This window comes from Desulfuromonas acetoxidans DSM 684 (assembly GCF_000167355.1).
Classification (GTDB): domain Bacteria; phylum Desulfobacterota; class Desulfuromonadia; order Desulfuromonadales; family Desulfuromonadaceae; genus Desulfuromonas; species Desulfuromonas acetoxidans.
Genome location: NZ_AAEW02000019.1, coordinates 1 through 57,671 on the forward strand (window position 1 = coordinate 1; position 57,671 = coordinate 57,671).

Here is a 57,671-nt window from a genome sequence, read left to right on the forward strand (position 1 = left end):
TCCCTTCCAGACCAGGTGAAGAGTTAACCTCCATCACCACCGGACCGTGGTTGGAACGCAGGATGTCGACACCGGCAACATTGAGGCCCATAATTTTGGCGGCGCGCACGGCGGTGGAGCGCTCTTCCGGGGTCAGCTTAACGGTCAGCACACTGCCACCACGGTGCAGGTTGGAGCGGAAGTCACCAGCCCGGCCTTTGCGCATCATGGCAGCAACCACTCTCTCGCCGACAACAAAGCAGCGGATGTCACAGGAGTTGGCTTCTTTGACGAATTCCTGCACCAGGATATTTTGCTTAAGGCCGCGGAACGCTTCGATAACGCTTTCCGCCGCGTTTTGGGTTTCAGCCAAAACCACACCGACGCCCTGAGTGCCTTCGAGTAGTTTAACCACCAGCGGAGCGCCGCCCACCTGGGAGATCAGGTCTCCGGTAAATTTGGTGGAGTGGGCAAATCCGGTGACGGGCAGGCCGATCCCTTTGCGGGCCAGCAACTGCAACGAGCGCAGTTTGTCTCGCGAGCGGCTGATGGCCACCGACTCGTTGATGCAGAACACGCCCATCATCTCAAATTGGCGGACAACCGCAGTACCGTAAAAGGTGATGGATGCGCCAATGCGCGGGATGACCGCGTCAAAATCGGTCAGCTCGCGGCCCTTGTAGTGGATGGTCGGGTGATGCGAAGCGATCACCATGTAGCACAGCAATGGATCAATCACTTCTACGTCATGGCCACGTTGTTTACAGGCTTCGACCAGTTTGCTGGTAGAGTAAAGGGCGGGGTTACGCGACAAAATACAAATTTTCATTTTACATCTCCCTGGGGATAGACAGAGTTCAGGGTCTCTTTATCGGGGCGGTCAAAACAATAGGATCGACTCGGATCGACCAGCAGCCGATCCATCGCGGTTCGGCCCAACAGCATACGGAACCGCATGGTTTCGCGATTGGTCAACGTCATTTCAATCGGCCATTCCTCGTCACCGAGGCGAGCCAGGGTTTCGATGACATAGCGTTGTTCACGATGGCCACCAGAGTCGGTCACGGTCCGACGGTCCTTGACTACGGCTTCACAGGTCAGCTCGGGTATGGTGGCACCTTGTAGGGGGTGAAGACGAAATCGAACCCAGTGCTGATTGTCGCGGGTAAACTCTTCAACAAAACAGGTATGCAATGCCGAGGTGCGGGCACCGGTGTCGATTTTGGCTTTGATCCACGGTATATTCAATTGAGGCAGGCACAGCCATTCGCGCCATCCAACGACCGATTGTGTTTCCATGGTCGCTCCTTCTTAAAACACGGGTTAATAAAAATCTTCCACCAGAGACTGGAATGCCTCTATGGAGTCAACAATCTGATCTTCGTCGCCATCGGGGGCGGCCAGATGAAACAGGGCATCACCCTGGTACACGAGGGGTAAGTTCTGTAACCCCATAACCACGCCCCGGTGCTGGGCAATCACCGGCGTGCGTTTATTGTTCAGTGGATTCTCAATATAGCCCAGTTTGTCGCCATCACTGACCAGATCGCCCAGTTCGCAGGTGCGGCGCAGTAAGCCACTGATCGGTGCCCGGACCCAGAATGTTCGCCGCGAGATCAGCGATTCCCCCTTTGGTGCTCTGGGTCGTGCCGGCAGCATGTGCAGATGGCGCATCACTGAAACAATCCCCCGTACCCCGAAACGGATCGAAGGTTCGTCAAAGCGCAATGCTTCGCCGGCTTCATAGACTAGGATCGGTACGCCCATCTCATGCACGGCCTGGCGCAGTGAATTATCACGCAATCGCGAGTGAACGATGAGCGGCGCTCCAAAGGCGCGGGCAAATGCCAGCTCGGCGTCATTTTCCCATTCGCAACGGATCTGCGGCAGGTTGTTGCGATGGTTGGAACCGCTGTGTAGATCGATGCCGTGCGTACACTGGCTGACGATCTGCTCAAGAAAGCGATGGGCCACCCGTGATGCCAGCGAACCCTCCTCGGAACCGGGAAACGAGCGATTGAGGTCGCGCCGATCCGGCAGATAACGGGACCGGTTGAGAAAGCCATACACGTTCACCAGTGGAATCGCAATCAGGGTGCCGCGCAGCGATTTGAGCAACTTGAGGTTGATCAGTCGGCGGACAATCTCCACCCCGTTGATCTCGTCACCGTGAATGGCCGCGCTGACAAATAGTACCGGGCCGGGACGGCGGCCGCGAAACACATGAACAGGCATGGCCAGTTCGGTGCGATCATACAGGCGTGGCAACGGCAGGGAGATCAGGCGGATTTCTCCGGGCTTGATCATTTCACCGGCAATTTCAATTGTTGAGGATGTTGTCTCAGTCATCATGTTTCCCCCCATGAGGGCACACCATTACGTTGTGCACAAGCGGCAGGGGAGAATACACCCATAATGCGAAAATGCAAGCGTATTTTCTCCTGTAATAACAGAGAGCTTCACTTTTTATCGTTCATATTGACAGGACTGGAAATCTGACGGAATCCAATGGGTCGGTAAACACATACTAACAGTGTAACCGAAACTGGACAGATCGCCATTCCAACGGCTCATTCAGCGCCACTTTACAGGATTAGTCATCAGGGTGTAGAACTGTCACATGGAATTTTTTGTCTGTCAGGGTGGTGAAAACAGACTGTTGAGCCCATGGATGCGCGCGCAATTAAATCCCTGATTTTGTGCGCAAGGCATCGTCTTGTCGACGTGTTTCGTTAAAGTGCTTCGGATGGGACGTTTTCTATTTCCTGGCGGGAGGGGATTTTTGTGATGACGCATGCACAGGTATGGCAACAATTTATTGAAACCGGAAAACTCGACAGTGCCGTCGATAAAGCCGAAATCCGACATTCCTGGCAACGTTGTCGTGAGATGGATGTTGATCCCTACGATGGTGTCAGTCATCAATTGCTGACACCCGGACAGATCAGCGCATTGCTCGGCAGCCAGAAGCTCTACATCTCATTGGTGCGCCATTTTATGAAGCAGCTTTATGAGTTTGTCAAAGGGTCCGGGTTTATCGTGTTTCTGGCCAATCGGGAAGGGTATATTCTCGAAGCCTTGGGCGATCCGGAGACCTTCAAGGCCGCCGCTCAGGTCAACTTGATTCAGGGTGCCTGCTGGGTCGAATTTGCCGGAGGCACCAACGGCATCGGGACCGCGTTGGCCATCGGGCGACCGGTTCAGGTCTCAGGTTGTGAGCACTATTGTCAGAAACTGCATAGCTGGACCTGTTCAGCAGCCCCGCTTTATGACGAGTGTGGTGATATCAGTGGTGTTTTGCAGATGTCCGGCCCCTGTGAAAAAACCCATCCGCATACGCTGGGCATGGTTGTCGCTTCAGCGGAAGCAATCCGCAAGCAGTTGAGTGTCTGGCAACGCAACAATGAGCTTGTTCTGGCCAATGCGCAGCTCAGCCATCTGTTTCAGACCATGTCCGACGGAGCTCTGGTCATCGATGCTGATGGCCGGGTGATCCAGGTGAACCCTGTCGCACGTAAGGTGTTTGGCAAAGAGCTGAGCGGTGAAAAACTCAACCGCATTATCACAGCAGCCGATAGTCCTGATCTCATCAGTTCAACCCACTCCTGTAAAGACCTCGATGTGGTTCTGCATACTGAAACCGAGCCGGTTGAAGCATTATTGACGGTGAAACCGCTTAAAGATGACAATAGCGATCAATCCGGGGCGGTGGTGTTTTTCAACCCGATCCGCAAAATGAAAAAGCTGGTGAATCGTTTTGGTGGTGCTCAGGCGACGTTCCATTTCTCAGACATCATCGGGGAACACGACAGCGTTAAGGCTGCTATTAACATGGCACGCAAGGCCGCTGATAATCTAAGCCACGTGCTGATCCTCGGTGAAAGTGGAACCGGCAAGGAGCTCTTGGCTCAGGCCATTCACAATCACAGCATGCGCCGCAACGGACCCTTTCTGGCGGTGAACTGCGCTGCGCTGCCGCGCGACCTGATCGCCAGTGAACTGTTCGGCTATACCTCCGGGGCGTTTACCGGCGCCAGCCCCAAGGGACGTCCGGGAAAATTCGAGATGGCTTCGGGTGGAACGCTGCTGTTGGACGAGATTGGTGACATGCCGCTGGATCAACAGGCCACATTGCTACGCGTACTTCAGGATAAACACGTGACCCGGCTCGGCAGCGAACGGGCCATTCCAGTGGATGTGCGGGTCATCTGCGCGACCAACAAGAACTTGCTCGATGCCGTGAGCAAAGGGCATTTCCGCCAGGATCTTTACTATCGGCTCAATGTCACGCGCATTGATGTCCCACCATTGCGCGAGCGGGGGCGTGATGTTGAGCTGCTGTTTAGGTTTCTGCTCAAAAAAATCAGCCTGCGTCTTCATCAGGCCCGTCCCCATGTTGATGAGGCGGTGGTTACGGCCTTGCTGCATTACGGTTGGCCGGGGAACGTCCGCGAGCTGGAAAACGTTGTCGAGCGGATGATCCATACCGTTGAAGAGGAAACGTTGCACTGCGCCCATCTCCCGCGTGAGATCTGTTGCGAAACGCCCGTTGGCCGTGCCCTGCCCGACAGTGTTGTCACAACGCAGGATGCCGCCACACTGAAACAGGTGGTTGGCGAGCAGGAGCGGCGCCTGCTGGTTGATCTGCTCCAGCGCTATCAAGGGAATATCAGTCTGATTGCCCGGGAGATGGCCGTATCGCGCAACACCATCTACCGCAAAATGCATCACTACAACATCTCCAGAGACTATCGCTTCGATTAATATCTCTGATGAGTGGTGCGATTTCCAGCAGTGTCCTATTTGTGTGACATGTGTTTCAAACGGGGGGCGTTTGTCCTTTTGACGGAACAGTTGCCGTAGCCCGTAGCCCATCCCTCAAATCATCTCTTGTTGATTTTTCCGTATACACTTTTCCTCCTGAAAACAAACTTTTAGACAAATAGTCACACGACTGTGTGGCGTTAACAGCAGTGGCTGGCATATCGGTTGCTATAAGGCTTCTCATGCCCGCGTGTTAGGCGACTGTTTTCAGTTTGTGGTTCTGGTCCGGTTTTGGTGCTTTTTCGTCTTTGTCGCATTATCCGTCGTTGTTATAGACGCCTATGATGTTTTCCTGTGCTGCTACGAAAAGCCCTCAAAGGTGCCGTCCTCATCTGATTGACAACGCCTCTCACGCACTCATTTTTTATCAAAGGAGAGAGTGTATGAAAACCCAACTTGATTCCCAGTACAAATTGTACATCAACGGCCAATGGGTGGATGCCAGTGACGGCCAAACCTTTGAAGCGCACTGCCCGGCGGATGGTTCGCTGCTGTCGACCTGTGCCAATGCCACCAAAGAGGATGTCGATGCTGCCGTGGATGCTGCCTGGGGCGCTTATGATGCGTGGAAAGATGTCAGTGCTCAGGAGCGTGCTGGTTATCTGCTGAAAATCGCCGATCTGATTGATGCCAATGCCGAAAAACTGGCTATGGTGGAAACCCTTGATAACGGCAAACCGATTCGCGAAACACGCAATGTTGATGTACCGTTGGCCAGCGACCACTTCCGCTACTTTGCCTCGGCCATCCGCACCCAGGAAGGTCAGGCGACCATGATCGACAAGGACACCATGAGCCTGATTCTGCGCGAACCGATCGGCGTGGTGGCCCAGATCATCCCTTGGAACTTTCCGTTTCTTATGGCGGCATGGAAAATTGCCCCGGCGCTGGCAGCCGGCAACTGCGTGGTGATTAAACCGTCGTCCACCACCTCACTGAGCCTGTTGGAACTGGCCAAACTGCTTGATCAGGTGCTGCCCCCCGGCGTGGTCAATGTGATCACCGGCAAAGGCTCCACCACCGGCAACTTTGTCCTCGAACACCCCGGATTCACCAAACTGGCGTTCACCGGCTCAACGGATATCGGCTACAACATTGCCGATGCTGCCGCTAAAAAATTGATTCCGGCCACGTTGGAACTCGGTGGCAAGTCGGCCAATATCTATTTTGACGACTGCCAGTGGGACAAAGCGATTGAAGGGACCCAAATCGGTATTCTGTTCAATCAGGGCCAGGTGTGCTGCGCCGGCTCACGGATTTTTGTTCACGAAGCGATCTACGACAAATTTGTTGCCGACATGGCCACCGCATTTGAAAAAGTCAAAGTTGGTCTGCCTTGGAACGACGACACCATGATGGGTTGCCAGATTGATGAAGGGCAACTCAACCAGATTCTCTCCTATGTCGATGTTGGTAAACAGGAGGGAGCGCGACTGGTCACCGGCGGCGTCAGACTGACCGATGGTGAGTTGGGTAACGGTTCCTTTATGGCGCCGACCCTGTTTGCTGATGTCGATAACTCCATGCGCATTGCTCAGGAGGAGATCTTCGGTCCAGTGGTGTGTGTCATCAAGTTCAAAGATGAACAGGAAGTGATCGATATGGCTAACGACAGCGAGTTCGGTCTCGGTGGTGCCGTGTGGACGCGTGACATCAACCGCGCCATGCGTGTCGCTCGCGGTGTTGAGACCGGTCGTATGTGGGTCAACACCTACAACCAGTTGCCCGCCCATGCCCCGTTTGGCGGATACAAAAAATCCGGTATCGGTCGTGAAACTCACAAAATGATGCTTGAGCACTACAGCCAGGCGAAAAACATCTTTATCAGCATGAGCGAAGAGAAAATGGGCTTGTATTGATCATGTTTCACCGGTCTCTGCGCGACCTTTGGCGCAGAGACCGGTAAGCCCCTGTACCCCGTCGGTTGATTCGTGACCAATTCGGCAAGGAGAGAGCATGACGATTACCTCAGAGACTCTGGTTGAAGAGATTCTAGATCTTGATTCGCGTGTCGTGCGTTATTTCATCCTCAACAAAGTCAAACCATTTACCTGTGGCGGTGCCTATCCTCAGACGTTGAGTGAGTTGCTGGCACGGTACGGCGTAGAGGATGTCGAAGCCTTTATTGCCGGACTGAATACATTCATCGCTGACGAAATAGAATCTTCATAAACATTGACGGCCCGTTGCCTGAGTGACGAGCCATGGAGAAATGATATGGCATTCGCAGATCAAACGTACGGTTTCTTTATTCCGACTGTTTCCCTGATGGGGGTCGGTTGTGCCAAGGAAACCGGCGACCAGGCCAAAGCGCTTGGTGCATCGAAACTTCTTATTGTCACTGACGCCGGTATGAAAGCGTTAGGTGTCGCTGATACCATCAAAGGCTATGTCGAAGAGGCAGGGCTTCAGGCGGTCATTTTTGCCGGAGCGGAACCCAACCCGACCGACACCAATGTTGCTGACGGCATTGCTGCCTATAATGAAAACAACTGTGACGGCATCATCACCCTGGGCGGTGGCAGCGCCCACGACTGCGGTAAAGGAGTTGGCCTGGTGATCGGCAGTGGCGGTAACATTCGCGATTTTGAAGGACTCAACAAATCGACCAAACCGATGCCACCGTTTCTGGCCATCAACACCACAGCCGGAACCGCCTCAGAAATGACCCGCTTTTGCATCATCACCAATACCGACACCCATGTAAAAATGGCCATTGTCGATTGGCGCTGCACGCCGAATATCGCCATCAATGATCCAGTGCTGATGGTCGGGATGCCGCCGTCACTCACCGCCGCCACCGGCATGGATGCTCTGACCCATGCGGTTGAGGCCTATGTGTCGACCATTGCCACGCCGATCACCGATGCCTGTGCCATCAAAGCCATTGAGATTATCGCCGAATCACTGCGTCCGGCCGTTGCCAATGGTGAGAACATGCAGGCGCGCGACCAGATGGCCTATGCCGAATACCTGGCCGGTATGGCGTTTAACAATGCCAGCCTCGGCTATGTCCATGCCATGGCGCATCAGTTGGGCGGTTTTTTACAACCTGCCGCACGGGGTGTGCAATGCTGTGCTGCTGCCGGTGGTGTGCGAGTTCAACGCCATTTCCAACGTGAAGCGGTTTGCCGATATTGCCGTGGCTCTGGGTGAAAACATCGAAGGTCTGTCCGATGTCGAAGCCGCCGAGGTCGCCATTGGCGCGATCCGTCGTTTGTCTGCCGATGTTGGAATTCCGGCCGGATTAACCGAACTGGGTGTTGAGGAAAAAGATCTCGCAACCATGGCCGATAATGCTCAGAAAGATGCCTGCATGTTGACCAACCCCCGTAAGGCAACGTTGCAGCAAGTGGTCGATATTTATAAAGCGGCCATGTAACCTTTTGTCACGTGAGTCTCTCCGACGCTCTACCCCCGTGACTTTAGCGCCACAGGAGCTGTTCTCCTCCTGTGGCGTTTTTTTGTGCGATAGCAACATTGTCGAGGAAGGTCAGGATGATGGTTCTGGCTACCTTGCAGTCGTCTGTTTCGTATAAGCGAACCACTAAAGATCAAGATCAAAGTCAAGGTCGCCGGGTTTCGTCCCGGCAGCCGACATACTTTTGACTGGCCGCTCAAAAGTGTGCAAAAGCTAGCTTGAACACCTCCTGAACCTGGATGAACCGACAATGGGTCTGTTTCCGTGATACGTCAGAGATTCGGTTTGCCTCCCTTTAGCTCGGCAAATTCTGCAACTCATCACCTTTGACGTAAAACGTTGATAACAATATGATGTCTCGCTCTATTTCTTTCGTGGCACCAGTTAAACGGGTGGGCAGTGCCCACCCTGCTTCAGTGTGTTATTTAGCAGCCAAGCCCTCCCGTTCAGCAGCACCGAACGCAATGAACGTCAGCGCGATGGTCGTCGGCAACCTGTTTGAGCGATAGCGAGTTTTGCCGACATCGCGATGTAAGAGAATGGAGAGAGGGAACCCGAAGGGTGCAATGACGGGAGTCGATTTTGCCTCCCTTTTGTCGACGCAAAAGGGAGCCGACGGGCGGGCGCGGAAGCCCGCGTCACGTGGGTACCACCATTGCGAGCGGAAGATGTTTGCCAGAGCAATTCGTTCCGAATGACGAACCACTGAAGATCAAGGTCAAAGTCAAGGTCGCCGGGTTTCGTCCCGGCAGCCGACATACTTTTGGCTGGCCGCCCAAAAGTATGCAAAAGCCAGCTTGAACACCTCCTGAACCTGGACTCACCGACAATGAATCTGTTTGCGTTATGCGTTACAGGTTCGGCTCGTCACCCTTTAGGTCGACGAATCGAGCAATTCATCAGCACTGGCGTAAAACGTTGATAACGATCCTGTGTCTTTCTTTATCTCTGGTGTGGCACCGATCAAACGGGTGGGACGGAGCCCACCCTGCCAAGGTTTGTTATTTAGCAGCCAGCTCTCCCGTTCAGCAGCGCCGAACGCAAAGGAGTGTCGTCGGCAACCTGTTTGAGCGGTAGCGAGTTTTGCCCACGTTACATGCGTACCAGAATTGCGAACGGATGATGTTCGCCAGATTAGCTATTGTGCGAACAGAAACAGTTCCTTTTCTCAATTCCAATCAACACCCGAATCGTCACCACTGCAACGATCAGCAGAATTGCCACTAACCCGACAATCCCCGGCCATCCCCAGGCACTCCACACATAACCGCCACCGGTTCCGGAAATACTCGATCCAAGGTAGTACGCGAGCAGATATAGTGACGATGCCTGAGCGCGTGCCACAGGGACTCGGCTGCCGACCCACGCTGAGGCCAGAGCATGGGCGGCGAAAAAGCCGATGGTCAGGACCACAATACCGACGACAATAGCGGCCAGCGGTGTCAGCAGAGTGAGCAGAATGCCGATGATCATGATAAGAACGGACAACGTCATCAGCCGATTGCGACCATAGCGATCAGTAAGTCCGCCGATGATACTGGAGCCGCCGGCGCCGAAAGCATAGGCAAAAAAGATCAGTGCCACCTGGGACTGGCTCAGATCATAAGGGGGCGCCAGCAGGTAAAAGGTGACATAGTTGTACACGGTTACAAAGCTGCCCATAAACAGAAACGCCAACAGAAACAGGCAGATCAGACCTGGATCACGCAAGTGGTGAATCAGTGACAGAGAGATTTTTTTCAGATGAAACGGTTGGCGCTCAAAGTGGCGTGATGGCGGTAGCAACACCCAGAACAGCACGCTCATCACCACCGCGGAAAAACCGATCAAAGCAATGGTTGCCTGCCAGGCAAACAGATCGACCAGCCATGAGGTGAGGATGCGTCCGGTCATGCCGCCGCAGGCGTTGCCGGCAATATACAATCCCATGGCCGCGCCGATGGCGCGTGGTGACATCTCGTCATTGAGGTAGGCCATGGCCACCGCCGGGACACCGGCAACCACAATCCCCTGGAGCAATCGCAGCGCCAGCAGACTGGGCAGGGTGGTACTGGTCGCACACAGCACCGAAATCAAGGAAGTGAGGATCAATGCCCAGCCCATCAGCTTCTTGCGGCCGAAACTATCGGAGATCGAGCCGGAAATGGGCAGCATCCACGCCAGGGCAAAGGTGGCCACAGACAGGGTCAGACTGGCCGTGGCCGGAGAGATGGCAAACTCACGCACTAGCAAAGGAAACAGCGGCTGAAAGGTGTACAGGGTGGAAAAAGTGACAAACCCGGCGATGAACAACGCCAGATTGGCGCGATGGTAGTCGCTGGTGCCGCGTTCAATACAGGGTGGTGTCATGGAAAACCTCAGTGAAGAGTAGCGCAGAGAGTCAACATGTCTCTCTTGACAGCAGACTAACCAGTGGCCGAATATATGTAAAATATATTGAGTTAATAGAAACGATAAATTGAATTTATGGACCTACGTCAGATCAAAACCTTTCTCGCAGTGGCCGAGCATCTTAACTTTACCCGAGCCGCCGAATCGCTGCGTCTGGCCCAGCCGGCAGTGAGCATCTCCATTGCCAAACTGGAAGAGGCGTTGGAGCTGACTCTATTTAACCGTCAGGGCCGTCATATCACCCTCACGGCTGAGGGCGAGGTGTTTCTGCGTCATGCCCGGCGCATTATCGATGATCTGTCTGATGCCGAACGGGAGATGACCGAACTCAAGGGGCTGGTGCGCGGCGAGGTGCGTATCGGTATCCCGCCGATGCTCAGTTCCTACTATTTCCCACGGGTGATCAGTGATTTTCGTGCCGCTTATCCCAACCTGAATTTGTCGGTAATGGGCCAGGGCGCCGGAGAGATTCAGCAACTGATCCGGTCCGGTGATGTCGACCTTGGCGTGATTGCCGGCAGCAACATTCCCGATGGTTTGGAAGCGCGCTGTTTCCTGCGCGAGGAGATTGTCGCCTGTGTGCCGGTGGAGCATCCGTTTGCCTGCCGCGACAGCATCACTTTGGACGAGTTGTGGCGCGAACCGCTGATCCTGTTCAAGCAGGGTTTTTACCTGCGTGAATGGATCGATTCGCTGCATCGTGACCTGCCGCAAATCCCCAATGTGGTGTTTGAAACCAACCTGTTTTCTCTGGTGCGGTCATTGATCCGCGAAGGGGTTGGTGTTTCGACCCTGCTGCGCATGGTGGTGGCGGATGAGCCGCAGGTTGCGGCGGTTCCGTTTGCGCCGCCGTTGTCGCTGGATCTGCATATTGCCTGGAAGTCGGATGGGTATCTGTCGCAGGCGAATCAGGCGTTTCGGGATTTTCTTCTTGAGCGGATTGAGTCGTATCGTTAGGTTTTTCGATTGAGGTTTAAGGTCAAAGTCAAGGTCGCCGGGTCTCGTCCCGGCAGCCGACATACTTTTGGCTTGCCGCCCAAAAGTATGCAAAAGCCAGCTTGAACACCTCCTGAACCTGGATCAACCGACAATGCGTCTGTTTCCGGTGTGCTTCACAGATTCGGCTTGCCTCCCTTTAGGTCGACGAATCGTGCAACCATCATCTTTGGCGTAAAACGTTGATAACTATTCTGTCTCTTTCTTTATCTCTGGTGTGGCACTGATCTAACGGGTGGGACGGTGCCCACCCTTCGGTTGTCTGTTATTCAGCACCCAAGCCCTCCCGTACTGCAGCGCCGAACGCAAGGAGCGTCGTCGTGATGGTTTTCGGCAAACTGTTTGAGCGATAGCGAGTTTTTGCCGATATCACGGCGTAAGCGGATGGAGGGAGGGAACTCGAAGGGGGCATTGGGGTTGTTATTAATCAGATGAACGAGAGATGTTGCGTGAGATTTTTTGCGTCAGCAAGGCAGAGGGAGGAGCTATAGTCGTTCTATGGCGACGACCGATAACGCTGCTGACGTGAAAAAGATCCGCAACAACACCGTGAAGGCTGATTGATGACAACCCCTTGGGAGTCGATTTTGCGCCACTTTTGTCGACGCAAAATGTGGCCCGAGGTGTGGGCGCGGAAGCCCACGTCACGTGCGTGCCAGGATCGCGAATGGATGAAGTTTGCTGGAGCGATTAGCTCCGAATGTCGGACCACTGAAGATCAAAGTCAAAGTCGCCGGGTCTCGTCCCGGCAGCCGACATACTTTTGGTTGGCCGCCCAAAAGTATGCAAAAGCCAGCTTGAACACCTCCTGGACCTGGATCAACCGACAATGCGTCTGTTTCCGGTGTGCTTCACAGATTCGGCTTGCCTCCCTTTAGGTCGACGAATCGTGCAACTCATCAAGTTTGGCGTAAAACGTTGATAACAGGCTTACGTCTATCTTTATTCCTTCCGTGGCACTGATCAAACGGGTGGGACGGTGCCCACCCTCGCGGCAGAGTGTCATTTAGCAGCCAAGCCCTCCCGTTCAGCAGCACCGAACGCAATGAACGTCAGCGCGATGGTTGTCGGCAACCTGTTTGAGCGTTAGCGAGTTTTGCCGACATCGCGGTGTAAGAGAATGAAGTGAGGGAACCCGATAGGGTGCAATGACGGGAGTCGATTTTGCCTCCCTTTTGTCGACGCAAAAGGGAGCCGACGTGCGGGCGCGGAAGCCCGCGTCACGTGGGTACCACCATTGAGAACGGATGAAGTTTGCCAGAGCGGTCAGTTTCGAGTGACGACCACTGAAGGTCAAGATCAAAGACAAAACCGCCGGGTTTCGTCCCGGCAGCCGACATCCTTTAGCTCGGCAAATCCTGCCACTGACCATTTTTGCGTAAAACGTTGATAACAAGATGATGTCGTGCTCACTTTCTTCTGTGGCCCCGATGTAACGGGTGGGGCGGTGCCCACCCTGCACTCGTATGTTGTTTAGCACCTCAGCCCTTCCGTTCAGCAGCACCGAACGGTGCGTACCAACTCGCATGAACGGATGCCACTTCGCCGAAGCGGCAAATTTATTGGCACACTCTCACATCAAACCATAACAGACATCTCACGTCTCCTTTATCCTCCACAGGTTTAATCAGCACCATTTCAGCGCCAGAATGTTGTCTCAACCACGATATGAGGAGAATTTCTGATGAAGCGTGTTGTCGGTTCCTACCACCCCCATGAAGAAGAACCTTATATGAACCAGCGTCAGCTGGACTATTTTGAATCTCAGCTCAAACAGTGGCGAACCCAGCTGCAGCAGGAAGCCCATGACGCCACCCGCGAAATGCGTGAGGAAAACGTCCGCGCTGCCGAGTTGGTCGAACAGAGTCTCAGTGAATATCAACGTCGCATGACCCTGATCAGCCATGACCGAAAAAGCCGCCTATTGGCGCAGATTAATGCGGCCCTGTTACGGATCAAAGAGGGTAGCTACGGTTACTGTGTCGAAACCGGTGAAGAGATCGGCCTGCGCCGGTTGCTCGCTTACCCGGCGGCCTTTCTGCTCGTTGAAGTGCAGGAAGCTCGCGAACATCGCAGTCGCTCATTTGCTAACGGCGTCGGATAAATCCGACGCCGTTTCAGTTTGATGACAAAGTCCATTCAGGGACTTTGTCATGGCCGTTTCGCAAAAACGCGGTTTTGCTTCACTTACAAAAACAAGGAGTTAAGCCTCTCCTTGTTTTTGGCTCGCCCGTCCTTGGGCTCGGGGAGCCTATTTGTCAACAGCCTGCAACGGCGTCGGTTAATACCGACGCCGTTTTTTTGACTGGCACGTTCAGCCGGTTTGTTTTTTTTGTGTGATGCTTTTCTTTGGCGTCTGAATCTCTATACTTGGAACAACACACCAAGAGGAGATTCCGCCATGTCCCGTCATTTTCGTCCTACATCGCGAAAAAAAACGCCGCTTAAATCGGCTGAGGAGCGCGAGGCTTTTGTGCGTCAGGCCAAAGCGCAACAGCAGGACAATCGCAATTACCGTGAGCGCTCTTTAGCGTTGCATGGCTGGATTTGTGCCAAATGCGGACGCGAATTCACCCTCGACACCTTGCATCTTCTGACGGTGCACCACATCGACGGCAACCATCACAACAACCCTGCGGACGGCAGTAACTGGGAAAACCTGTGCGTCTACTGTCATGACGATGAACACAGCCGTGGTTTGCTGGCTGATGCTTTGAAGCATTATGACTAGGAGGTGCCATGGAGATCACCCGCGCCTTCCTTAGTTCGATTATTAACTCCTCCGATGATGCCATTCTCGGCATGCGCCTGGATGGACGGATCATCAGTTGGAATGAAGCGGCGGAAAAAATTTATGGTTATCGTCGCGAACAGATCCTCCACAAACACCTGTGGCAACTGTGTCTTCCCGAGCGGCACGATGAGATTCGTCAACTGCTTAACAGCGTCATCAAGGGACAGCGGGTCAGCCATTTTCACACCATGCATCTGCGCCGTGACGGCCAGTCGATTTTTGTCTCCTTGTCGATCTCTCCACTGGTGGACGATGTTGGCCAGTGTGTCGGTGCCGCTCTGATCTCCCGTGATATCACTCGCCAATGGCATGAACAGCAAGCGCTGGAAGAGGCCCGCGAAAAATATCAGCAGATTTTCCACCGCGAATCTGATGCGATCATTTTGCTTGACGCCAAGCGACGCACCGTCAGTGAGGTGAATGATGCTGCCTGTCGTCTGTATGGTTATTCCCAGGAAGACTTTCTCAATCAGACTTTCAACGATCTGCTGGTGGACAGTGAGCAGGGCAAGATTGATCTGGCCCGCTGTCTGTGTGGTGAGGGCGACGTGATTCCGGCCAGTCGTCATCGCCGCCGAGATGGCAGTACCTTTACCGCCGAGGTGTCGATCAGTTCGATCCTGTGTGGCGGACATCGCACTCTGGTCGCCATCATTCGCGACATCAGTGAACGCCAAAAAACACAGGCGCTGCGTCACTCCCTGGCCATGGCTCGCGAGATCCAACGTAAACTGTTGCCACGGGTCGAAGCCTGTCAGGCTCCGGTTGATCTCTATGTGTCGTCACGTTATTGCGATGAGATTGGCGGTGACTTTTACGATTTCTTCTTACCGGATGAACAGCACCCGTTGCTGAGCTTTGCCGTGGGAGATGTGTCGGGTCACGGTGCCGGTGCCGCTCTGCTCATGGCCATGGTCAAAGGGGTGTTCCGTCTGTCCATTGAGCAGCTCAGTTGCGATCTGCAACGGCTGTTTTCGGTGATCAATCGCCATCTGGTTGAACACAGTCAGGATGACAGTTTCATGACCTTGTTTTGCGGCCAGTACCATCCGCAAACGTCACGGTTGGTGTGGAACTCGGCCGGTCACGGACCAGTGTTCTGGTACCGGAGCCGCAGTGAAACCATTGAAGAATTAGCTACAACCGGGTATCCTCTGGGGATTAATGCCGAAGCACGCTATGTGCCTGCAGAGGAGATCATCCTGGCGTCCGGAGATATTCTGCTGATTGGTACCGATGGCATTTGGGAAGCCCGCAATAGCGACGGGGAGATGTTTGGCACCGAACGGTTGCGCCAGGTGCTCGCCAGTCATGTCGAAAAATCGGCACGCAGCATTCATCAAAAAATCATGGCCCATCTTGACCAGTTTATGGGAACCGCTCGACAGGAAGATGATATCAGCCTGATGGTTGTTAAATTCCTGCCGGAACATCCTCTGGTGCGTCAGCGCGAGGGATAGATATCGCCTCCTTACAAAGGAAAAGCAGCACGATGACATTGAGCTTTTCGCATCGCCGACTTAAGTATCCGGTGGCCATACTCGCTTTTATCGTGACATTGTCGGTGATGGAATTTTTTTCTTATCAGTACCGGCAATTGCACCTGACGCAACAGCGCAATCAGGTGATGGCCAAGGCCAGCCTGTTGCGTGCTCAGATCGAATATGAGATCCATACCACACTCAACCTGACCATGGGCTTGGTGGTGTTTGTGTCCAGTACGCCGGATTTTTCACCAGAGGATTTCAATCGGGTTGCGGGCATCTTGCATCAGCAGGCGCCCAATATCCGTAACATTGCTCTGGTCAAAGACTTAGAGGTTTGTCAGATCTATCCGACACAGGGCAATGAAGCCGCGCTGGGACTCGATTACCGCAATTATCCAAAACAGTTGAGTGCGATTCAGCGTGCATTTGATGCTGGTAAAACGGTGATTTCCGGACCGATTGATCTTGTACAGGGCGGCCGGGGGTTTATCAGCCGGGTGCCGATTTATACCACTCCCGATAACGCGCTATGGGGGTTGGCCAGCATTGTCATTGACGCGGATATCTTCTATCAACGATGCGGTTTGAACAACGTCGATTCAACCCTGACCGTTGCCTTGCGCGGACGAGATAGTCTGGGGGCCACGGGCGATTTCTTTTACGGTGATCCCGGCGTTTTTGACAAAGATGCCGTGTTTCAGGATATTGCTCTGCCGGTCGGCTCCTGGCAGATGGCGATGATGCCGGTTGAAGGATGGGGGCAATCCGCCGGGGTGCTGTTGGCCTTCCGTTTAAGCGGTCTTGTTCTGGCGGCGGTGGTGGCCATCTTGTCGTTTGCCTTGATCAAATCCTATCAGCGTAATCGTAAACTGGCGCTTCATGACCCATTGACCCATCTGGCCAACCGACGCTTTTTTAATCGCTACCTGGAGCAGAGTCTCGCCGTGGCTCGCCGCAATAAACACCACCTGTGCCTGCTTTATCTCGATCTGAACAACTTCAAACCGGTCAATGACACCTATGGCCACAAAAATGGCGATCAGGTGCTCGTCACCATTGCCCAACGGCTGGGTGAAACGTTGCGGCAATCCGATCTGATCTCACGCATTGGCGGCGATGAATTTGTCGTGATTTTGTCAAATTTTACCGAGGGTAACGGGATTGACACGGTGGTGGAAAAATTACGCGAAGCGCTGGCCACACCAATCGATCTCGGCAGTGCCGGATCAATTACCCTCGACACCAGCATCGGCATCAGTCGTTTCCCGGACGACGGCCTGACCGCTGATCAGTTGCTCAAGCATGCGGATATCGCCATGTATGACGACAAAAAACGGCTCAAGGCACGAGTGCTCTGACAACACTTGAATTTTCAGCATTGACAGAGTACTGGATCAGGACAGCTGATCGCGCGCATCCCGCACCGCATCGCGAATCAACTCCGGCAGTGCCGGGTGGATGTAGATCATCTGCAGGAGATCCTCGACAGTGACCTGTTGCTGCAAGCCAAGAATCAGCATGTGGATCAGATCCGATGCTTCCTCGCCGATAATGTGCGCGCCGAGTAACCGACGGCTGTTGCGGTCAAACAGCAGCTTGGCAAAGCCGTTCTCCAGCATGCGCGCCATCCCCATATTGCTGTCCGCATAGTCGGCGCGGCCGACCACGTAATCAACGCCTTGTTGTTGAAGCTGTTTTTCTCCAGCGCCCACGGCAGCCATTTCCGGAACGGTAAACACCGCGCGCGGCACCGCGCCATACACAATCGGCTCGTCACTCGGCGCTTCAAACAGCGTGCGCATCAGGTATTCCCCTTCAAAATTGACGCTGTGACGGAACAGGTAGTTGCCGACACAGTCGCCCAGGGCATAGACGCCGGGAACCGCCGTCTGCAAATGGTCGTCAACCTCAATGAACCCTTTGTCATTACAGGTGATTGCCGTGTGTTCCAGGCCAAGGTCATCGGTGACCGGATCAACGCCGGTGCTGACGAGCAGGGCTTCGGCGTACAGTTCTTTTTCCGTCCCTTTTTCGTTATGACGTAGCCGGATACAGAACAGCTCATCTTCCCAGCGCACCTCCACCGGCTCAAAGCCCATATGCAGGGTGTGGCGCTGGCGGAAATCGTCGGCAAAGGCTGTGCGGATATCGTCATCCTCCTGTCGCAAAAGCGCACTTCGCACCAGAAAGTGGGTTTCGGTGCCGAAGGCTTCGTAGACATGACCAAGCTCGCAGGCGATATAGCTTGCGCCAATAATGACCATTCTTTTCGGTAATGATTCGCATCGCAGTGCTTCGGTGCTGGTCATGTAAGGTGTGTCGGCAAGGCCGGGTATCTCTGGGATGGATGGGCGCGCACCCGTGGCGATAAAGATAGTGGGGGCGGTCAGTTGGCGGCCATTGACCTCAACCACCTTGTCAGCGACAAAATGGCCACTGCCGTTGATATAATCAAGATGATCGAGCTGGCGGACCTTGTCGGCAAAGTGCTCGGACATTTGCGATACGGTTTTAGTGACGCGTTGCACCAGGGCAGAAAAGTCACCATCAATCTGCTGGTCAGCATAAACATTAACCCGCCGGGCGTTGCGAATGGCGTAGATCATGTCTGCAGGGTAGATCAACATTTTTGAAGGGATGCAGCCGCGATTCAGACAGGTGCCGCCAAACGCATCGCGCTCAATCAGAGCTGTTTTTAAGCCCCGCTGTGCTGCGGGAAGTGCGATCTTGGTGCCACCACCGGAACCGATTACAATAACATCGAACTGTTCCATGGGTTCCTCCACCGGGAAAGTGCCAAAAAAATCATTCAATTTTTTCACCCTAATACACTCGCCGAGGAATGTCCATGGCAAAAGATAACCTGTGGGGTCATGTTTACTGTTTACACATCGGCAAGATGAAATTTTCCTGTTAAACTATGAAGAAAATCAGGCAGATGACATTGGAACTGCTTTTTTTGTCCGTAGCTCTGCGGGCCTTTATAAAGGGGAATCTATGGACGTGAACCGTCTGTTGCGTGGCTTGCGCCGTTTTGAACCGCGCACTTTGTATGGCCAGATGCTGGTGCTGGTGCTGGTGGTAGCGCTGATTGAAGTGTTTATCAGCGGTGCCATTTTTGCCGGGTTGATCGGCAGTATCTCCGAAAAGCAAATTGGCCGACGGGCGCTGGATATTGCCCATTCCGTGGCGGTGATGCCGGTGGTGGTCGAGGCGCTGCAGCATCCCAAAGGGGAGCATCCGCAAATCCAACAGCTGGCAGAAGCGATACGTGCACAAACCGTGGCGGAATATGTCATGGTTGCTGATCGCAACGGCAGGCGTCTCTCCCACCCCGAGCAGGAACGTATCGGCAAAAAATTTGTCGGCGGTGATGAAGTCGCTGCGTTGGAGGAGGGACGTTCCTACACATCAAAAGCCAAAGGAACCTTAGGCTATTCATTGCGCGGCATTGTGCCGGTTTTTGATGCGGAGCACGCGATTATCGGGTTTGTCGCAGTGGGGTATTTGAGTCAGGATATTGCCGAGATCGTCTATGGTTATCAGCGCGAACCGCGCACCTATATTTTGATGATGATTGTCATCGCCCTGCTCAGCGCGTCGTTTATTGCCCGCTTTGTCAAAAAGCAGACCCTGGGTTTGGAACCGCAGGAGATTGCCGCTCTCTACCAGGAACGCGATGCCATTCTCCAGTCGATCCGTGCCGGTATTATTGCCGTTGATGCGGCGTCACGCATCCGCCTGATCAATCAGGCGGCCCTTGTGCACACCGGTCTGGACGGTTCCAACTCACTGGTAGGGCGCACCGTTGCCGACGTGTTTGCCAACAGTGATTTCAAACCGTTACTGCAGGCCGGTGAGGAGATCCATTTTAAAGAGCTGGTCATTGACGGCCAGCCGATGTTTTTTACCAGCGTGCCGATCATTTATCAGGGCGAGGTCAGTGGTTCGGTCGCCAGTTTTCGCCGCAAGGAGGAATTGGATCGCCTCGAAGAGGAGTTGCGCCAGACCCGCGAATTCACAGAGATGCTGCGGGTACAGGCCCACGAATATTCCAACAAGCTCCATACCTTGTCCGGGCTGTTACAAATTCAGGCCTACGATGAGGCCCTTGATCTGATTGTGCGCGAGGCCGAAGATTATCAGAGCCTGATTCAGTTTTTGACCCGTGCTGTGCCGCACCCGATGATTTCGGCGATCATTCTTGGCAAGTATAATCGTGCTCAGGAGCTTAAAGTGGCCTTTGCCATTGACCCTGACAGCAGCATGGCGGACATTCCCGACAGTCTCAATCAACAGAATCTGGTCACTATCCTTGGCAATTTGCTCGATAATGCTTTGGAGGCGGCGCAGCGCTATGGACAGCGTCCGGCCAAGATTCAATTGTTTATGACCGATATCGGCCATGATCTGATTTTTGAGATTGAAGATTCAGGTCGTGGGATTGAGCCCGAAGAGCAGGAGCATGTGTTTATCAAGGGTTATTCGTCCAAAGTGGATACGGGTGCGTCACCGAGTGCGCATGGCGTCGGGTTGTATCTGGTTCAGGAAAAGGTCAAAGAGCTGGCCGGTCAGGTGACTATCTCCACCGGAGAGTTGGGGGGGGCGTTGTTCACCGTGATGATTCCCAAGCAGTCACACCGGGAGGAGGGTTGATGACACCGTTACGTGTATTGATTGTTGAGGATGATCCGCGCATTGCCCAGCTTCATCAACGGTTTTGCGAAAAAGTTGCAGGATTTGAAGTCAGTGGACTGGCGGCCACCTATGAAGAGGCCGATGAGCTGGCTACGATCCTCGAACCCGATCTACTGCTGCTTGATCTCTACTTGCCCGATGGCAACGGTATGGACCTGCTACGCCAGTTGCGTTCGCGGGGCCAAGAGGTGGATGTGGTCCTGATTACAGCGGCCAAAGATGTCGCCGCCGTGCAACAGGCTCTACGTGCCGGAGCATTTGATTATATTGTAAAACCGGCGGTGTTTGCCCGTTTTGAAGAAGCCCTGACCAAGTTTGCCGCTTATCGACAACAACTCGAACAAGGGGATGTCCTGAATCAGAACGATATCGACCAGCTGCTGCACAGTCACCATCAGCCCAAGGTGATGGATCGCGGAGCCGTGCCGAAAGGGATTGATCCTCTGACTCTGACCAAAATCCGTCAGGTGTTTGCCGACCAGGAGCAACAGGGGCTGAGTGCTGAAGAGGTTGGGGCGCAGATCGGCGCCAGTCGCTCGACTGCGCGGCGCTATCTCGAATACATGGTGTCGATCAGTGAGCTGACGGCGGATGTGGTGTACGGGACGGTGGGGCGGCCGGAGCGGCGTTATTTTAGTTTTGAAAATTAGCAAAGTGGTTATCTGGTAGCCGAGCTCACCCGTTCAGCAGCACCGAACGTGATGAACGTCAGTGCGGTCTGTTCCGAATTGCGAACCACTGAGGACCAAGATCAAAGACAAGGTCGCCGGATTTCGTCCCGGCAGCCGACATACTTTTGACTGGCCGCTCAAAAGTATGCAAAAGCCAGCTTGAACACCTCCTGAACCTGGATGAACCGACAATGGGTCTGTTTCCGTGATACGTTAGAGATTCGGCTTGCCTCCCTTTAGCTCGGCAAATCATGCGTCTCAACAATGCTGGCGTAAAACGTTGATAACTATTCTGTATCTTTCTTTTTCTCTGGTGTGGCACTGATTTAACGGGTGGGACGGTGCCCACCCTTCGGGAGAGTGTGTTTTGAACATCGATTTCTCGTTCAGCGCATCGCTTCTAAAACAGCAGCGCCCCGATCAATCACTGATCGGGGCGCTGTCTTTTAACCTGTTGCGTCGTGGAGTTTAGATAAACATCGAAGCCAGGACATAGCCGACACAACAGGCCGTAATTACAGCGATCAAACCGGGAACCATGAAGCTGTGGTTGAAGTAGTACTTACCGATCTTCGTGGTACCGGTGATATCGAACGCCACCGTTGCAATATCCGAAGGATAGTTGGGGATGAAGAAGTACCCGTAGCAGGACGGCATAATCCCGATAACCAGCGCTGGAGACAGGCCCATACCGAGCGCGACCGGCAGCATCATGCGGCAGGTGGCAGCCTGACTGTTAACGACCACGGAGACGATGAACATGGCCAGGGCAAACGACCACGGATAGGCTTGAACCATATCCAGGATCCCGGCTTTGAAACTCGGCATGGCAAACTGAAAGTAGGTGTCACTCATCCAGGCGATGCCGAAGATGGCAATGGCGGCGACCATACCGGATTTAAAGACCACGCCTTCAGGCACTTTGGAGGTTTTGGTTTTTGTCACCAGCAGAATGATGCCACCAAAGGCCAGCATCATCATCTGAATAACCACCGACATCTTGATCGGTTTAGCGGCGTCAGCGATCGTGCGAATGCTCGGGAACATGGCGATAATAACAATGGTCACCAGGGCGAGGACAAACAGGATCACTGCTTGCTTGGCAGACGCCGGCAGTTCTTCATCAAGTGTGGTTGCTGTGGTTTCTTCAATGCGCTTACGCATATCGGGATCTTGCATGCGGCGTTGATATTCCGGATCATCTTCCAGCTCAACACCACGACGCATGCTGTACAGAGACATGGCGATCAGGCCGATAAACGTGGCCGGGATTGTTACACTCAGGATCGACAGCAGGGTGATCGTGACATCGATGTTGGTCAGTTGTGCCAGATAGTAGACGACAGCGGCAGAGATCGGGCTGGCGGTAATGCCCAGTTGGGCGGCCACCGAAGAGGCAGCCATCGGGCGCTCAGGACGGATGCCGTTTTTCAACGCAACATCACCGATGATCGGCATCACCGAATACACCGCATGGCCGGTACCGAGCATGAAGGTCATGGTGTAGGTGACCAGAGGACCGAGGAAGGTGACCCGGCGCGGATTGGAACGCAGGATACGTTCAGCAACCTGCAACATGTATTTAAGCCCGCCAGCAGCTTCAAGCACCGAGGCGCAGGTGACAACGGCCATGATGATCAACATTACGGTGATGGGCGGTGACGTTGGTGGCATTTGGAAGATAAACACTTCGGCAACCAGACCGATACCGGAAACAACGCCCAGTCCGATCCCTCCGTAACGACTTCCCAGATACAACATCAAAAGCAGGAACATGAACTGGATGTACAACATGGCGGTTCTCCTTTTCAGCTGAGGGGTCTTGGCAACGCGGTTGGTGAAGAGCGTGTCGCAACCGTGTCTGATCTTTATTGTTATACACAGCATAGAACCACTTTTATGGAATTGTAAGTTTCTGGAATTAATCTGTTTTTAGTCCTTTAAGGTCATTTTGTTCATAGTGTTCACGGTGGTTTTTTACGGTGAGAATAAAGCGTGACGGAATACGTGGTAAACATGAAAGTGTGCCACATGTGGCTCATGTTTCACCGTATACTGTCTCACTCCGTTTCGACCTGCACCACATTGTTACGCGCGCAAAACGGTAGAAAAATGTGCTGTAGAATGGGTGTTCGGTAACTAACTGAAAATACAGGGTTAAAAATTTTTCCAGCAAGATTGGAGAATTTGGCAATCTCTTTGCAAAATAGATAAACAAGTTTGATGAGCTAATTTAACTCGTTGTTTTAACATACAAAATTTCACAGGAGTAAAGACTATGGGACGCAAAAAAGAACATCCGAAGAAGCACATCGTATCCTGCCGTATCAACACTGAGGAAATGGAAATTCTGCGTGAGATCTCCGAAGATTCCGGTATGAGTATCACCATGCTGTTGCGTAAGAGTCTCGACGCTCTGACCAACAACAATCCTCTCAGCGCGTAACGACGTTTTCCAATGAAGCTGGTGGCCGATTCATTAGCATTGGCTGTTGTTTTTGGCCTCTAGACTGTAACATTTTGGAACACCGAGCTTTTTTTAAAGGCTCCCATCATGGGAGCCTTTATTTTTTTGCCAAAAAACACCCGCCAAGTTCGACAAATCACATTTTTTATTGTATACAGTATAAGTATCGTTTGCATCGCATCTTACTCTCTTGAATTGTTTTATACGGAGGAGGATCAACGACTCGCGTTGATTCTGGCATCCAGTGGGGGCTGCCCCTGCTGGAGTTTATTACTCACTGTATGGGAGGAAACAATGAAAAGTGAGCTAAGGGCGTATATTGCCTACGTTGCGGCGAAGTTGGCGAAGCAGGAGAATCTGCAGATGAGCGTTCTGGATCTGGATGGAAATGTTCAGCGTGATCTGACGGAGATGTGCCAATTGCGTCCGGTTAAATCCACGGCACAACAGCGGGAGTGCGGCATGGTGCGTAGTGCCGATGGTGAGAATTTCTGCATGGTCTTGCCTCAGGAAGAGCAGCACACCTGTCTATCGGTTTATGGGCAGTTGTTCGATGGCTACGATCATGATAGCGATTCGCACTTCAGTGGATTTATCAACGACGACCTGGTAGAGCTGTACGATTACAAATGTTCAGATCATTTTTCGTATCAACTCTAAAGGTGCAGACAATCAATCGCCCAAACAGAAAAAGGGTCGCTTCGGCGGCCCTTTTCTGGTTTAGCGGGTGGTTGCATTCCGGGTTTGGATGTCATCGCAGTTTCATCGGTTAAAACGAAATTTCTGACAATTCCATGTCAAGCAGGTCAACCATCAGCAGGCGATTGTCAAGCAGATCGCCGCGATCCAGAAGCAATTTACTTACTTCCGCCACCTGAAGAGAGGCGATCACGGCCGGGGTAAAGGAAGGATTGCCGAGTTTTTTTTCAATCCCTCTGGAGTCAGGCTGTTGATAAATCTGTTCCAGGTGGTGATGTTCCGGCATCAGTGTGGTGACATGGCCGTACCAGCCGCCAATGGCACCGTGTACCAGTGGCACTTCCAGCTCGCGGCACACTTCAGCCAGTTCCAGACGGGTGGCAATAGAGTCGAGTGCATCTACGACCACCTGGGCACCGGCAAGCAGGCCAATGCCGTTATCACGTCGAAATTCCTTCACTTTTGGCGTGATTACAGTGGCGGGATTGACCTGAGCAATGCGCTGCGCCGCAATTGTTACTTTGTCACAACCGAGCACATCGGTGGAGGAGAACAGTTGGCGGTTGAGGTTATGTTCTTCAAACACGTCGGGGTCAATAATCGTGATGTGGCCAACACCGAGGCGGGCCAGTTCTTCGACTACGAAACCGCCTAAACCTCCACAGCCGACCACGGCAACGTGACTGCTGAACAGGCACAATTGGTCGTGACAACTGAGCATGGCGCCATTGCGCTGGTAGCGAGTCGGCAGAATGCCACGTTTCAGGCTGATCGCCTCAATGCAGGCAACGCTGACATTAAAGCGTTTGGCCGCCGCCTGCTGGTCGGCCCAACTCAGTAAGCCTGAAGAGGCGTGGTTTTCAATCCATAGTTGTACATCACACATACTAGCCTCCCCCTACCAAAGGGAAAATCCCGACGGAGTCACCGTCGTTAAGAAGCGTATCGACATCGCCATGGCGACCGTTGATCATCAAGACGCCCAGTTCCTCAACGGCAATACCCAATTCACCAAGAAGTTGACGAGAGGTCAGTGGCGCGGAAAAGCTGCGTTGTTCTTCCTTGAAACGATCAATGCGAAACTGGGCAAACAGCTTGATGGTTATCGTCATCATGTCGGTCTCCAAAACGAAAAAATCCGGATGTGCCCAAGGAGGGGAGGGCACATCCGGCAAAGAGAGAACAGCAGCTCTCGTATGGGGTCGATCACTTACGCGGGTAAGTGATCAGGTTAAAAGTTCCAAAATTCGTCGATCTCTTCGTCGCTGAAATCCCAGATCGCGTTGTGCGGCGGAACCGGATCGGTCTTGAAAAACTCAGGCAGCCGATCGTCCTTGTTGGTCATGCCGGCATCAAGATTGAACTGATGCTCCAGCTTGAGGACTTTCTTACCCAGCTCGGTGACATCATCACCGGTCAACGCACAACCGAAGCGGGCGTTGATCATGTCGATCAATGCCGGCAGACACTCGGGAATATCCAGTGCCGGGAAGGCAATGAAGATACACATGCCGGTGGAGTCGATGGCGGCGGAGGCGATCTGCAGATTGCGCGACAGCTCAACCTGACCGTCTTTTTTCAGCGGATCAACAAAACCGCCAACATTAAGGATGTTGGTCGCAATGGTATAGCCGGAGGTGTGGTCGGCACCCATGGTGCTGGTGGCATAGGTGATGCCGATCCCCTTAACACTGCGTGGGTCATAGGCGGGAATGGCTTGATTCTTAACCACAGGAACACGGGTGACACCATAAGTGCGGCCAACACAACCGGCACCACCACCGAGGATACGGCCCAGAGGAGTGCCCTTGCCGATCTCTTCGCGCAGCATGCGCAAAATCCCTTCGCCGTCGCCGAACGGCAGGATGCCCGCTTCCATGGCCACACCAAACATGACCACACCTTCGATGGAGTCGATGCCGATGTCGTCCATAATGTTGTCAGCTTCAGCGATCTGATCCAGATTGTCGACGCAGCAGTTGGCACCCATGCCCCAGATGGTCTCGTACTCGAAACCGGAGGTCAGGTAGTTGCCGTCTTTATCATTGTACACCTGGGAGCACTGGATGATGCAGCCTTTATGGCAACCGTGCTTAGGGCTACCACCACGCTCAACAATGGTGTCGTGCATGGTCTCACCGCTGATCTTGTCGTGCGGCTCGAACTGACCATAACGAAAGTTTTTCGTCGGCAGACCACCGGCTTCGTTCAAAATGTTCACCAGGATGTTGGTGCCGTACGTGGGCAGACCTTCGCCACTGACCGGGTGATCCAGCATCGCCTTAGCAAACACGCGGGCGGCTTTTTTGAAGGTGTCGGGGTCCGCGATGGGCACCGCACCGGCACCTTCGGAATCCACGGTCATGAACTTGATTTTTTTCGAACCCATAACCGCACCCATGCCGCCACGACCGTGGCTGCGGATTTTACCGTCAGGGTCTTTCACCGAGATATTAGCGGACGCCATCTTCAGTTCACCGGCAATACCAATGGTGATAACACCGATTTTCTTATCGAATTTTTCCACCATGGCATCAATCACGGCAAAGTTGCCGCTGCCGAGCAGCTCGGACTCTTCAGCGATAGACACGCCGTCTTTGGTGATGTGCAGGCTGTAGAACTTGTCCTCTTTGGGCATGCCCTCGATGATCATCGCCTTGATGCCCATGCGGGCAAATTGCTGAGCGGTAGTGCCACCGGCATTACTCTCTTTGATGCCGCCGGTCAGCGGACTTTTAGCGCCGCAGGACATCCGGCCGGATTGGGCCGCAGCGGTGCCGCTGAGCAGGCCGGGGGCAAAAACCAACTTATTGAACTGGCCAAGGGGATGGCATTCAGGATCAACCTCGGTAGCAACGATGGTTGAAGTCAGAGCACGACCACCGAGGCCGAGCCATGCTTCAGGGACATCTTCAACAGTGGTGGTCAGGTCGGTCATGTTAACGCGAAAAATTTTATCCATGGGTTCTCTCCGTTGTTGCAGGTGAACAATCATCGCTCATGGCGGAAATCTCCTTTCCAAACATGGGGGGCGATACCGTTTCCGGGACCACCTGGCGGCCGGACCACCATGATCACGCTCGTAGGTGGTAGCGGCTCGGAGATTTAAGGGCTGGTCTCAATCGGCGGCCCCTGATCTGGAGTGCGATTGAGAACACCCCCTAAGACCACGAGGTGTCAATAACTCAGCACAGGGCCGTCAAATGAACCAATGCTGGACGAGGTAAAAACGCAAAGACTGTACCAACCACTTTATCAGGGATGTTCGAAGAGGCAATAGTATGGCTAAACTATCGAAATAAGGTATTTTATTCGCAGTAAGGGTGGTTGCGGTGTCGAGTGGGAGAATAGGGAAACTGTGCCGTTCTGAAACAGGTGTTCAGCATGTGAACAGAGGCCGAATGGTATACAAAAAGAGCGTCAAATCCGTTAAAAGAGTCTGTTGAAAACAACCTGAGGTGAGGTAACTCGGTGGTCGTGACAGTCGATCAAAAATAGACGTATTTTTTACGGTCGCGAATAATCAGAAACAGGAAAAACGGACCGCCAAGCAGGGCGGTAAGCACGCCGATGCGCAAGCCGCCACTGCCGACCAGTCGCACCAGACAGTCGGCATAAACCACCAGCGCGCCACCGAGTAGACCGGAGGCCGGTAGCAACAGGCGATTGTCGGAACCCACCAGACTGCGCATCATGTGCGGTGCAATCAGGCCGACAAAACCGATGCCGCCGGCGACAGCCACAGCGCCACCGGTGAGTAAAGCGGAAAACACCAGCAGGATATTGCGCGACCAGTTGACGCGCACGCCGAAATTGCGTGCCTGCTCTTCGCTGATCATCAAAATGTTGAGATCGCGGGCAAAAAGCAGAGAGCCGATAAAGCCGACCACGGCAATGGCCGCAATGATGAGGACATGTTCCCATGAACGGTTGGTCAGATCGCCCATCAACCAACTTACAATCTTGCGGGCCATGTCGTACTGTTCCGTCGACAACACAATCACCACTGAGGTGATGGCAGTAAAAATGGCGTTAAAGGCGATGCCGCCGAGCAGCAACGTGTAGCGTGAGGTTAAACCGCCACTGGTGGCAACAGCCAGTACCACCATCAACGAAAAGAAAGCCATGGTCACCGCCAGCAACGGCACTAGATAAAGGCTGGTGGCCGCCAGACCGAAGTACAGGGCTGTCACTGCACCGAGCGCCGCGCCGGAACTGGTGCCGATAATGCCTGGGCTGGCCATGGGGTTTTTAAACACCCCCTGCATCACCACACCGGCACAGCCGAGTGAAAAGCCAACCAGAACACCACACAGCGTGCGAGGAATGCGACCATACCAGACAATGGTGCCGATGGGGTCAGCCGGGTCAATAGCGCCGCCACCCAGCACATGGCCGATAATGTCACCGATCTGCGACAACGTGATCGACCACGAGCCGATAGACACCGATAGCATCATGCCGAGTAACAGACATACCAGGGTGGCCAACAGGGCCAGAAACGGTTTGCCAAAGGCAGTGCGGTGGGCCTCACTCGTCATTGAGAATCCCCCCGAGGTAATTGAGGCTGGCAATAACAAATTGAGATGATGCGGTCAGGTAATATTCAGGAATCGCATAAATGCGGTGTTGCTGGACAGCGTTCGACATGGCCAGAATCGGTTGGCCGGTGAGGCGCTGTTTCAGGCCGCTGTCAGCCGGAACCACAATGATATCCGGGTTCCACTTCAGCACCGTTTCATAGCCGACCTGTTTAAAAAAGCCGATGCCGTGCTCGCTGGCCGCATTTTTTACGCCGAGGCGTTGGCACAACGCATCAAACAACGTGTGCTTGCCTGCAACAAAGCCCATGCGGTCATAGTAAAGCAGGGTCGGCACCTGGCCGTCGAGTCGTTGCGTGACCACGTTGCAGATCGCTTCACTGTTGTGCGACATGGTTTGTAACAGTTGACGGGCGCTGGCTTCAACGCCGAGCATGTCGCCAAACAGGCGAATCTGGTCACGAATATCCTCAATGCCGCCAAAAAAACCGGTTTCAACGTGAGGAATCTCCGCCAGATTAAGCTGGTGCTTGAACGCCGCCGACGAATAAAAACTGGTGATCACCAGATCCGGTTGCAGGCCGATCACCATCTCGGCATCTTCCGTGAGAAAGGTTGGAATTTCTGCGGGGAATTGATCCGCCAGAAACGAATACGCCGCAACCCGGCTGCTCTCATGCAGACCGACAATGCGCTCATGAGGCACAATCGCCCACAGTTCCTCGGTCAAACCGACCGTGTGGGGAATCACCCGTTGCGGTTGCTGCTCCAGCAGTAAGCTGGCTGAGCGGTTGTTCAGGGCATCAGTGATTTTATTCCAGGTGCGGATCTGATAATCGACGCGCCGTGGATAACGGTTATTGCGACTTTCCGGGCGGTGGGCATCACTCAGCTCGGCACGCAGGTCGGCCATGTTCAGGGGAAAGTCGAGTGTATTACCGTCTTTGGCTTCGGCCAAAGCAATAGAGCTGAGGCACAGCAGGATTGTTAAAACGATCAACAGTTTATGCATAGAACAACAGAGACACGCCGTGCGGTGTCTCGCTCTCCTCAATATCAACATGAAAGACCTGGCGAATGTGTGCAGTTTGAAACGCTTCTTCCGTCGGTGCCTGGCAATACAAGCGACCGCTCTCCAACAACATCAGGGTGTCGCAGTAGCGCCGCGCCAGATCCAGATCATGAATACTCATCAAAATGGTTTTGCCCTGTGCCTTGAGTCGGGTCAGCAGCTCCATAATCTGCAACTTGTGTTGGATGTCCAGCGAACTGGTCGGTTCATCCAGCAGGATGATCGGAGCTTCCGTTACCAGAGCGCGGGCAATGCTCACCAGTTGGCTTTCGCCGCCGGACAGTTGATTAATCACCCGATCTTTGAACGGCAGCGTGCCTGTCACGTCCATGGCCTGCTCAATGATGTCGAGATCGTGATAGCCCAGCCACGAAAAACGCCCTAAATGGGAGTGGCGACCCATGGCAATAAAATCAAACACGCGAATGGAAAAATCGACCCGCGACTCCTGCGGCACCAGGGTGATCATCTGACTCAGTTCGCGGCGGCGGATGTGGCGCAGGTCGCGACCATTCAGTGTTACCGTGCCGCCAGCAGGCTCCCAGATACGGCACAAGTTGCGCAGCAACGTCGACTTGCCTGCCCCGTTCGGGCCGATAATGCCGTGAATCAGACCCGGTTCAAACGCCGCGCTGATGTCATGCAGAATCGGCTGGCCGCCAATGGCATAGCTGAGGTTGTCGATGTCGATCAAGGGTTCCATGGCTGTGTTTTGACTCCAATTTGTAGCGTAATTGCACAACATAACATAGAGCGGTAAAAAGTTCTTCTGGCGTTTGCGGGCGGGCAGTATAAATTTATTTCGGGTCAAAAGGAAACAGCGTAATCAACGATGTCAGGCGGCACCAGCCAGAAACAACGAGAGGCACGCCCAAACAATAAACCGTATGCCAAAAACGAGAATAGTTGAATTAAGGATCTCTATTGACACCGGTGCAGGCAGGGTGGATAGTAATCGATGCATTATGGATAAATCAGCCTGTTTCTGATGGCTTAGCATCCGGTTTATACATGATTTACGCTGTTGAAATGCGGTGGGCTACAACACAGAACAGAAAACAACTGCAGGGAGTTTCGTATGAGAATCATTATATCAATTGCCATTGCCTGTCTTTATCTTGTTCTCCACAGCGTGTCTGCCCAGGCCTTTGACTATAAGAAAGTCGATGCGTTCCCTGCGTTGCGCGACTTCGCAACGGTCAGTGATTTTGAAAAATTCTATGGCGAATATACCCAAACCTGTCTGGATAACTCCTACGGAGGGACCCGTGGTATTCCCTGCTTTATCGGTTCTGAACTCTGGGATCGGGAGCTGAACGATTACTATCATGCGCTTTACAACACACTGGATAAACAAGGCCAGGAGGCGTTGAAACAATCGCAGCGAGCCTGGCTCAAAGAGCGGGACCTGAGCATTGATTTCAACACCCTGCTGCTCAATCAGAAATATTCCACACGTTCTGGGACAATGTTTTTATTGATGAGAGCTGGTGATGCTGAAGAACTGACCCAGGACATTGTGAAACAACGTGCGTTGCAGCTTAAAAAATGGCTGGAGTTCTGTTCAAACGATTAGACAACAGCAGGAGAGCCAATGGACTTTACAATTGAAAACAATTCCGGCCAGGGGAAAAACAGCACACTTCCACCTGAAATCAAAGGGTGGAACTGGGGGGCTTTTTTTCTCAACTGGATCTGGGGCATCGGCAACAGCACCTTTATTGCCTTGCTGATGTTTGTGCCCATTGTCAATTTTGCCATGCCGTTTGTTCTGGGCGCCAAAGGCAATAAATGGGCGTGGCAAAACCGGACGTGGCGCAGCGTCGAGCATTTCAAAAAAAGCCAGAAGCGTTGGGGGCTTGCCGGACTCCTCCTCGTGTGCGTGGGCTTGCCGGCGTTGATTCTTTCCATCTCCATGGGCATGAAAAGCAGCGATGCCTACACGATGTCGCTGGCACAGCTTCAGCACAATCAACGCGTGATCAAACTGTTGGGTGAGCCTGTTGAGGCGGGCTTTTTTGTTTCCGGAAATATTTCCGTCAGCACCGCTGGTGGGCAGGCTTCACTTGGCTACTCGGTCAGTGGTCCCAAAGGTGAAGCAACGGCCTATGTCTATGCCGTCAAGGAGTTGGGCGTGTGGAAGCTGATAGAGCTTGGGGTGTACTCTGAAGCCTTGCAGCGGCGGATAATCCTGATTGTCGATGGCGAGAACGTTGACATTCCGCAGGAAGAATCCCTTATTCAGCACAACAAGGTGGGGGGATGATGGAACGGGAATATGCCGGTTTTTGGGTGCGCAGTGTTGCAACCCTGATTGATATGCTGATCCTGTCCATTGTGACGGGGATTCCATTGACCATCATCTATGGCCAGGACTACTGGCGTGACCAACAGATGATTCACGGCTTTTGGCAAGTGATGATCAGTTATGTGTTTCCTTTGCTGGCGACAATCTGGTTCTGGCGTCGCTATCGCGGTACGCCGGGCAAGATGGCCTTTCGGCTCAATGTCGTTGATGCCCAAACGGGTGGAGCGCTGACTGTGGGGCAGTCTGTTTTGCGTAACATTGGCTATGTTGTGTCTGCTCTGCCGATGATGCTGGGTTATATCTGGGTTGGTGTTGACCGGCGCAAGCAAGGGTTTCACGATAAAATGGCGGGTTCAGTGGTTGTTCGCGAATTGGGTAAAGAGCCGGTGAGATTTGAAGAATGAAAATCCAATGATCGTTTACTTTTTAGCCTTGGGATGGTGAATCTGGTGAAAAAATAAACGTACGTTGAAGTTTTGTGCTCCAATTGTTCGTATTATGCGTACTACTGCAAGAGCAAGAGCAAGAGCAAGAGCAAGAGCAAGAGCAAGAGCAAGAGCAAGAGCAAGAGCAAAGTCAAGGTCAAGGTCAAGGTCAAGGTCGCCGGGTTTCGTTCCGGCAGCCGACATCCTTTTGACTGGCCGCTCAAAAGTATGCAAAAACCAGCCTGAATACCTCCTGGCCCTCAGATCAACCGACAATGAGTCTGTTTCCGTTATGCTTTGCAGATCCGGCTCGCCGCCCTTTAGGTCGACGAATCGTGCAACTCATCAGCTTTGGCGTAAAACGTTGATAACAATCTTGTGTCTTTCTCTATTTCTTTCGTGGCACCGATCAAACGGACGGGACGGTGCCCGCCCTTCAGTGGTGTGTTATTGAGCAGCCCAGCTCTCCCGTTCAGCAGCACCGAACGTGATAAACGTCAGCGCGATCAGCTTCGAATTACGAACCACTGAAGATCAAGATCAAAGTCAAGACCGCCGGGTCTCGTCCCGGCAGCCGACATACTTTTGACTGGCCGCTCAAAAGTATGCAAAAGCCAGCTTGAACACCTCCTGAACCTGGACTCACCGACAATGAATCTGTTTCCGTTTTACTTTACAGGTTCGGCTTGCCTCCCTTTAGCTCGGCAAATCATGCGACTCATCAATGCTGGGGTAAAACCTTGATAACGATCTTGTGTCTTTCTCTATTTCTTTCGTGGCACCGATCAAACGGGTGGGACGGTGCCCACCCTTGCGGCAGAGTGTAATTTAGCAGCCCAGCCCTCCCGTTCAGCAGCGCGAAAGCCCACGTCATGTGCGTAGCAGGGAACGTGAACCGACAAGGTTGTCCAAGATGAATAGTGTTAACAGATTAATACTTTTTCTTGACAAAATTAGACCGGGAGCCGATAGTGAGCGTCATATTATGAATGAATTGTCATGCAATGTTCCTGGGAGTCACTATCATGCGCTTGATCTTTGTTCATGGTTGGAGTGTCACTAATACTGACACCTACGGCCAACTGCCTGAGGCGCTGCAAGCCGCCTCAGCCGATTACGACCTGTCACTTGATCTGCACCACATCTATCTCGGTAAATACGTCAGCTTTCACGACGAAGTCACCCTCGACGATATTGCCCGTGGCCTGCACCAAGCCCTGCACGACCTGCCCGACAATGCCGATCAGATTCAACCCTTCTCGTGTATTACCCATTCCACCGGCGGCCCGGTGGTGCGTTACTGGCTCAATCGCTTTTATGGCCCGGAAAAGCTCAGTGCCACACCACTGTGCCATCTGGTGATGCTGGCACCGGCCAATCATGGCTCCTCGCTGGCGATCCTCGGCAAGCAACGTGTCGGCCGCATTGATGCCTGGTTTAAAGGTGTTGAACCGGGGCAGCGCGTGCTTGACTGGTTGTGCCTTGGCAGTGAACGACAACGCCGCCTCAACGAAAGCGGCCTGCACTACGACTATGCCGCGCACAATATTTATCCCTTCGTTCTTACCGGGCAGGGCATTGACCGCAAGTTTTACGACTTTATCAATAACTACCTGACCGAGCCCGGCAGCGATGGCGTCGTCCGTGTCGCCGGGGCCAATATGAATTACCGCTTCTTCTCAGTGTGCCAGAGCGACGAGGTGTTGAGAAAAAGCCCATACACCACCCGGTTGGCCTATGACAAAAAGCATCCGGTCCGCACATCGCCCGCCGTGCCGCTGGGAGTCTACAATCAATACAGCCATTCCGGTAAAGATATGGGCATCATGCGCAGCATCAAACAAGATAAAGGCGCAGCGCAGCCCGTTGTCGCCGATATCCTCAAATGCCTGCAAATCGAGTCAGCCGATGGCTATCAACAGCGTGCGGAAGAGCTGAACGCCCTGACTGAAACGATGCAAACCGAAGCCTGTCAGCAAAGAGACTGTGACCGCTACGCCATGCTGGTATTCCGCATTAAAGACGATCAGGGCAACACCTTCAGCAAAGACGATTACGACATCCTGCTGCTCGGCGGCAAAAGCTATCAGCCTAACATCATGCCGAAAAGCTTTCTGCGTGATCGCCAGATGAACGGCAAAACCAGCAACCTGGTGTTTTACATCGATGTCGATCAATTTCACCAAATCAAAGATAGTCAGTTTGGTATCCGCGTCATCGCCCGTCCGCAAAAGGGCTTTTCCTATTACCAGTGGGCCGAGTTCCGCTCTGATGGCGTGTCACTGACCGATATTGTCGCACCCAATCAGACGACCTATGTGGATATCACCCTCAAGCGTTGTGTGGATAAGAATGTGTTCCGTTTTGCGCGTGGGGATGAGAAACGGGGGAGTTTTAAAGGTGTGAAGGCTGATGGTGGGGAGATAAAGGACTTATGAGTTTAAATATTAAGAGAAAATGCCGCTTCCGTACTATTCTCCTAATACATTGAAGAAGACTTCTAGCTTGGTCTATTATAGGGAGGATGATTCATTGAAAAATTGCTCGTAAGCTCTATCGCTTCACTTATTTTTACACGGGCTGAATTTATGGGCACAGAAGGCTTCGAAAAAGTAAATTTCCCCTTAAGCGGAATCGGTTGGTTCTATCGGGAAAAAAATAATTTAGCGAGGATATTAATATGGCCAGCGGGAAAATGCTTAGACAGTTGATCAAGTCGGGAGTAAAGGGTGACTCAGATGCTTTCCGCGCAGCATCTGAAGCTGTTATTAAGGAAGAGCGCCACAAAAATCACCATTTACTTGCTAATGATCTTGAACGGCTACTTTATGGTGACCAATCAAAACTTGTCAATAAGGGGAAAAACCTGAGTTCAATCTCTTCATCTCCCCTTAATAAGGACAATGGACTGCCTCTGCTTGAAGAGCGAGCTGTAGTTCGAGAAGATAAAGATTTGATTTTGTCGGATACTGCTCAATCAGCCCTTGATGAAATTCTAATTGAGCATACCCGGGGGGATGTATTGCGATCCTATGGTCTGCAACCTGCTCAAAAACTTTTATTTTGTGGCCCTCCCGGTTGTGGAAAGACTTTGGCGGCTGAAGTAATTGCTCATAGTCTCTCTATGCCTCTTGTTTTAGTCCGGCTTGATTCCGTTATATCCTCATTTCTAGGTGAAACAGCTTCAAATTTGCGTAAAGTTTTTGATTATATTTCTGCACAACCAGTAGTAGTTCTTTTCGATGAGTTTGATGCTTTGACTAAAGATCGTGGAGACAGTGCCGACCATGGTGAGTTGAAACGTTCTGTCAATGCAGTATTGCAAATGATGGATAGTTACCGTGGTGAAAGTATTTTGATAGCAACAACTAACTACGAATCATTGCTCGATAAAGCTGTTTGGCGGCGTTTTGATGAAGTTGTTAACTTTGAAATGCCTAACCTTGAGCAAATCAAGCGCTTACTAACACTGAAACTTTCTGGGGTGAGGCGCAACTTTGAAGCTGACGATAATAAAATTAGCTCTTTATTTAAGGGAATGTCACACGCTGACATTGAACGAGTACTTCGGAGATCTATTAAAGAAATGATTCTAGCCAATCGAGAGTTTCTTGAAAAAAAGCATCTTGATATGGCTTTGGCTCGTGAATATCATCGTAATAGTTGAAATGTAATGGAGGGGGGGAATGGACTATGAACACTTGCGGTTTGATCGAGAAAATCCGTTAACTGAAAGACATCCTCGACAATATAGGGGTGGTTATCGCCCCGATGATCCAAAAGCGTATGGTACTACACTTGGAAGGCGGTTTAGTCAGGTCCGACAGCGGGAATTAACGACTGATTTGGATGGCTTCGACAACCGGAAGTTGCTCAAGCTACGGCTTCATTCGGGAGATAAAAGTGTTCCTAACTTTGAAGCTATTCCTGGAGTTGAAATAGTTAGTCAAGAGGATGAGGCTGTTGTCCTCGTTTTTACAACCGAAGAAGGACTTAACCAGTTCGAAAGCCGTCTCTCTACCTTAGCGCGAGATGGTGTCGTTACACGTAAGGAGTTGTTGTATGCTATTGAAGATTTCGACAACTGGACTGCTGAAGATCGCAGAGGGGTAGCTCTTCGTAACGAGGGTCTACCGAATAATGATCTCTTCATGCTCGATGTTGAGCTGTGGCCTCAAGAGCGTCAAGATAAACGTGAAGAGCTGATTGCAGCATTTTCTAGATGGCTGCGGGATTTGGGGGCTGAGCAGCTTGATATAATTATTCAGCCGTCACTTTTAATGGTCCGAATACGCTGCAACCATGAGCAGGTTAATCAGCTATTACGCTACAGGGATGTACGCACTGTTGACCTGCCTCCACGACTCGGGGTTTCTATTGGCTTGATTTCTACTGATGTTAACCAGTTTCCTCCAATTAATCCTCCTCCTGATGGTGTTCCTTCAATCGCTGTACTTGATTCAGGACTAACGCCTGGGCATACGTTGCTAGGGGAGGCTGTGGGTGATGTGCAGGGTTATCTTGAGCCTCAGCGTAGTCCTGATGACACGGCTCCAGACTGGCATGGAACTTTTGTTGGTGGTTTGGCCTTGTATGGCGATATCCACACACGTATTCAACAAGGCGAATTTGTTCCACAGCTACGTTTATTCTCTGGCAAGGTGTTTGAAGACGATGGTCACGATCAAACCGAGTTTGTCGAGAAAGCTGTTGAGACTGCTGTTCTGGACATTTATGAGCAGTATGGCTGCCGAGTTTTTAACCTAAGCTATGGAGACCTCAACAAAGTATATGATGGTCGACATGTTCGTGGATTAGCTTATACTCTAGATCGGCTAACGCGTGAACTTGGTGTTTTATTTGTTGTTCCGACTGGAAACTTGTCATTGCAAGACCTTCCGGAGAATCCCATTGACACTTATCCAGACTATCTCTTTAGTGATGAGGTACGGTTGTTGGATCCTGCTACAGCGCTCAATGCATTAACTGTTGGCGGATTAAGTACATTCGAAGCTACTCGTGAGACCCAAAGGTATCCTAATACTATTGAAGATTATGTATTTGCTAGAAGTGGGCAGCCTTTTCCATTGACGCGTTGTGGCCCTTCTGTGAATAACGCAATTAAGCCTGATGTAATCGAACATGCTGGTAATCTTGCCTTAATGCGTGATGGAGGCCGTGTACGATATTCTGGGTTGGGAATTGTTTCTCTTAATGGTGGTTTCGCAACTGGTGTACCTTTTGCCGAAGATATTGGTACTAGCTATGCTGCACCCCAAGTTGCTCATAAAGCGGCAAAGTTGCTAGCCGAGGTGCCGAATGCTAATCCTAATTTATTACGTGCTCTTCTTGGGGCACACGCGCGTTGGCCTCAGCCCTGTGTGGATTTGATCAATCCAAGAGATAATTCTGTAGGGAGAGATAAGTTGTTACGTTTGATTGGTTATGGCCAAGTTGATGAGACAGCGCTATACCGCTCACTGAACGACACAGTCACTCTTCTGGCTGAAGAACATATTGATAATGATCGGCATCATTTCTTTGAATTGCCGATGCCAGAAAGTTTTTGGAGCCGGGGACGGCGTGAGAGAGAAATTACTGTGGCATTGGCATATAGCCCTGTAGTACGAACAACTCGTCTTGATTATCGCAGTTCAAAATTGTGGTTCACGTTAGTTGCAGCTTCTAGCCTTGAAGAAGTTACTCGGGCTTTTAGACGTAACCGTGAAGAAGGGATGGGGGAACGTAGTAATAATCGCTGGTTGCCAAACGATACGCGCAAGACAGGCACATTACAAGTCTCTCGCTGGAAATTTATACAGCCTTTATCCAACGGTAATAAAATATTTGTAGTCGTTACGCGTCAGGACAGTCCTTGGTCCCTTGAACGAGACGCACAAGAGCCATATTCCTTAGCGATTACCTTGGCAGATAGAGAGAATGCTGAGGCTGAGCTTTATGTTCAGGCTCGTGATGCATTGCAATCTCGTGTTCAAACTCGTGCTCGGGCCATAGTGTAACTTCTAACGTAGCTTGTAAAATTAAAAAGTAGCCCGCATCGAACTCGATGCGGGCTTTGTTGTTTCACTAACGGGCAATCATCTTCGTTGTCTGGCTCAACTTGAAGCGTGACAACATGGTATGCAGTTGATCTGCCTGTGACGAGAGTTGCTCGGCAGCGGCGGCACTCTCTTCAGCACTGACCGTATTGAGCTGGGTGACCTGATCAATCTGATCCAGTCCCTGGGAAATCTGGCTGACACCGTCGGTCTGTTCGTTGGATGCCTGGGCGATTTCATCGGCCAGATCCGTGACCTTGGTGACGCGCTGCATGATCTCATTGAGAGCGTCGGCGGTTTCGGCGGCGATGCGGCTGCCGCTTTGCGCTTTGCCTACGGAGTTTTCGATCATCTCGGTGGTTTCTTGAGCGGCCTTGGCGCTGCGGGCGGCGAGGTTACGCACCTCTTCGGCGACGACGGCAAAGCCTTTGCCATGCTGTCCGGCGCGGGCGGCCTCGACGGCGGCATTGAGGGCCAGCAGGTTGGTCTGGAAAGCAATCTCGTCAATGACCTTGATGATCTTGGAGATGTTGGCGCTGGACTCGTTGATATCGTCCATGGCGCTGATCATCTCGGACATGCTGGTGTTGCCCTGTTCGGCGGCGGTTTTGGTTTCACCGGCGAGTACGCTGGCCTGATGGGCATTATCGGCATTGTGACGCACCTGAGCGCCGATCTCGGTCATGGAGGAGGCGATCTCTTCGAGAGAGCTGGCTTGCTCGGTGGCCCCTTGCGACAAGGTCTGGCTGCTGGCGGCAACCTGTGAGCTGCCGGAGGAGATCTGCTCACTGGTGGAGCGCACCTGCTCAAGCACTTGGGTCATGCTGGAATTCGCTTTGGCCAGCGGCTGCTTGATCAGGCCGGTGGCTTCAAAGGTGAAATCTCCGGCGGCTAGTTTTTCAAAGGCGGTGAGGATCTCGTGTTGCAGGTTGTCGGCAAAGGCGTCCATGGCGTCGCCCATCTGGCCCAGTTCGTCACGGCGGGTCAGGTGCATGCGGCTGTCGAGGTTGCCGTGCTCGAGGTCGGTGAGCATGGCAACGGCTTTGCGGATCGGTCGTGTGGTGGAGCGGGCCAGCAGCAAGGCTCCGGCAATGATGCCACCAATACAGATCATGGCCAGAACCGACACCAGCCATTTGAGGCGGGTGATCTCGGCAAAGGCTTCGGCGACGTCGATCTCGGAGAGGAGCGCCCAGGTGGTATCGCCAACCTTGACCGAGGTGTAGGCGGACAGCACCGGGTTGCCGTTGTAGTCGATAATAATCTTGCTGTCGGTGGCGCCGGTCAGCGCCGCATGGGCGGCGTCGGTATCGACCTTGCCGTTTTGCGGGTCAGCAAAAGCGGCGCGTACTGTGTGATGAGTCGGATCGAGGTACGAATCGGAGCGCATCAGCAAGTCGCTGCCCACCAGATAGGATTCACCGGTTTCGCCGAGGCCGGAGCGCTCGGTCATGATGGCGTTGAGCACATCGATGGGAAACTGAAACATGGCCACACCGATCTTGGTGTCGCCATCAAAGATCGGGCAGGCGACAAATCCGGCCGGATCGTTGTACGACGGAAAGTAGCGTTTGTAGTCGACCAGCACAACGCTGTCTTTGCTGGTGGCGGCATTGGCGCGGCGGAACGCTTCGCCAAAGTTGGTGTTGGCGTAAGGGCCGTCGATCAGTGAGGTGCTGTAGTCAAGCTCTTTAAACACCGAGTAAACAATGTCGCCGGTTTTGGAATCGACGAGGAAGATGTCGTAATATCCGAAGCGCTGTAAAAAGTTGCGAATGACCGGGTGAAAGTTCTCGTGCAGGGTGCTGTACCGTGAGTTGTCAGCGGCGCGGTCGAGCTGCTCTTTGGAACCGAGCGGGTTCTGGTTGGCGCGAATGTAGTGATATTGCAGCGCGATGGAGTCGTCATCAAGCATCGACAGGGGGCGGTTGACCTCAGCCGCTTTGCCGTCGTTGCGCTGGCGGTATTCCGTGGCGAACTCGTTGCGGTAATAGGTGCTCAATTTGCCGCGCATGGCCGTGATGTCATCAGCGGAGTAGTCATTGTCGGCAATGAAGTTGGCTGCCGCGTCTTTGAACTGGCCCATGGCTTCGACCACCATGTGGTCTTCAGCAAACGAGAGCATCTGGTTGGAAACCGTCTCAAAGTAACGCTCAACTGAAGCGCGTTTGGCATCGCGAACACTTTCCAGATGGTGAAAGGCGGATTGGGAAAGTGAATCGGTGGCGCTGTTTAGATACACAATGGCCAGGATGGCAAACGGGGTCAATCCGGCAAGGAAAAAGGCAAGAAACAACTTTGTTCCGAACTTCATAAATATCCTCCACGATATGAAGACGTGCGTCAATGCACGCTGAAAAGGCTATCGACGGGTGGCAGCCAACCGTTTTGAAAAGCAGAAGTCGTGCCAGTGTCTATTTTTAATATAAATCAACAACTTAGTTAGGGTAATGCTCCGCGGTGTATAAATGTGTGCCGCTTTGTTGGACAATCCTGCTAAATTTGTGGGCGAATTTTGGATGGCATTGGGTGGAAATTAGCCAGAAAAAAACGCTAATGTTTGCGCTGGTTGGCTCATTGTGGATGGTTAATGGCGACAAGGGTGGCAACAGAAAGAGCTTGTCTGGCTTTGGCCAAGATCCGTGACATGAGAACGGAGAGATGAGAGTGTGATCAATCAGTGCTGTCGTATCAAAAACCACAATATGTTGTGAATCCGCTTGACACTCACCACAATTTCGGATAAAGATAACCAAAAATATCCACATTGAAATGTGGACGTCATATTGGATCACGGTGCCCAACGGGAGCTTAAATGTCTCGTGAGGCTTGATAGGGAAGAGGGGTGCAACTCCCCCGCGGACCCGCCGCTGTAAACGTGGACAACAGGCTCCATGCCACTGGTTTCGACCGGGAAGGCGCCTGAAGGATGAAGCGTAAGCCAGAAGACCTGCCTGATCCCAACACTCAATGATTCCTCGTGGTAAAGGGAGAGTGACGCATGCATCCGGATTTTAAATACGCGAAGTCCGCAGGGAGCTTTGGCCCCTGCGGACTTTTTTGTGTTTCCGGTGCAGACTGTCTCCTGTGCCGCGGTTTAACCTGATGAAGGAGCAGTCGATGCCAGAGACCGAACACGCCCACCAGCTTGCCAGTGTCGTATTACCCGCCAAAGTCGTGAAACGCGATGGCACCAGTGTGCCGTTTGACAGCGAACGAATTCGCTTTGCTATTGCCCGTGCCGGTAAAGTGACCGGTGAATTCGATGAGAGTGAAGCCGCTCTGCTCACCCAGCAGACCCTTAAGGTGTTGCGCCACCGTTTTCCGTTTCAGGCTCCCAAGGTTGAACAGATTCAGGATGTGGTCGAGCAGACGCTGATCTCCGCCAACCATTTTGCCACGCTGCGTGCCTATGTGGTCTATCGTGAGCAGCATCAGAAACTGCGTCAGGACCAGAAAACCGTGGTCGATGTGGCGTCGTCGATCAATGAATATCTTGATCAGTCGGACTGGCGGGTCAATGCCAACGCCAATCAGGGCTATTCGCTCGGCGGGCTGATCCTCAATATCTCCGGCAAAGTCACGGCCAACTACTGGCTGAACCACGTCTATGCCCCGGAACTGGGCGAGGCGCACCGTGACGGCAGTCTGCATGTTCACGATCTCGATATGCTGTCCGGCTACTGCGCCGGTTGGTCGCTGCGGATGCTGTTGCAGGAAGGCTTTAACGGTGTGCCGGGCAAGGTGGAAGCGGCTCCGCCACGCCACCTGTCCAGCGTCATCGGTCAGATCGTCAACTTTCTCGGTACGTTGCAGAACGAATGGGCCGGAGCCCAGGCGTTCAGCTCGTTTGATACCTATCTGGCCGCGTTCGTGCGCAAGGACAACCTGAGTTACGACGAGGTCAAACAGCAGATGCAGGAGTTGATCTTCAACCTCAACGTGCCGTCGCGCTGGGGCACGCAGACCCCGTTCACCAACCTGACCTTTGACTGGACCTGCCCGGATGATCTGAAAACCCAGGTGCCGGTGATCGGTGGCGAGGAGATGCCGTTTACCTACGGTGAATTGCAGGACGAGATGGATCTGATCAACCGCGCCTACATTGAGGTGATGACCAATGGCGATGACAAGGGGCGGGTGTTCACCTTTCCCATCCCCACCTACAACATGACGCCGGATTTTCCGTGGGAGAGCGAAAACGCCGAGCGGCTGTTCAGCATGACCGCCAAGTACGGCCTGCCGTATTTCCAGAATTTCCTCAATTCGGAGCTGCAACCCAACATGGTGCGCTCCATGTGCTGCCGCTTACAGCTCGACTTGCGCGAACTGCTCAAACGCGGCAATGGTCTGTTCGGTTCCGCCGAGCAGACCGGTTCCATCGGTGTGGTCACCATCAACTGCGCCCGTCTTGGTTATCAGTTTGCCGGGGATGAGGCCGGATTGCTCGCCCGTCTTGACGAACTTCTTGAATTGGCGCGCACCAGCCTGGAAGTCAAACGCAAAACCATTCAGCGTCAGATGGATCAGGGCCTGTTCCCCTACACGCGACGGTATCTCGGCACCCTGCGCAACCATTTCTCCACCATCGGTGTCAATGGTCTTAACGAGATGATCCGCAACTTCACAGATGATCAGGACAACATCACCAGCGAACAGGGCCAGCTGTTTGCCATCCGTTTTATGGATCACGTGCGGCAACGCATGGTGGAATATCAGGAACAGACCGGCCACATGTACAACCTCGAAGCCACGCCAGCAGAAGGCACTACCTACCGCTTTGCCCGCGAGGATAAAAAGCGTTTCCCGGATATGATCCAGGCCGGAACAACCGATGCGCCGTTTTACACCAACTCATCGCAACTGCCGGTCGGCTTCAGCGATGATCCGTTCGAAGCGCTGGAGCTGCAGGAAACCCTGCAACGCAAATACACCGGCGGCACCGTGTTTCACATGTACATGGGCGAGCCTATCGGTAGCCCCGAAGCCTGCCGAAAGCTGGTCAGACGGGTGCTGGAAAATTACCGCATCCCCTATTTGACCATTACGCCGACATTCTCCATCTGCCCGAAACACGGCTATCTGGCTGGAGAGCATCCGTTTTGTCCGCTGTGTGATGAGGAGTTAGCGCAAGCGAACAGTTAAATTGTCTGTTGAGGGAAGGGCGTCAATGCAACGACATCCGTTCGCGATGTTGGTACGCACGTGACGTGGGCTTCCGCGCCCACACGTCGGGCCACATTTTGCGTCGACAAAAGTGGCGCAAAATCGACTCCCAAGGGGCTGTCATCAATCAGACTTCACGAAGTTGTTGCAGATCTTTTTCACGTCAGCAGCGTTATCGGTCGTCGCCATAGAATCACTATGGCTCCTCCCTCTGCCTTGCTGACGCAAAAAATTTCAAGCAACACCTCTCGTTCACCTGATCAATAACAACCCCAATGCGCCCTACGGGTTCCCTCGGTGCTAAGCTGGAGGGCTGGGGTGCAAAATAACCCACAGGCGTAGGGCGGGCACCGTCCCGCCCGTTAGATCGGTGCCACACCAGAGATAAAGAAAGACGAAAGAGCGTTATCACGGTTTTACGCCAAGGATGATGAGTCGCACGATTCGTCGACCTAAAGGGCGGCGAGCCGGATAAGCAAAGCATCACGGAAATCGACTCAGTGTCGGTGAATCCAGGTTCAGGAGAAGTTCAGCCGGTTTTTGCATCCTTTTGAGCGGCAAGTCAAAAGGATGTCGCCTGCCGGGGCGAATCCCGGCGACCCTGACCTTGACTTAGATCTTGGCCTTGAGACTGTGAACTTAAACAAAAGAACACAACAAACAACAAAGGAGCCAAACCATGAAAGAAAACCAAAATCAGATCGATGACAGCCAACGCCAACCCTGCGAAGTTTGGACCCGCGTCATGGGCTACCACCGCCCGGTAAGTTCCTTCAACTCTGGCAAAAAGTCCGAACACCAGCAACGCTGCTTCTTCAACGAGGAACGCACCCGTTGAGTTCCGCTTTACAGGTGGGCGGCCTGACCCGCTGCACCACCATCGATTTTCCCGGTGAACTGGCAGCAGTGGTCTATTGCCAGGGCTGTCCCTGGCATTGCCACTACTGCCACAATGCCGCACTGATCCCGGAGCAGGGCCAACAACAGCTCGATTGGCAACAGGTGGTGGCGTTCATCCAACAACGTCGCGGATTGCTCGACGGCATCGTGTTCAGCGGCGGTGAACCCACCGCGCAAACAGCGTTGATTGATGCCATGCACACCGTCAAAGAGCTGGGCATGAAAGTGGCCCTGCATACCAATGGTGCGTATTCCGACCGCCTGCGGGCTCTGTTGCCGCTGTGCGACTGGGTGGGCATGGACTTGAAAGCCCCGTTTGACGACTACGAAACGATCACCAAATGTCCCGCCAGTGGAGAACAGGCACGGCAAAGCGCGGAGCTGTTGCGCGCCAGTGGTGTGGCCCATCAGTTTCGTACCACAGTTGATCCGTGGTTGCGTGAAGAGGGTCGGTTAGAACAGATGCAAGCATTGGTGGAGTCGTGGGGAGAAACCCTGGTGCTGCAAACCATGCGCAGTTAACCTGGCTTCGTAATGGATCGCTTGCGAAAATCAAGGTAAGGAGGTGTGCAAACAAAACACATGAGGAGGCGGATCAAGCATCCGCCAAGGCGAACAGGAAACGGAAGACGGTGAAAATCCGTCGCGGGCGCGCCGCTGTAACCGGCATAGATAATCCCCCTGCCACCACGGTTGATATCAACCGGAAGGGCGCAGGATCACGGGAGCCGGAAGCCAGAAGACGTCCTGTTCACACACAATCATTTGTCTCGCGTTTCAGACAGGAGAACGTCAATGGAAGCACATGTTTTAGGTTTCCCACGGATTGGTCGTGGGCGAGAATTGAAAAGGGCCCTGGAGGCCTACTGGCGTGGCGAAAGCAGCGCCGAAGCATTATTGCATTGCGCCGAAACTCTGCGTGAGCAGAACTGGCGCTATCAGTACGACAACGGTTTATCTCTGGTCACGGTTGGTGACTTTTCCCTTTATGACCAGATGCTTGATACCGCCTGCATGCTCGGCATGGTGCCGCCCCGTTTCGGTACGGTGAACGGTGATGTCGACCTGACCACCTATTTCCACATGGCGCGTGGCGATGCGCAACGCAATATCCCGGCCATGGAAATGACCAAGTGGTTTGATACCAATTACCACTACCTGGTCCCGGAATTTTCCGCCCAGACCAACATCCAACTGGCATCGCGCAAACTGCTCGACGAAACCCACCAGGCCTTGGCTCTGGGGTTGCGGCCCAAACCGGTTCTGATCGGACCGATCACCTTTCTCTCTTTGAGCAAACAGGAAGACGGCGTTAATCGCTGGGAGTTCCTGCCGCAAATTCTTGATGTGTATTGCCAGATGATTCAACGGCTGGCACCGCTGTGCGACTGGATTCAGATCGATGAGCCGGTACTGTGTACTGACCTGTCTCTGGAAGGCAAAGCACAGGCCACAACGACCTGGCAACAGCTCAAGAAGGCGGCCGGATCGTGCCAAGTGCTGTTGGCCACCTACTTTGGTCGCCTGGATGAGGCCGTGCCGTTAATCGCGGCCAGCGGCTGCGATGCCATCCATCTTGATGTGTTGCGCAACGAGTCGCACTTGACTGAAATCATTCAACAGTTGCCAACAAGCATGATGGTCTCCGCCGGGATCGTCGAGGGACGCAATGTGTGGAAGAACGATCTGCGTTGCAGCCGGGAGCGGCTCGACAGGTTGCGCAACATGATTGGTGACGAGCGGCTGATGATTGGCTCCACCAGCTCCCTGCTCCACGTGCCGGTGGACCTGTTTCAGGAGCAGCAGCTCGATCCGGCCATCAAAAGCTGGCTGGCCTTTGCCGTGCAGAAGTGCCGCGAAGTCGCCTTGCTGGCCCACTTGCTCGATGACGGCGACCACGAAGCACTGCTGCGTGGCAGTGACCGCATTCAGAACTGTCGCCGCAGTGATTCGCGGGTGGAGCGGCCTCTGGTCCGTCAGCGAGCCGCCCAGGTCTGCGATGCGATGCACACACGCACAGCCTACGCGTTGCGCCGTCCGCAACAGGCCCAGTGGCTGCACCTGCCGTTGCTGCCGACCACAACAATCGGATCGTTTCCACAAACCCGCGCCATCCGCCTCATGCGTCGTCGCTATCAGAGCGGCGAGGTCAGCGAACAGGTTTATCGCACGTTCATGCAGTCGGAGATTCACAATGCCGTCAGTGAACAGGACGTACTGGGCCTGGACGTGCTGGTGCATGGTGAGCCGGAGCGCAACGACATGGTTGAGTATTTTGGCCAGCAGATGGATGGCTTCTGCTTCAGCGAACACGGTTGGGTGCAGAGTTACGGCAGCCGCTGCGTCAAGCCGCCGATCATTTACGGCGATGTGTCGCGACCGCGCCCCATCACCGTAGAATGGATTCGCTACGCTCAAAGCCTGACCGACAAACCCATCAAAGGGATGGTCACCGGCCCGGTGACCATGCTGTGCTGGAGCTTTGTTCGCGACGATCTGCCGCGCGATGTCGTGTGCCGACAACTGGCTTTGGCCGTGCGCGACGAGGTGCAGGATCTGGAACAGGCCGGGATTCAGTTGATCCAGATCGATGAAGCCGCCCTGCGTGAAGGGATGCCGCTGCGCAAGGACGAAGCCGAAACCTATCTGCGCTGGGCCGTGGATTGCTTTCGCCTTACCAGCGCGGGTGTAGCCGACACCACACAGATTCACAGCCACATGTGCTACAGCGATTTCAATACCATTCTGCCCTGGATTGCCGCCATGGATGCTGATGTGATCAGCATTGAGGCCAGCCGCAGCAACATGGACCTGCTTGAAGGTTTCCGTCGCCTTGAGTATCCCAACGAGATCGGGCCGGGCATCTATGACATCCACAGCCCGCGTGTACCCGAAGTGGCGGAACTGATCGATCTGATCTGGCGGGCACTGGAGGTGGTGCCGAAAGAGAAATTGTGGATCAACCCGGACTGCGGCCTGAAAACCCGCCAATGGCCGGAAGTGCGCGCAGCGCTGCGCAATATGGTCTCGGCAGCCCATCAGGTGCGACAGAGGGTGGAACAGGATCAGCAGAGTTGCCGGACGGCGGACTGATTGCACTAAAAAACCCCGCATCGAAAGATGTGGGGTTTTTTTAGATTCAGTAAGGATTTTTCACCACCCTGTTAATCAATTTCACCGAACGATTGCTCGAAAATTTCCAGCAATTCAAGGTTTTGTTTCGACAGCATCATCGCATTACCGACGATGGCATAGTAAAGGATACTCAAACGCGTTTTCGACGAATTGTCGTGAATGCGCAGTGCCTGCTTTTCGTCAAGCATGGCGGCCAGGGTGCGCAGTTGTTCATCTTTTCGGCGCAGACTGTCGAGGTCGGCGGTGCGACGGCGGTGGAATGTTTCTTCCACTTCCGTGAGGATTTCGTTGAGCAGTTCGCGCACTTGCTGCAGCTCCTCAATCTGTACCGGCAGCAAGCCTTTGTGATGGTTGCCGACATGACGATAAGAGCGCAGAACAATATCACGCTGGCCGTCGGAGAGTTTCTGCATGCGGCGGATGGTCTGAGGGTACTTGTTGGAAACCGCCAGTCCCGTTTGGCTGAGCACGCGCATGGCTTTGAAAACATTGGCGCTGATGACATTGGACCAGCGCTGAATCTTTTTCACCCGCTTGCGCTGTACGCGCAACTGATCCGGGTTCTCACGAAACAGAGCTTCAAGGGTGCTGTCCAGTGAGGTGCGGATCTCGTCGAGTAACAGGCCCATGTGTTCAAAGGTTGTCTCAATGGCTGTTAGTGGTTCTTCAACGGACTTGAGGTTGAAAATTTTCTCTTTTTCCGCTTCGCCGGACATAACGCGATGTTTGCAATGGGCATTGTAGATCAGGCCGGCGGCGAGCAAAATCAGCACAATGACACCGAGTGCCTGACCGTAGAAGATAACGGTGGCAAAAGTGGCGGCACAGGTAAAAGCGATCACAGCCGTCATAAACCAGCCGCCGATAACCGTGAGAACACCGGTGATGCGATAGACGGCGCTTTCACGGCCCCAGGCCTGGTCTGCAAACGAACTGCCCATGGCGACCATGAAGGTCACATAGGTGGTGGACAGTGGCAGCTTGTTGGACGTGGCGTAGGAGATCACCGCACTGGCCATCATCAGGTTGACCGAAGCGCGCAGCAGGTCAAAGGATGCGGTGGTGCCTCCTTCCGTGGGCAGCGGTGCGGCAGTGGGGTCGAGTCGGCGGCTGACCAGATGACGGACCGGTTTGGGAACCACCAGTTTGGCGGTATCAAAGATATGCAGAACCAGGCGGACAATGGCACGTGACAGACCAATGGATTCAAAACGTTCCGCCCCTTCATCCTGCTGGCTGAGGCTGATTTCGGTCTCGGAGACACTGCGGGATTTGCGTGATATCCAGATGGTCAGAACCATGATAATGCCGGCGATGAGCAGGTAAAGCGTTTCCGAGTGCACTTTTTTGTCCAGGGCACCCATGGTGACAGTGAGCGGATCGGCCGTGGCGATGGCCGACTTAAACGCATGCAGGCCGGCCAGTGGAACGCCGATGAAGTTGACCAGGTCATTGGCGGCAAAGGCCATGGCCAGAGCAAAGGTGCCGATGAGAACAATCGGTTTGAGAATGTTGACCTTCATCAGTTGGAGAATTTGCAGAATCACAGCGGAGGAAACAAAGATAATGCCGATCAGGAGCAGGGTGTTGCCTTTGATCCAACTGATGTTTTCCGCCGTCATGAACGAAGCGCCTTTGGCGCCCTTCACCAGGATGAAATAGGTGATCGAGGTCAGTGCCAGTCCACCCCACAGAGCACCGTAACGTTTAATGCGTTGGCGGTAGTCAAAGGTGAATAACAATCGGGTGAAAAACTGGGCAACGGCACCACAGACAAACGATACGGCCACGGAAAGCAGAATACCCATGATAATGGTAAACGCTTTGGCCGAGTTGATGTAATTGGCAATGGTCGACAGGCCATCTCCGGCGGAGATGATTTTGAGCAGCGAGACGACAACGGCCGCACCGAGAAGTTCGAACACAATAGAAACGGTGGTCGATGTCGGCATGCCGTAGGTATTGAACAGGTCAAGCAGGATAATATCGGTGATCATGACCGCGAGAAATACGGTCAGCAGTTCCGGCATGGTAAAGAATTCCGGGTGGAAAATTCCTTTACGGGCCACCTCCATCATGCCGCTGGAAAAGGTGACGCCTGCGATGATGCCGAGACTGGCGATGATCATGATGGTGCGGCGGGTGGCGACACCGGAGCCAATGGAGGAATTGAGGAAGTTCACCGCATCATTGCTGACGCCGACGACAATGTCGATGATGGCAATGATGATCAGGATTCCAACCCCGACCATAAAGAATTCAGTTCCCATAAGGTGTGGTTATCCTTTCCAGATTCGGAAAAAGGTGGTCAAGCTACGGCAAGGCGTATACAGCAAAAAACCGGGAGGCTGCACAGCCTGACCCGGTGTGTAAAAATGACGTGATTTCAGGTTGGAAAACAACATGGACCATAGCCTTTCACCTTGCCTTAAATGTTCGTTCGCCTGTATAGAGGCGAATTGTTAGGTTTGTGTTAGGGCTTGCATGTTTTTCTAACATAAAATCATTTTTTTTCCACGCCTTAACCGGGGAGAAAACTGAAAAGGATGGTTTCCGTACTCATGCACCTGAAATATGAGTAGACACTTTAGGTGAATTGAGGGCGTACGACAACATTGTTGCAACAATAGGTTGTAAGAGTGGGGTCAGCCGCGAATCCAATATATTTAAAAGAGGAGAATGCTCGATTCGCCAATAAATTTGCTCCTGCAGTTGGTTTCCCATAATACGGAACCCGCAAAAAAATAGGCCGATCCGCTGGGACGGATCGGCCTGAGGAGAGACTCGGAAGGGGAAAGGGAGGTTATCCGAGGATCTGCTCCAGATCTTGTTCGGCTGTGGTGATCGGACCGATGTTGAAGTTCTCAACCAAAAAGTTGAGCACATTCGGAGTAATGAACGCCGGCAGTGTTGGACCGAGCTTAATGTTTTTAATGCCGAGGTGGAGCAGCGTCAGCAGAATGGCGACGGCTTTCTGCTCGTACCACGACAGGATCATCGACAGCGGCAGCTCGTTGACGTCGCAGTCAAAGGCCCCGGCTAGGGCCACGGCAATCTGAATGGCGCTGTAGGCATCGTTGCATTGACCGATATCGAGCAAACGCGGAATGCCGCCGATGTCACCAAAGTCAAGTTTGTTGAAGCGGTACTTGCCGCAGGCCAGAGTCAGGATGACGCAGTCTTCCGGCACCTTTTCAGCGAATTCAGTGTAATAGTTGCGTCCGGTTTTGGCACCATCGCAGCCACCGACGAGGAAGAAGTGGCGAATATCGCCCGCCTTAACCGCTTCAATCACCTTATCTGCCACACTCATCACCGCATTGTGACCGAAGCCGACCAGAATCTCTTTGCCGGGAGCGTCGTTAAAGCCTTCGCAATCCTGAGCTTTGTCGATTACGGCGGAAAAATCCCAGCCATCAATGTGCGGCACGTCGGGCCATTCCACCAGACCCCATGTAAACAGGCGATCTTTGTAGGATTCAGCCGGTTTCTGGATGCAGTTTGTATTGAAAATGATCGCGCCGGGGAAGTTGGCAAACTCCTTGGCCTGGTCCTGCCATGCACCACCGAAGTTGCCTGCCAGGTGATTGTATTTCTTCAGTTCCGGATAACCGTGTGCTGGGAGCATTTCACCGTGGGTATAAATGTTGATCCCTTTACCTTCGGTTTGCTTGAGCAGCTCTTCGAGCATGCGCAGGTCGTGACCGGACACCAGAATCGCTTTGCCCGCCTTGGTGCCGAGATTAACCGGCGTCGGCACCGGATGACCATAGCTGTCGGTATTGGCTTTATCGAGCAGTTGCATGGTCACCAGATTGATACGGCCACATTCCATGCACAGGTTGACGTAATCCATCAAGCCCAGCGAGGTGTCGAGGGTGGCGGCCAGAGCACGATGGGTAAAGGCGTAGATCTCGTCCTCTTCCAGGCCGATCACCAGCGCGTGATGCGCATAGGCGGCATAGCCTTTCATGCCGTAAATAAGAATCTGTTGCGTAGAATGCACATCGGCATCAAGGGCCGGATCTTTGACGCCATGCTGAACGCCTTGGAGAATCAGTTCGCCTTGGGTTGCCGCAGGCTGCCATTGCGCGGCCTGAGGAATGTCAACGGCAATTGGTCCGGCCAGAGCAGCAGCCTTGTCTTTCAATGCCGCCGCCTGGCGGATCAGTTTTTCAATGGCTGCAGCATCAAAGTCGACATTGGTCACCGTGGCAAACAGGCCATCGATCATAAAACGGTCGATCTCCGCATCTTTTTTATCGTTGGCGCGGGCTTTATCCGCCCAGAAGGCGATCCCTTTCAGTGCATAGACGAGAAGGTCCTGCAGGGCGGCAACCTCGGGCTGCTTACCGCAGACGCCAATCTTGGAGCAGCCACCGTTGGCGGCTTGTTCGCATTGATAGCAAAACATGTTTTCCATGGGAAGTTTCCTTTCCTGGGCTGAGTTTGAGGATTGAGAGAAACCAAAAAATTCCAGAATGCGTTTCATGCCTGTTGTCCTTAATTGAGGGGAATGGCTGCGTTGAGAAGCAGAATAGAGGAATCAATCGGTCAGGTATTTGATCCAGATCAAGAAACGGTCTTTTTTCCCGAAAAAAAAAGCGAATGAGCCTCTTGCAAAAGGTCTCGCGGAGCCCAGGAAAAGACGATAAAAATGGTCGTGCTTGTTGCAACGAATTGATTATATGAACTTTTTGAGGTGATTCTTTTCAAGGTGTGTTTGAGAAAAGCCAGGGACGGATTTTTGCGAGAACCATGAATAAATAAAAAATATAAAAACCATTCAAAATGTATGGCTTAGTTATGCAGTAGCTAACCCTTTGAAATTAAAAGATAATTTAAAGATAGCTTAATCTTGAGCAAGATGCGATGACACTCAGATGCATAGCTTTTTTATACAGTTTCGTCTTGTCTGAAAGCGGGGAGTCACTGCGTAGCTGCAAAGAAAAACCTGTAAAAACAGTATCTTACATAGAAAAAATGGTTATTTTCTAAAGTTGGTACGTCTCTCGCTATATCAGAAAGGCAAGAACAACGCACAACACTCAATAACGAGTACAAGCAGCGAACATTGCATAACCATAGGAGGACGTCATGAAAGCCCTGAAAAAAATCGCCACCAGCCTGATACTTCTCGCAATCGCAGCCGTTCCGGCCTTTGCCGGACAGGAATCTTCCGACAGTGGTCTGCTGACCTGGTTGTTCCTCGGCTTTATCGGTCTGATCGTGGTCGGTCAACTCATCCCGGCCCTGGTCATGGGCTTCGGTATGGTCAAGGGCGTTCTCGGACACTCCGACGATCACAGCCATAAGCACAACGCTTAACTCTTTATTTAATGTCATTCACAGCACAAAACACGAAAGGAACCAAAACCATGAAAGCACTTAAAAACATCGCTCTGACTGCTCTGTTGACCCTGATGATGGCTTCACCTTCGCTGGCCGCAACCACCGCTGGCCGCGTCGACAACAGCGGATTCCTGGTCTGGGCATTTCTCGGCTTCTGCGCCCTGATCGTTGTCGCTCAACTGGTCCCGGCTGTTCTGGTGATGTTCGGCATCGTCAAAGCCGTTGCCAGCCCCAAAGAGCACGCCGAACAGAAATCGCATTAAGCGTGCTTTTGAGGTTAGCGTTGCACTGGATGCCCCGGCTCCCACAACCGGGGCATCGCCTCTCACACAGGAGAGCGACCCATGTTACCCGTGATTATTGCTTACCAGTCTCCTGCTGAAACCGACGCACTGATGCAGTGTGTTGAAAAGGCCGGGTGTGTTGCCAAACCCGTCGCCACACTCAATGAAGCCATTGATGCGTTGCGCGAAGAGGAGACGGCGATCATGCTGCTGGGCAAAACCTTTGACGGCAGTTGCGTGCTGGATGTCATCCCGATCTTCCGCTATCTGCAGAAGCATCTGAAAATCATCCTGCTGGCTGACGATGCACAGATGGGCTTTTTGCGCCAGGCGCGTGCCGCAGGGATTTTCTATCACGCCATGGAGCCGCACGACGAAGAGGATTGCCACGAGTTGCAACTGGCCCTGGAATGCGCCCGTGAGGTGTGTGAAAAACAGGGCAGGAGTATCTGGAAGAAACTGGCACCGGTTTTTGGTGGTGCCAACTGAGTTAAAAACCACGTTTGCCTAACGCGACCAAACTATTTGATATTTGACATGCTGTGATGAATGTGTCCGGCGCTCCCGATAAGGAGCGCCTTTTTTTTTGCGCATCATTTATGACGTCTAAAATTAATCTCAAAGCTTGTGTTGATGAGAATAAAAAGTTAAGTTGAAAGTTCTGTGGATTTTGTTTTTTATGTAAGATTTCACTGCCTTTGGGTTAAATCGGGTCGCAACGACTTGCTGAGATATTAAAAATTCCTGCTGTCATAACTTTTTTATGAGGTGAACATGGTTGAACTGGCATTGATCGACAAGATCGTCATCGTCGTCTATCTGATGTGTATTCTTGGCGTTGGTTTGTGGGCCGGACGTCGGGTCACGGAACTGGAAGAATACGCTGTTGCCGATCGTAACTACAATTCGTTGATCATTGCCGCGACACTGTCGGCTTCCTTTATTGGCGGCGGATTCACCATGGGCAATGCCGAAAAGGTCTTTTCCGTCGGTATTATCAATATCGTAGTTCTGTGGGGGTTCAGTCTCAAAGAGTTGCTGGTGGCGCGCTACATTGCCCCTAATGCCGGACGCTTTCCCAAGGCTATTTCGGTGGGTGACGTGATGGAGGTGGATTACGGCAAGGTCGGCAAAGTGGTTACCGGTGTGTTTTCGGTGTTGCTGTGCGCCGGTATCCTCGGTGCCCAGATCGGCGGCATGGGCTATCTGTTCAACCTGTTTCTTGGCATCTCTGTTCCGGCCGGAATTCTGATCGGCATGGGGATCATCATTGTCTACGATACGATCGGCGGTATGCGGGCCGTCGTGGCCACCGATGTGCTGCAGTTTGTGGTGCTGTCTCTTGGTATCCCTCTGTCATTGATTCTCGGTATTTACAGTCTCGGCGGTCTTGAGATGATGCAGAGTCGTTTACCTTCCGGTCATCTGGAGGTGTTCGGATCGATCAGTCTGGTTAAATTCCTCTCGCTGTTTCTCACTTTTCTGCTTGGTGAAACCCTGGTGCCACCCTATGTGCGTCGTTTGTTCATCAGCAAGGATATCCGCCACTTGTGTCGGGGGACGTTTTTTAGCGGGATGTTTTCCATTCCCTTCTTTGCTGTTTCCGGCTGCCTGGGGTTGGTGGCTCTGGCGCTCAATCCGCAGATTGATCCAAACCAGGCCATTCCCTATGTGGTGCAATCAGCTCTGCCTATCGGCCTGCGTGGTCTGGTGATCGCCGGGATTATTGCCGTGGTGATGTCGTCTGCCGACTCGTTTCTCAACAGCGCTTCGGTGGCGTTTGTCAACGACATCGTCAATCCGCTGCGTAAGGAAAAGCTCAGTGAGCAGCGCGGTTTGCTGTGGGCGCGGCTGGCCACCTTGGTGACGGGAGGTCTGGCGATTATCTTTGCCATCCGCATTCAAAGCCTGCTCGATATCCTCATCTATGCCTACAATTTCTGGTCGCCAATTATCCTGGTACCGCTGGCAGCGACATTGCTGGGTTACCGCGCATCGAAGCTGGCTTTTGTCGCCGGTGCTGCGGCCGGTCTTGTCGGTGTCTATGTGTGGAACGCCATGCTCGGTAGCCCCGGCGGTTTTGATGGTTTGTTGATCGGCGTGTTTGCCAATCTGACCGTCTTTAGCACGGTCAATGTGCTAACGCCTTCGCCTGCTGTCGCAGCGGATGTCTGATGGTGATCGCACGGGTGTGATGTCATTGAGGTAAGAGAACAGATTCTTAGCCACGGTGGTGTGACTGACGGAGGACGGTATGGTCGATTTGCTGGTAAAACGGGCACGGACAGTTGGTCGGAATGATCTGGTGGATATCGCCTGTCGTGATGGGCGCATCGTCGAGGTTGGTCCCGATCTGGCGATTACGGCAACGCAGGAGATTGACGCCGCCGGTCAGTTGGTGACACCGCCGTTTGTCGACAGCCATTTTCACATGGATGCGACGTTGGCCCTGCACGATCAGCAGCGGCGCAATGTCAGCGGAACGCTGTTGGAAGGGATTGCCCTGTGGGGCGATCTGAAGCCGGAGCAGACCGTGGAGCGCATCAGCGAGCGGGCCATGAAGCTGTTGTCGTGGTCCATCGCTCGTGGCACGTTGGCCATTCGCTCCCATGTCGATATCTGTGATCCGCAGTTGCGTGCCGTTGAAGCTCTGGTGGCGGTGCGCGAACAGATCAAACCCTATGTGGATCTGCAACTGGTCGCCTTTCCCCAGGACGGCTATCTGCGCGACCCCAAGGCCAAAGCGCAACTGACGCGCGCCCTCGATCTGGGCGTCGATGTCATCGGCGGCATTCCCCATTTTGAACGCACCATGGATGATGGTGCTGAGTCGGTGCGTCAACTGTGTGAACTGGCGGCCAAACGCGGTCTGATGGTCGATATGCACTGCGACGAATCCGATGATCCGTTGTCGCGTCACATCGAGAGTCTGGCCTATCACACCCAGCGCTGTGGTTTGCAGGGGCGGGTGACCGGTTCCCACCTGACCTCCATGCACAGCATGGACAATTATTATGTCAGTAAATTATTGCCGCTGATGGCCGAGGCGCGGATCAATGCCATCTGTAATCCCTTGGTCAACATGGTGCTGCAGGGACGTCACGATACTTATCCGAAGCGGCGCGGCCTGACACGGGTCAAGGAGATGCTGGCCGCCGGAATCAATGTCGCTCTGGGGCACGATGACATAGTCGACCCGTGGTATCCCCTCGGCAGCCACGACATGCTCGAAGTGGCGCACATGGGCGTGCATGCCCTGCACATGAGTGGTACCACTGAAATGGAGCAACTGTTTGGCGCGGTTACCCGCAACGCGGCACGCATTCTCAACCTTGAAGGTTATGGCCTGGAGCCGGGATGTTATGCCGACATGGTAGTTTTGCAGGCGCCTGATCCCATTGAGGCTCTACGCCTGCGGGCCACCCGCCTTAAAGTCATTCGCCGTGGCCGGGTGATTGCTGAAAGCGCCCCGCAGTGTTCGCATCTGCACCTCGGCGACACGACGCTGGGTGTGGATTTTTCCCTCTGATTTTTTTAAACGACAGGATTGATCAATGACAAAGATGTCTCGATACATACTGGTGTGCCTGCTGCTCCTGACCTGGAGCAGTGTTGTTTTTGCCGCTCAACCGGCTCTGGTACAGATTTCGACGATTGATGCCTTACTCGGCGGCATGTATGACGGTGTGACGACCATTGGAGATCTGAAGCAGCACGGTGATCTCGGCATTGGCACCTTTGATGGCCTCGATGGTGAGATGGTGGTGGTCGATGGCCAGGTGTTTCGTGTGCCTGCGGATGGCCACGTGATGCCGGTCAGTGATAACGAGACGACACCGTTTGCCTCGGTAACCCGTTTTGCGCCGACGCGACACCTGTCGCTCGAACAGGGCACTGATCTTGCCGCTTTCACAGCGCAGATGGATAAGATCATGGGTTCACCTAACCTGTTTTGTGCGTTCAAGGTCGAGGGGCTGTTCAAACATGTGCGAACCCGCAGCG

44 protein-coding genes, 1 pseudogene and 3 riboswitches (1 of these 48 running past the window's edge) are annotated in these 57,671 nt (G+C 53.1%); of the genes and pseudogenes, 29 read left to right on the forward strand and 16 right to left on the reverse strand.

Features of this window, described 5'->3' with window-relative positions; translation table 11 throughout:
- From rimK to DACE_RS13755, 3 genes are all read right to left on the reverse strand, one after another.
- Positions 1–808, reverse strand: an 808-nt coding sequence (gene rimK, locus DACE_RS13745; protein ID WP_006002180.1) for a 30S ribosomal protein S6--L-glutamate ligase, incomplete at its 3' end; no start/stop codon positions are given.
- Positions 805–1,278 carry an ATP-dependent zinc protease family protein gene (locus DACE_RS13750; protein WP_006002182.1) on the reverse strand — a complete coding sequence of 158 codons (474 nt, stop codon included), beginning with the start codon at positions 1,276–1,278 and terminating at the stop codon, positions 805–807. The genes rimK and DACE_RS13750, both read right to left, overlap by 4 nt.
- A 24-nt stretch (positions 1,279–1,302) precedes the next feature.
- Positions 1,303–2,331 carry a succinylglutamate desuccinylase/aspartoacylase family protein gene (locus DACE_RS13755; protein ID WP_006002184.1) on the reverse strand — a complete coding sequence of 343 codons (1,029 nt, stop codon included), beginning with the start codon at positions 2,329–2,331 and terminating at the stop codon, positions 1,303–1,305.
- A gap of 435 nt (positions 2,332–2,766) precedes the next feature.
- Between DACE_RS13755 and DACE_RS13760 the strand changes: the two genes are divergently transcribed.
- The 4 genes and pseudogenes from DACE_RS13760 (at position 2,767) to DACE_RS13775 (ending at position 8,185) form a co-directional block, all read left to right on the forward strand.
- Positions 2,767–4,743: a sigma-54-dependent Fis family transcriptional regulator gene (locus DACE_RS13760; protein ID WP_006002186.1), complete on the forward strand. Its 1,977-nt coding sequence runs from the start codon at positions 2,767–2,769 to the stop codon at positions 4,741–4,743.
- A gap of 443 nt (positions 4,744–5,186) precedes the next feature.
- The gene (locus tag DACE_RS13765) at positions 5,187–6,662 is read left to right on the forward strand and encodes an aldehyde dehydrogenase family protein (protein WP_006002188.1); all 1,476 of its coding nucleotides are present in this window, start codon (positions 5,187–5,189) and stop codon (positions 6,660–6,662) included.
- A gap of 97 nt (positions 6,663–6,759) precedes the next feature.
- Positions 6,760–6,975: a hypothetical protein gene (locus DACE_RS13770; RefSeq protein WP_006002191.1), complete on the forward strand. Its 216-nt coding sequence runs from the start codon at positions 6,760–6,762 to the stop codon at positions 6,973–6,975.
- A gap of 45 nt (positions 6,976–7,020) precedes the next feature.
- Positions 7,021–8,185: pseudogene (locus DACE_RS13775) on the forward strand (iron-containing alcohol dehydrogenase).
- 1,173 nt (positions 8,186–9,358) lie between these two features.
- Here the strand turns inward: DACE_RS13775 and DACE_RS13780 are convergent.
- Positions 9,359–10,573: an MFS transporter gene (locus DACE_RS13780; protein ID WP_006002193.1), complete on the reverse strand. Its 1,215-nt coding sequence runs from the start codon at positions 10,571–10,573 to the stop codon at positions 9,359–9,361.
- A gap of 117 nt (positions 10,574–10,690) precedes the next feature.
- Here DACE_RS13780 and DACE_RS13785 point away from each other — a divergent pair, with 117 nt between their 5' ends.
- The 5 genes from DACE_RS13785 (at position 10,691) to DACE_RS13805 (ending at position 17,250) form a co-directional block, all read left to right on the forward strand.
- Positions 10,691–11,572, forward strand: coding sequence for a LysR family transcriptional regulator (locus DACE_RS13785; RefSeq protein ID WP_006002195.1), 882 nt, complete (start codon positions 10,691–10,693; stop codon positions 11,570–11,572).
- Positions 11,573–13,295: 1,723 nt separating this feature from the next.
- Complete coding sequence (locus DACE_RS13790) at positions 13,296–13,715, forward strand: TraR/DksA family transcriptional regulator (protein WP_006002197.1); 420 nt, start codon at positions 13,296–13,298, stop codon at positions 13,713–13,715.
- Between the two features lie 297 nt (positions 13,716–14,012).
- Positions 14,013–14,342, forward strand: coding sequence for a YajD family HNH nuclease (locus tag DACE_RS13795; protein WP_006002198.1), 330 nt, complete (start codon positions 14,013–14,015; stop codon positions 14,340–14,342).
- 8 nt (positions 14,343–14,350) lie between these two features.
- Positions 14,351–15,865, forward strand: a complete 1,515-nt coding sequence (locus tag DACE_RS13800) for a SpoIIE family protein phosphatase (protein WP_006002200.1) — start codon at positions 14,351–14,353, stop codon at positions 15,863–15,865.
- 32 nt (positions 15,866–15,897) lie between these two features.
- Entirely contained in the window at positions 15,898–17,250 is a 1,353-nt protein-coding gene (locus tag DACE_RS13805) for a diguanylate cyclase domain-containing protein (protein ID WP_006002202.1), read from the forward strand.
- A 36-nt stretch (positions 17,251–17,286) separates the two neighbouring features.
- Here the strand turns inward: DACE_RS13805 and DACE_RS13810 are convergent, their stop codons facing one another.
- Positions 17,287–18,666: a dihydrolipoyl dehydrogenase family protein gene (locus DACE_RS13810; protein ID WP_006002203.1), complete on the reverse strand. Its 1,380-nt coding sequence runs from the start codon at positions 18,664–18,666 to the stop codon at positions 17,287–17,289.
- Positions 18,667–18,889: 223 nt separating this feature from the next.
- On the opposite strand from DACE_RS13810, the gene DACE_RS13815 reads away from it, so the two are divergent.
- Positions 18,890–20,548: an ATP-binding protein gene (locus DACE_RS13815; protein ID WP_006002205.1), complete on the forward strand. Its 1,659-nt coding sequence runs from the start codon at positions 18,890–18,892 to the stop codon at positions 20,546–20,548.
- Positions 20,548–21,240 carry a response regulator gene (locus DACE_RS13820; protein WP_006002207.1) on the forward strand — a complete coding sequence of 231 codons (693 nt, stop codon included), beginning with the start codon at positions 20,548–20,550 and terminating at the stop codon, positions 21,238–21,240. Before DACE_RS13815 ends, DACE_RS13820 begins: the two co-directional genes overlap by 1 nt.
- A 489-nt stretch (positions 21,241–21,729) precedes the next feature.
- Here DACE_RS13820 and DACE_RS13825 read toward each other — a convergent pair whose 3' ends face one another.
- Positions 21,730–23,055, reverse strand: a complete 1,326-nt coding sequence (locus DACE_RS13825) for an anaerobic C4-dicarboxylate transporter (protein ID WP_006002209.1) — start codon at positions 23,053–23,055, stop codon at positions 21,730–21,732.
- A gap of 484 nt (positions 23,056–23,539) precedes the next feature.
- Between DACE_RS13825 and DACE_RS13830 the strand changes: the two genes are divergently transcribed.
- Together DACE_RS13830 and DACE_RS13835 are read left to right on the forward strand one after the other, a co-directional pair.
- Positions 23,540–23,707 carry a hypothetical protein gene (locus DACE_RS13830; RefSeq protein WP_006002211.1) on the forward strand — a complete coding sequence of 56 codons (168 nt, stop codon included), beginning with the start codon at positions 23,540–23,542 and terminating at the stop codon, positions 23,705–23,707.
- Between the two features lie 315 nt (positions 23,708–24,022).
- Entirely contained in the window at positions 24,023–24,388 is a 366-nt protein-coding gene (locus tag DACE_RS13835) for a hypothetical protein (protein ID WP_006002212.1), read from the forward strand.
- A 109-nt stretch (positions 24,389–24,497) separates the two neighbouring features.
- Here the strand turns inward: DACE_RS13835 and DACE_RS13840 are convergent, their stop codons facing one another.
- The 6 genes from DACE_RS13840 to DACE_RS13865 all read right to left on the reverse strand — a co-directional run bounded on the left by DACE_RS13840 (position 24,498) and on the right by DACE_RS13865 (position 30,743).
- Positions 24,498–25,313 (reverse strand): HesA/MoeB/ThiF family protein, encoded by an 816-nt coding sequence (locus DACE_RS13840; RefSeq protein WP_006002214.1) that lies wholly within the window; start codon positions 25,311–25,313, stop codon positions 24,498–24,500.
- A gap of 1 nt (position 25,314) precedes the next feature.
- Positions 25,315–25,542: a MoaD/ThiS family protein gene (locus tag DACE_RS13845; protein ID WP_006002216.1), complete on the reverse strand. Its 228-nt coding sequence runs from the start codon at positions 25,540–25,542 to the stop codon at positions 25,315–25,317.
- Between the two features lie 116 nt (positions 25,543–25,658).
- The gene (locus DACE_RS13850) at positions 25,659–27,389 is read right to left on the reverse strand and encodes an aldehyde ferredoxin oxidoreductase family protein (RefSeq protein ID WP_006002217.1); all 1,731 of its coding nucleotides are present in this window, start codon (positions 27,387–27,389) and stop codon (positions 25,659–25,661) included.
- Between the two features lie 33 nt (positions 27,390–27,422).
- Positions 27,423–27,542: riboswitch (molybdenum cofactor riboswitch) on the reverse strand.
- Between the two features lie 373 nt (positions 27,543–27,915).
- Positions 27,916–28,968, reverse strand: a complete 1,053-nt coding sequence (locus tag DACE_RS13855) for a FecCD family ABC transporter permease (RefSeq protein WP_006002219.1) — start codon at positions 28,966–28,968, stop codon at positions 27,916–27,918.
- Entirely contained in the window at positions 28,958–29,980 is a 1,023-nt protein-coding gene (locus tag DACE_RS13860; RefSeq protein ID WP_040367533.1) for an ABC transporter substrate-binding protein, read from the reverse strand. Before DACE_RS13860 ends, DACE_RS13855 begins: the two co-directional genes overlap by 11 nt.
- Positions 29,973–30,743: an ABC transporter ATP-binding protein gene (locus tag DACE_RS13865; RefSeq protein WP_040367535.1), complete on the reverse strand. Its 771-nt coding sequence runs from the start codon at positions 30,741–30,743 to the stop codon at positions 29,973–29,975. The genes DACE_RS13860 and DACE_RS13865 overlap by 8 nt, the downstream gene beginning before the upstream one ends.
- 375 nt (positions 30,744–31,118) lie before the next feature.
- On the opposite strand from DACE_RS13865, the gene DACE_RS13870 reads away from it, so the two are divergent.
- Genes DACE_RS13870 through DACE_RS13880 form a run of 3 tightly spaced genes read left to right on the forward strand, consistent with a single transcriptional unit; the run spans position 31,119 to position 32,752 of the window.
- Complete coding sequence (locus DACE_RS13870; RefSeq protein WP_006002224.1) at positions 31,119–31,616, forward strand: lysozyme inhibitor LprI family protein; 498 nt, start codon at positions 31,119–31,121, stop codon at positions 31,614–31,616.
- Between the two features lie 18 nt (positions 31,617–31,634).
- Entirely contained in the window at positions 31,635–32,306 is a 672-nt protein-coding gene (locus DACE_RS13875) for a cytochrome c oxidase assembly factor Coa1 family protein (RefSeq protein WP_006002226.1), read from the forward strand.
- Entirely contained in the window at positions 32,303–32,752 is a 450-nt protein-coding gene (locus tag DACE_RS13880; protein ID WP_006002228.1) for an RDD family protein, read from the forward strand. The genes DACE_RS13875 and DACE_RS13880 overlap by 4 nt, the downstream gene beginning before the upstream one ends.
- 15 nt (positions 32,753–32,767) lie before the next feature.
- On the opposite strand, the gene DACE_RS18225 is transcribed toward DACE_RS13880, so the two are convergent.
- Entirely contained in the window at positions 32,768–33,007 is a 240-nt protein-coding gene (locus DACE_RS18225) for a hypothetical protein (RefSeq protein WP_040367537.1), read from the reverse strand.
- Positions 33,008–33,798: 791 nt separating this feature from the next.
- On the opposite strand from DACE_RS18225, the gene DACE_RS13890 reads away from it, so the two are divergent.
- The 3 genes from DACE_RS13890 to DACE_RS13900 all read left to right on the forward strand — a co-directional run bounded on the left by DACE_RS13890 (position 33,799) and on the right by DACE_RS13900 (position 38,793).
- Positions 33,799–35,211, forward strand: coding sequence for an esterase/lipase family protein (locus DACE_RS13890; RefSeq protein WP_006002229.1), 1,413 nt, complete (start codon positions 33,799–33,801; stop codon positions 35,209–35,211).
- Between the two features lie 242 nt (positions 35,212–35,453).
- A complete protein-coding gene (locus tag DACE_RS13895; RefSeq protein WP_006002231.1) occupies positions 35,454–36,440 on the forward strand; it encodes an AAA family ATPase in 987 nt (328 codons plus the stop codon).
- A gap of 19 nt (positions 36,441–36,459) precedes the next feature.
- On the forward strand, positions 36,460–38,793 hold the full coding sequence (locus tag DACE_RS13900; RefSeq protein ID WP_006002233.1) for a S8 family peptidase: 2,334 nt from the start codon (positions 36,460–36,462) through the stop codon (positions 38,791–38,793).
- Positions 38,794–38,860: 67 nt separating this feature from the next.
- On the opposite strand, the gene DACE_RS17545 is transcribed toward DACE_RS13900, so the two are convergent.
- The gene (locus DACE_RS17545; protein ID WP_006002235.1) at positions 38,861–41,146 is read right to left on the reverse strand and encodes a methyl-accepting chemotaxis protein; all 2,286 of its coding nucleotides are present in this window, start codon (positions 41,144–41,146) and stop codon (positions 38,861–38,863) included.
- A 462-nt stretch (positions 41,147–41,608) separates the two neighbouring features.
- A riboswitch (cobalamin riboswitch) is annotated at positions 41,609–41,804 on the forward strand.
- Positions 41,805–41,952: 148 nt separating this feature from the next.
- Between DACE_RS17545 and DACE_RS13915 the strand changes: the two genes are divergently transcribed.
- From DACE_RS13915 to metE, 4 genes are all read left to right on the forward strand, one after another.
- The gene (locus tag DACE_RS13915; protein WP_006002237.1) at positions 41,953–43,977 is read left to right on the forward strand and encodes a ribonucleoside triphosphate reductase; all 2,025 of its coding nucleotides are present in this window, start codon (positions 41,953–41,955) and stop codon (positions 43,975–43,977) included.
- 700 nt (positions 43,978–44,677) lie between these two features.
- Complete coding sequence (gene nrdD, locus DACE_RS18230; protein ID WP_006002239.1) at positions 44,678–44,836, forward strand: anaerobic ribonucleoside-triphosphate reductase; 159 nt, start codon at positions 44,678–44,680, stop codon at positions 44,834–44,836.
- Complete coding sequence (locus DACE_RS13925; RefSeq protein WP_006002241.1) at positions 44,833–45,420, forward strand: anaerobic ribonucleoside-triphosphate reductase activating protein; 588 nt, start codon at positions 44,833–44,835, stop codon at positions 45,418–45,420. The genes nrdD and DACE_RS13925 overlap by 4 nt, the downstream gene beginning before the upstream one ends.
- A gap of 57 nt (positions 45,421–45,477) precedes the next feature.
- A riboswitch (cobalamin riboswitch) is annotated at positions 45,478–45,664 on the forward strand.
- 29 nt (positions 45,665–45,693) lie between these two features.
- On the forward strand, positions 45,694–47,991 hold the full coding sequence (gene metE / locus DACE_RS13930) for a 5-methyltetrahydropteroyltriglutamate--homocysteine S-methyltransferase (protein WP_006002243.1): 2,298 nt from the start codon (positions 45,694–45,696) through the stop codon (positions 47,989–47,991).
- 71 nt (positions 47,992–48,062) lie between these two features.
- On the opposite strand, the gene DACE_RS13935 is transcribed toward metE, so the two are convergent.
- Together DACE_RS13935 and hcp are read right to left on the reverse strand one after the other, a co-directional pair.
- Positions 48,063–50,303, reverse strand: a complete 2,241-nt coding sequence (locus tag DACE_RS13935) for an inorganic phosphate transporter (RefSeq protein ID WP_040367539.1) — start codon at positions 50,301–50,303, stop codon at positions 48,063–48,065.
- Positions 50,304–50,836: 533 nt separating this feature from the next.
- On the reverse strand, positions 50,837–52,447 hold the full coding sequence (hcp, locus tag DACE_RS13940; RefSeq protein WP_198912597.1) for a hydroxylamine reductase: 1,611 nt from the start codon (positions 52,445–52,447) through the stop codon (positions 50,837–50,839).
- A 683-nt stretch (positions 52,448–53,130) separates the two neighbouring features.
- Between hcp and DACE_RS13945 the strand changes: the two genes are divergently transcribed.
- The 6 genes from DACE_RS13945 to budA all read left to right on the forward strand — a co-directional run.
- Positions 53,131–53,361: a hypothetical protein gene (locus DACE_RS13945; protein ID WP_005999948.1), complete on the forward strand. Its 231-nt coding sequence runs from the start codon at positions 53,131–53,133 to the stop codon at positions 53,359–53,361.
- 50 nt (positions 53,362–53,411) lie between these two features.
- Complete coding sequence (locus DACE_RS13950; protein WP_006002249.1) at positions 53,412–53,648, forward strand: hypothetical protein; 237 nt, start codon at positions 53,412–53,414, stop codon at positions 53,646–53,648.
- 81 nt (positions 53,649–53,729) lie between these two features.
- Positions 53,730–54,158: a hypothetical protein gene (locus DACE_RS17550; RefSeq protein WP_005999951.1), complete on the forward strand. Its 429-nt coding sequence runs from the start codon at positions 53,730–53,732 to the stop codon at positions 54,156–54,158.
- Positions 54,159–54,443: 285 nt separating this feature from the next.
- Positions 54,444–55,844, forward strand: a complete 1,401-nt coding sequence (locus DACE_RS13960; RefSeq protein WP_006002251.1) for a sodium:solute symporter family protein — start codon at positions 54,444–54,446, stop codon at positions 55,842–55,844.
- A 79-nt stretch (positions 55,845–55,923) separates the two neighbouring features.
- On the forward strand, positions 55,924–57,198 hold the full coding sequence (locus DACE_RS13965) for an amidohydrolase family protein (RefSeq protein ID WP_006002253.1): 1,275 nt from the start codon (positions 55,924–55,926) through the stop codon (positions 57,196–57,198).
- A 25-nt stretch (positions 57,199–57,223) separates the two neighbouring features.
- On the forward strand, positions 57,224–57,671 hold the 5' portion of the coding sequence (gene budA, locus DACE_RS13970; RefSeq protein ID WP_006002255.1) for an acetolactate decarboxylase. It continues 326 nt past the right edge of the window; the window shows 448 of its 774 coding nt (coding positions 1–448); its start codon is at positions 57,224–57,226; its stop codon lies off the right edge, out of view.

What these genes read in the sequence shown, in the direction of transcription:
- DACE_RS13750 (WP_006002182.1), bottom strand. Translation starts at nt 1,278, where the DNA reads ATGGAAACACAATCGGTCGTTGGATGGCGCGAATGGCTGTGCCTGCCT.
- DACE_RS13755 (WP_006002184.1), bottom strand. Translation starts at nt 2,331, where the DNA reads ATGATGACTGAGACAACATCCTCAACAATTGAAATTGCCGGTGAAATG.
- DACE_RS13760 (WP_006002186.1), top strand. Translation starts at nt 2,767, where the DNA reads ATGACGCATGCACAGGTATGGCAACAATTTATTGAAACCGGAAAACTC.
- DACE_RS13765 (WP_006002188.1), top strand. Translation starts at nt 5,187, where the DNA reads ATGAAAACCCAACTTGATTCCCAGTACAAATTGTACATCAACGGCCAA.
- DACE_RS13770 (WP_006002191.1), top strand. Translation starts at nt 6,760, where the DNA reads ATGACGATTACCTCAGAGACTCTGGTTGAAGAGATTCTAGATCTTGAT.
- DACE_RS13780 (WP_006002193.1), bottom strand. Translation starts at nt 10,573, where the DNA reads ATGACACCACCCTGTATTGAACGCGGCACCAGCGACTACCATCGCGCC.
- DACE_RS13785 (WP_006002195.1), top strand. Translation starts at nt 10,691, where the DNA reads ATGGACCTACGTCAGATCAAAACCTTTCTCGCAGTGGCCGAGCATCTT.
- DACE_RS13790 (WP_006002197.1), top strand. Translation starts at nt 13,296, where the DNA reads ATGAAGCGTGTTGTCGGTTCCTACCACCCCCATGAAGAAGAACCTTAT.
- DACE_RS13795 (WP_006002198.1), top strand. Translation starts at nt 14,013, where the DNA reads ATGTCCCGTCATTTTCGTCCTACATCGCGAAAAAAAACGCCGCTTAAA.
- DACE_RS13800 (WP_006002200.1), top strand. Translation starts at nt 14,351, where the DNA reads ATGGAGATCACCCGCGCCTTCCTTAGTTCGATTATTAACTCCTCCGAT.
- DACE_RS13805 (WP_006002202.1), top strand. Translation starts at nt 15,898, where the DNA reads ATGACATTGAGCTTTTCGCATCGCCGACTTAAGTATCCGGTGGCCATA.
- DACE_RS13810 (WP_006002203.1), bottom strand. Translation starts at nt 18,666, where the DNA reads ATGGAACAGTTCGATGTTATTGTAATCGGTTCCGGTGGTGGCACCAAG.
- DACE_RS13815 (WP_006002205.1), top strand. Translation starts at nt 18,890, where the DNA reads ATGGACGTGAACCGTCTGTTGCGTGGCTTGCGCCGTTTTGAACCGCGC.
- DACE_RS13820 (WP_006002207.1), top strand. Translation starts at nt 20,548, where the DNA reads ATGACACCGTTACGTGTATTGATTGTTGAGGATGATCCGCGCATTGCC.
- DACE_RS13825 (WP_006002209.1), bottom strand. Translation starts at nt 23,055, where the DNA reads ATGTTGTACATCCAGTTCATGTTCCTGCTTTTGATGTTGTATCTGGGA.
- DACE_RS13830 (WP_006002211.1), top strand. Translation starts at nt 23,540, where the DNA reads ATGGGACGCAAAAAAGAACATCCGAAGAAGCACATCGTATCCTGCCGT.
- DACE_RS13835 (WP_006002212.1), top strand. Translation starts at nt 24,023, where the DNA reads ATGAAAAGTGAGCTAAGGGCGTATATTGCCTACGTTGCGGCGAAGTTG.
- DACE_RS13840 (WP_006002214.1), bottom strand. Translation starts at nt 25,313, where the DNA reads ATGTGTGATGTACAACTATGGATTGAAAACCACGCCTCTTCAGGCTTA.
- DACE_RS13845 (WP_006002216.1), bottom strand. Translation starts at nt 25,542, where the DNA reads ATGATGACGATAACCATCAAGCTGTTTGCCCAGTTTCGCATTGATCGT.
- DACE_RS13850 (WP_006002217.1), bottom strand. Translation starts at nt 27,389, where the DNA reads ATGGATAAAATTTTTCGCGTTAACATGACCGACCTGACCACCACTGTT.
- DACE_RS13855 (WP_006002219.1), bottom strand. Translation starts at nt 28,968, where the DNA reads ATGACGAGTGAGGCCCACCGCACTGCCTTTGGCAAACCGTTTCTGGCC.
- DACE_RS13860 (WP_040367533.1), bottom strand. Translation starts at nt 29,980, where the DNA reads ATGCATAAACTGTTGATCGTTTTAACAATCCTGCTGTGCCTCAGCTCT.
- DACE_RS13865 (WP_040367535.1), bottom strand. Translation starts at nt 30,743, where the DNA reads ATGGAACCCTTGATCGACATCGACAACCTCAGCTATGCCATTGGCGGC.
- DACE_RS13870 (WP_006002224.1), top strand. Translation starts at nt 31,119, where the DNA reads ATGAGAATCATTATATCAATTGCCATTGCCTGTCTTTATCTTGTTCTC.
- DACE_RS13875 (WP_006002226.1), top strand. Translation starts at nt 31,635, where the DNA reads ATGGACTTTACAATTGAAAACAATTCCGGCCAGGGGAAAAACAGCACA.
- DACE_RS13880 (WP_006002228.1), top strand. Translation starts at nt 32,303, where the DNA reads ATGATGGAACGGGAATATGCCGGTTTTTGGGTGCGCAGTGTTGCAACC.
- DACE_RS13890 (WP_006002229.1), top strand. Translation starts at nt 33,799, where the DNA reads ATGCGCTTGATCTTTGTTCATGGTTGGAGTGTCACTAATACTGACACC.
- DACE_RS13895 (WP_006002231.1), top strand. Translation starts at nt 35,454, where the DNA reads ATGGCCAGCGGGAAAATGCTTAGACAGTTGATCAAGTCGGGAGTAAAG.
- DACE_RS13900 (WP_006002233.1), top strand. Translation starts at nt 36,460, where the DNA reads ATGGACTATGAACACTTGCGGTTTGATCGAGAAAATCCGTTAACTGAA.
- DACE_RS17545 (WP_006002235.1), bottom strand. Translation starts at nt 41,146, where the DNA reads ATGAAGTTCGGAACAAAGTTGTTTCTTGCCTTTTTCCTTGCCGGATTG.
- DACE_RS13915 (WP_006002237.1), top strand. Translation starts at nt 41,953, where the DNA reads ATGCCAGAGACCGAACACGCCCACCAGCTTGCCAGTGTCGTATTACCC.
- nrdD (WP_006002239.1), top strand. Translation starts at nt 44,678, where the DNA reads ATGAAAGAAAACCAAAATCAGATCGATGACAGCCAACGCCAACCCTGC.
- metE (WP_006002243.1), top strand. Translation starts at nt 45,694, where the DNA reads ATGGAAGCACATGTTTTAGGTTTCCCACGGATTGGTCGTGGGCGAGAA.
- DACE_RS13935 (WP_040367539.1), bottom strand. Translation starts at nt 50,303, where the DNA reads ATGGGAACTGAATTCTTTATGGTCGGGGTTGGAATCCTGATCATCATT.
- hcp (WP_198912597.1), bottom strand. Translation starts at nt 52,447, where the DNA reads ATGTTTTGCTATCAATGCGAACAAGCCGCCAACGGTGGCTGCTCCAAG.
- DACE_RS13945 (WP_005999948.1), top strand. Translation starts at nt 53,131, where the DNA reads ATGAAAGCCCTGAAAAAAATCGCCACCAGCCTGATACTTCTCGCAATC.
- DACE_RS13950 (WP_006002249.1), top strand. Translation starts at nt 53,412, where the DNA reads ATGAAAGCACTTAAAAACATCGCTCTGACTGCTCTGTTGACCCTGATG.
- DACE_RS17550 (WP_005999951.1), top strand. Translation starts at nt 53,730, where the DNA reads ATGTTACCCGTGATTATTGCTTACCAGTCTCCTGCTGAAACCGACGCA.
- DACE_RS13960 (WP_006002251.1), top strand. Translation starts at nt 54,444, where the DNA reads ATGGTTGAACTGGCATTGATCGACAAGATCGTCATCGTCGTCTATCTG.
- DACE_RS13965 (WP_006002253.1), top strand. Translation starts at nt 55,924, where the DNA reads ATGGTCGATTTGCTGGTAAAACGGGCACGGACAGTTGGTCGGAATGAT.